Annotated in this window: 47 protein-coding genes and 2 tRNA genes (1 of these 49 running past the window's edge); 34 read left to right on the top strand and 15 right to left on the bottom strand. The window is 55.1% G+C overall.

The features are described 5' to 3' along the window. On the top strand, nucleotides 1-1,237 hold the 3' portion of the coding sequence (locus B1C80_RS03455) for a glycosyltransferase family 4 protein (protein ID WP_077919674.1). 5 nt of this gene lie to the left of the window's left edge; 1,237 of the gene's 1,242 nt are visible here — the last part of the coding sequence; its start codon lies beyond the left edge, outside the window; its stop codon occupies nucleotides 1,235-1,237. Here the strand turns inward: B1C80_RS03455 and B1C80_RS03450 are convergent. The 8 genes from B1C80_RS03450 to B1C80_RS03415 all read right to left on the bottom strand — a co-directional run bounded on the left by B1C80_RS03450 (nucleotide 1,190) and on the right by B1C80_RS03415 (nucleotide 10,374). After that, the gene (locus B1C80_RS03450) at nucleotides 1,190-2,068 is read right to left on the bottom strand and encodes a glycosyltransferase family 2 protein (RefSeq protein ID WP_077919673.1); all 879 of its coding nucleotides are present in this window, start codon (nucleotides 2,066-2,068) and stop codon (nucleotides 1,190-1,192) included. The genes B1C80_RS03455 and B1C80_RS03450 overlap by 48 nt on opposite strands. Next, complete coding sequence (locus B1C80_RS03445; RefSeq protein ID WP_077919672.1) at nucleotides 2,040-3,443, bottom strand: hypothetical protein; 1,404 nt, start codon at nucleotides 3,441-3,443, stop codon at nucleotides 2,040-2,042. Before B1C80_RS03445 ends, B1C80_RS03450 begins: the two co-directional genes overlap by 29 nt. After that, nucleotides 3,436-4,080: a DapH/DapD/GlmU-related protein gene (locus B1C80_RS03440; RefSeq protein WP_077919671.1), complete on the bottom strand. Its 645-nt coding sequence runs from the start codon at nucleotides 4,078-4,080 to the stop codon at nucleotides 3,436-3,438. The genes B1C80_RS03445 and B1C80_RS03440 overlap by 8 nt, the downstream gene beginning before the upstream one ends. Continuing rightward, nucleotides 4,058-5,428, bottom strand: coding sequence for an oligosaccharide flippase family protein (locus tag B1C80_RS03435; protein ID WP_161492707.1), 1,371 nt, complete (start codon nucleotides 5,426-5,428; stop codon nucleotides 4,058-4,060). Before B1C80_RS03435 ends, B1C80_RS03440 begins: the two co-directional genes overlap by 23 nt. A 5-nt stretch (nucleotides 5,429-5,433) precedes the next feature. Beyond that, nucleotides 5,434-6,102, bottom strand: coding sequence for a sugar transferase (locus B1C80_RS03430; RefSeq protein WP_077919669.1), 669 nt, complete (start codon nucleotides 6,100-6,102; stop codon nucleotides 5,434-5,436). A gap of 11 nt (nucleotides 6,103-6,113) precedes the next feature. After that, nucleotides 6,114-8,462: a tyrosine-protein kinase gene (locus tag B1C80_RS03425; RefSeq protein WP_077919668.1), complete on the bottom strand. Its 2,349-nt coding sequence runs from the start codon at nucleotides 8,460-8,462 to the stop codon at nucleotides 6,114-6,116. A 10-nt stretch (nucleotides 8,463-8,472) separates the two neighbouring features. Then, nucleotides 8,473-9,201, bottom strand: a complete 729-nt coding sequence (locus B1C80_RS03420; RefSeq protein WP_236648593.1) for a polysaccharide biosynthesis/export family protein — start codon at nucleotides 9,199-9,201, stop codon at nucleotides 8,473-8,475. A gap of 702 nt (nucleotides 9,202-9,903) precedes the next feature. Then, entirely contained in the window at nucleotides 9,904-10,374 is a 471-nt protein-coding gene (locus B1C80_RS03415; RefSeq protein WP_077919666.1) for a hypothetical protein, read from the bottom strand. A gap of 112 nt (nucleotides 10,375-10,486) precedes the next feature. Here B1C80_RS03415 and B1C80_RS03410 point away from each other — a divergent pair, with 112 nt between their 5' ends. From B1C80_RS03410 to B1C80_RS03395, 4 genes are all read left to right on the top strand, one after another. Then, the gene (locus tag B1C80_RS03410) at nucleotides 10,487-12,133 is read left to right on the top strand and encodes a T9SS type A sorting domain-containing protein (protein WP_077919665.1); all 1,647 of its coding nucleotides are present in this window, start codon (nucleotides 10,487-10,489) and stop codon (nucleotides 12,131-12,133) included. 34 nt (nucleotides 12,134-12,167) lie between these two features. After that, nucleotides 12,168-14,210 carry a thioredoxin domain-containing protein gene (locus B1C80_RS03405; protein WP_077919664.1) on the top strand — a complete coding sequence of 681 codons (2,043 nt, stop codon included), beginning with the start codon at nucleotides 12,168-12,170 and terminating at the stop codon, nucleotides 14,208-14,210. A gap of 188 nt (nucleotides 14,211-14,398) precedes the next feature. Next, on the top strand, nucleotides 14,399-15,283 hold the full coding sequence (locus tag B1C80_RS03400; RefSeq protein WP_077919663.1) for a hypothetical protein: 885 nt from the start codon (nucleotides 14,399-14,401) through the stop codon (nucleotides 15,281-15,283). 174 nt (nucleotides 15,284-15,457) lie between these two features. Further along, the gene (locus B1C80_RS03395) at nucleotides 15,458-16,366 is read left to right on the top strand and encodes a hypothetical protein (protein ID WP_077919662.1); all 909 of its coding nucleotides are present in this window, start codon (nucleotides 15,458-15,460) and stop codon (nucleotides 16,364-16,366) included. Nucleotides 16,367-16,375: 9 nt separating this feature from the next. Here B1C80_RS03395 and B1C80_RS03390 read toward each other — a convergent pair whose 3' ends face one another. After that, complete coding sequence (locus B1C80_RS03390; RefSeq protein ID WP_077919661.1) at nucleotides 16,376-16,801, bottom strand: secondary thiamine-phosphate synthase enzyme YjbQ; 426 nt, start codon at nucleotides 16,799-16,801, stop codon at nucleotides 16,376-16,378. A gap of 7 nt (nucleotides 16,802-16,808) precedes the next feature. Then, nucleotides 16,809-17,399 (bottom strand): crossover junction endodeoxyribonuclease RuvC, encoded by a 591-nt coding sequence (gene ruvC / locus B1C80_RS03385; protein ID WP_077919660.1) that lies wholly within the window; start codon nucleotides 17,397-17,399, stop codon nucleotides 16,809-16,811. 134 nt (nucleotides 17,400-17,533) lie between these two features. Between ruvC and B1C80_RS03380 the strand changes: the two genes are divergently transcribed. From B1C80_RS03380 to metF, 22 genes are all read left to right on the top strand, one after another. Further along, the gene (locus tag B1C80_RS03380; protein ID WP_369822679.1) at nucleotides 17,534-18,415 is read left to right on the top strand and encodes a lysylphosphatidylglycerol synthase domain-containing protein; all 882 of its coding nucleotides are present in this window, start codon (nucleotides 17,534-17,536) and stop codon (nucleotides 18,413-18,415) included. A 13-nt stretch (nucleotides 18,416-18,428) separates the two neighbouring features. Then, entirely contained in the window at nucleotides 18,429-19,547 is a 1,119-nt protein-coding gene (locus B1C80_RS03375) for a glycosyltransferase (protein WP_077919658.1), read from the top strand. A 97-nt stretch (nucleotides 19,548-19,644) separates the two neighbouring features. Beyond that, complete coding sequence (locus tag B1C80_RS03370) at nucleotides 19,645-20,292, top strand: polysaccharide deacetylase family protein (protein WP_077919657.1); 648 nt, start codon at nucleotides 19,645-19,647, stop codon at nucleotides 20,290-20,292. Further along, nucleotides 20,279-21,319 carry a glycosyltransferase family 2 protein gene (locus tag B1C80_RS03365; protein ID WP_077919656.1) on the top strand — a complete coding sequence of 347 codons (1,041 nt, stop codon included), beginning with the start codon at nucleotides 20,279-20,281 and terminating at the stop codon, nucleotides 21,317-21,319. Before B1C80_RS03370 ends, B1C80_RS03365 begins: the two co-directional genes overlap by 14 nt. Next, complete coding sequence (locus tag B1C80_RS03360; protein ID WP_077919655.1) at nucleotides 21,306-22,121, top strand: TatD family hydrolase; 816 nt, start codon at nucleotides 21,306-21,308, stop codon at nucleotides 22,119-22,121. Before B1C80_RS03365 ends, B1C80_RS03360 begins: the two co-directional genes overlap by 14 nt. A gap of 492 nt (nucleotides 22,122-22,613) precedes the next feature. Next, nucleotides 22,614-23,714, top strand: coding sequence for an asparaginase (locus B1C80_RS03355; protein ID WP_077920080.1), 1,101 nt, complete (start codon nucleotides 22,614-22,616; stop codon nucleotides 23,712-23,714). 64 nt (nucleotides 23,715-23,778) lie between these two features. After that, nucleotides 23,779-23,868: transfer RNA gene (locus B1C80_RS03350), tRNA-Ser, on the top strand. 43 nt (nucleotides 23,869-23,911) lie between these two features. Continuing rightward, a tRNA-Ser gene (locus tag B1C80_RS03345) sits at nucleotides 23,912-23,998 on the top strand. A gap of 90 nt (nucleotides 23,999-24,088) precedes the next feature. Further along, nucleotides 24,089-24,337 carry a 4a-hydroxytetrahydrobiopterin dehydratase gene (locus tag B1C80_RS03340; protein WP_077919654.1) on the top strand — a complete coding sequence of 83 codons (249 nt, stop codon included), beginning with the start codon at nucleotides 24,089-24,091 and terminating at the stop codon, nucleotides 24,335-24,337. A gap of 61 nt (nucleotides 24,338-24,398) precedes the next feature. Further along, nucleotides 24,399-25,127, top strand: a complete 729-nt coding sequence (rsmI, locus tag B1C80_RS03335; protein ID WP_077919653.1) for a 16S rRNA (cytidine(1402)-2'-O)-methyltransferase — start codon at nucleotides 24,399-24,401, stop codon at nucleotides 25,125-25,127. Continuing rightward, nucleotides 25,111-26,337: a DUF4105 domain-containing protein gene (locus B1C80_RS03330; RefSeq protein ID WP_077919652.1), complete on the top strand. Its 1,227-nt coding sequence runs from the start codon at nucleotides 25,111-25,113 to the stop codon at nucleotides 26,335-26,337. Before rsmI ends, B1C80_RS03330 begins: the two co-directional genes overlap by 17 nt. Before the next feature lie 98 nt (nucleotides 26,338-26,435). Further along, nucleotides 26,436-27,722, top strand: coding sequence for an acetylxylan esterase (locus tag B1C80_RS03325; RefSeq protein ID WP_077919651.1), 1,287 nt, complete (start codon nucleotides 26,436-26,438; stop codon nucleotides 27,720-27,722). A gap of 122 nt (nucleotides 27,723-27,844) precedes the next feature. Then, nucleotides 27,845-30,559 (top strand): DNA gyrase/topoisomerase IV subunit A, encoded by a 2,715-nt coding sequence (locus tag B1C80_RS03320; RefSeq protein WP_077919650.1) that lies wholly within the window; start codon nucleotides 27,845-27,847, stop codon nucleotides 30,557-30,559. 23 nt (nucleotides 30,560-30,582) lie between these two features. Next, nucleotides 30,583-31,278, top strand: a complete 696-nt coding sequence (locus B1C80_RS03315; protein WP_077919649.1) for a vancomycin high temperature exclusion protein — start codon at nucleotides 30,583-30,585, stop codon at nucleotides 31,276-31,278. An 88-nt stretch (nucleotides 31,279-31,366) separates the two neighbouring features. Further along, nucleotides 31,367-32,062, top strand: a complete 696-nt coding sequence (locus B1C80_RS03310; protein WP_077919648.1) for a LytTR family DNA-binding domain-containing protein — start codon at nucleotides 31,367-31,369, stop codon at nucleotides 32,060-32,062. Between the two features lie 157 nt (nucleotides 32,063-32,219). Next, nucleotides 32,220-32,777 carry an RNA polymerase sigma factor gene (locus B1C80_RS03305; protein ID WP_077919647.1) on the top strand — a complete coding sequence of 186 codons (558 nt, stop codon included), beginning with the start codon at nucleotides 32,220-32,222 and terminating at the stop codon, nucleotides 32,775-32,777. Between the two features lie 70 nt (nucleotides 32,778-32,847). Next, on the top strand, nucleotides 32,848-33,075 hold the full coding sequence (locus B1C80_RS03300) for a hypothetical protein (RefSeq protein WP_077919646.1): 228 nt from the start codon (nucleotides 32,848-32,850) through the stop codon (nucleotides 33,073-33,075). Nucleotides 33,076-33,179: 104 nt separating this feature from the next. Then, entirely contained in the window at nucleotides 33,180-34,307 is a 1,128-nt protein-coding gene (gene hisC, locus B1C80_RS03295; RefSeq protein WP_077919645.1) for a histidinol-phosphate transaminase, read from the top strand. Nucleotides 34,308-34,333: 26 nt separating this feature from the next. Continuing rightward, the gene (locus B1C80_RS03290) at nucleotides 34,334-34,864 is read left to right on the top strand and encodes a hypothetical protein (protein ID WP_077919644.1); all 531 of its coding nucleotides are present in this window, start codon (nucleotides 34,334-34,336) and stop codon (nucleotides 34,862-34,864) included. A gap of 57 nt (nucleotides 34,865-34,921) precedes the next feature. After that, a complete protein-coding gene (locus tag B1C80_RS03285) occupies nucleotides 34,922-38,281 on the top strand; it encodes an exodeoxyribonuclease V subunit beta (RefSeq protein ID WP_077919643.1) in 3,360 nt (1,119 codons plus the stop codon). A 22-nt stretch (nucleotides 38,282-38,303) separates the two neighbouring features. Further along, nucleotides 38,304-39,164 carry a phosphatase PAP2 family protein gene (locus tag B1C80_RS03280; RefSeq protein ID WP_077919642.1) on the top strand — a complete coding sequence of 287 codons (861 nt, stop codon included), beginning with the start codon at nucleotides 38,304-38,306 and terminating at the stop codon, nucleotides 39,162-39,164. A gap of 13 nt (nucleotides 39,165-39,177) precedes the next feature. Then, complete coding sequence (gene metF, locus B1C80_RS03275) at nucleotides 39,178-40,137, top strand: methylenetetrahydrofolate reductase [NAD(P)H] (protein ID WP_077919641.1); 960 nt, start codon at nucleotides 39,178-39,180, stop codon at nucleotides 40,135-40,137. Nucleotides 40,138-40,185: 48 nt separating this feature from the next. Here metF and B1C80_RS03270 read toward each other — a convergent pair whose 3' ends face one another. The 3 genes from B1C80_RS03270 to B1C80_RS03260 all read right to left on the bottom strand — a co-directional run bounded on the left by B1C80_RS03270 (nucleotide 40,186) and on the right by B1C80_RS03260 (nucleotide 42,553). Further along, the gene (locus tag B1C80_RS03270; RefSeq protein WP_077919640.1) at nucleotides 40,186-40,740 is read right to left on the bottom strand and encodes a type 1 glutamine amidotransferase domain-containing protein; all 555 of its coding nucleotides are present in this window, start codon (nucleotides 40,738-40,740) and stop codon (nucleotides 40,186-40,188) included. A 141-nt stretch (nucleotides 40,741-40,881) separates the two neighbouring features. Beyond that, on the bottom strand, nucleotides 40,882-42,075 hold the full coding sequence (fdhA, locus tag B1C80_RS03265; RefSeq protein WP_077919639.1) for a formaldehyde dehydrogenase, glutathione-independent: 1,194 nt from the start codon (nucleotides 42,073-42,075) through the stop codon (nucleotides 40,882-40,884). Between the two features lie 76 nt (nucleotides 42,076-42,151). After that, a complete protein-coding gene (locus B1C80_RS03260) occupies nucleotides 42,152-42,553 on the bottom strand; it encodes a heme-binding protein (RefSeq protein ID WP_077919638.1) in 402 nt (133 codons plus the stop codon). Nucleotides 42,554-42,819: 266 nt separating this feature from the next. Here B1C80_RS03260 and B1C80_RS03255 point away from each other — a divergent pair, with 266 nt between their 5' ends. From B1C80_RS03255 to B1C80_RS03240, 4 genes are all read left to right on the top strand, one after another. After that, entirely contained in the window at nucleotides 42,820-43,359 is a 540-nt protein-coding gene (locus tag B1C80_RS03255; protein WP_077919637.1) for a hypothetical protein, read from the top strand. A gap of 374 nt (nucleotides 43,360-43,733) precedes the next feature. Beyond that, nucleotides 43,734-45,782 carry a transketolase gene (tkt, locus tag B1C80_RS03250; RefSeq protein ID WP_077919636.1) on the top strand — a complete coding sequence of 683 codons (2,049 nt, stop codon included), beginning with the start codon at nucleotides 43,734-43,736 and terminating at the stop codon, nucleotides 45,780-45,782. Nucleotides 45,783-45,870: 88 nt separating this feature from the next. Beyond that, nucleotides 45,871-47,253 carry a DUF4403 family protein gene (locus B1C80_RS03245; protein WP_077919635.1) on the top strand — a complete coding sequence of 461 codons (1,383 nt, stop codon included), beginning with the start codon at nucleotides 45,871-45,873 and terminating at the stop codon, nucleotides 47,251-47,253. Nucleotides 47,254-47,315: 62 nt separating this feature from the next. Next, complete coding sequence (locus B1C80_RS03240; RefSeq protein ID WP_077919634.1) at nucleotides 47,316-48,836, top strand: GH3 auxin-responsive promoter family protein; 1,521 nt, start codon at nucleotides 47,316-47,318, stop codon at nucleotides 48,834-48,836. On the opposite strand, the gene B1C80_RS03235 is transcribed toward B1C80_RS03240, so the two are convergent. Together B1C80_RS03235 and B1C80_RS03230 are read right to left on the bottom strand one after the other, a co-directional pair. Further along, nucleotides 48,831-49,466, bottom strand: a complete 636-nt coding sequence (locus tag B1C80_RS03235; RefSeq protein ID WP_077919633.1) for a hypothetical protein — start codon at nucleotides 49,464-49,466, stop codon at nucleotides 48,831-48,833. The genes B1C80_RS03240 and B1C80_RS03235 overlap by 6 nt on opposite strands. A 313-nt stretch (nucleotides 49,467-49,779) precedes the next feature. Then, nucleotides 49,780-51,498 (bottom strand): glutamine--tRNA ligase/YqeY domain fusion protein, encoded by a 1,719-nt coding sequence (locus B1C80_RS03230; RefSeq protein ID WP_077919632.1) that lies wholly within the window; start codon nucleotides 51,496-51,498, stop codon nucleotides 49,780-49,782. A 227-nt stretch (nucleotides 51,499-51,725) separates the two neighbouring features. On the opposite strand from B1C80_RS03230, the gene B1C80_RS03225 reads away from it, so the two are divergent. The 3 genes from B1C80_RS03225 to B1C80_RS03215 all read left to right on the top strand — a co-directional run bounded on the left by B1C80_RS03225 (nucleotide 51,726) and on the right by B1C80_RS03215 (nucleotide 57,424). Next, entirely contained in the window at nucleotides 51,726-53,036 is a 1,311-nt protein-coding gene (locus B1C80_RS03225) for a TolC family protein (RefSeq protein ID WP_236648591.1), read from the top strand. A 13-nt stretch (nucleotides 53,037-53,049) separates the two neighbouring features. After that, nucleotides 53,050-54,156, top strand: a complete 1,107-nt coding sequence (locus B1C80_RS03220) for an efflux RND transporter periplasmic adaptor subunit (protein WP_077919630.1) — start codon at nucleotides 53,050-53,052, stop codon at nucleotides 54,154-54,156. Nucleotides 54,157-54,229: 73 nt separating this feature from the next. Next, nucleotides 54,230-57,424, top strand: coding sequence for an efflux RND transporter permease subunit (locus tag B1C80_RS03215; protein ID WP_077919629.1), 3,195 nt, complete (start codon nucleotides 54,230-54,232; stop codon nucleotides 57,422-57,424). Nucleotides 57,425-57,671 lie beyond the last annotated feature (247 nt).

The raw sequence follows: 57,671 nt of genomic DNA, 5'->3' as shown, positions 1-57,671 counted from the left end.
GATATTGCTCATCCACAATTACTACCAGCAGCCGGGCGGAGAAGACGCTGTTTTTGAACAGGAAGCCGCTTTGCTCCGCGATGCGGGCGTCACGGTAGAAACGCTCACCTTTACCAACGAAAGCTTTGACGGTACCCTGGTTCGTACCCTGCGCTCTGGAGCAAAGGCACTGTATAATACGCAATCGGGCAAACGGCTCGATCAGGTGATCTCTCAGTTCAGGCCCGATCTGGTTCATATCCATAACCTGTTTTATACGGCTTCGGCGTCGGTGATTCGGGTGGCCCGCCAGCGTACGGTGCCCGTGGTGATGACCTTGCATAACTACCGGCTGGTGTGCGTGAGCGGACTGCTGATGCGGGAAGGCCGCATCCCCTGCGAAACCTGCCTGACCCGGACCGTTGCGCTGACGGGTATTCGTCACGCCTGCTTCCGCCAGTCGTACCTGCAGTCGGCCCAACTATCGCTGACAACCCTGTTACACAAGCTGACAGGGGTCTGGCGAAGTGTCAATCGATTTGTCGTGCTGACGGAGTTTGCCCGTCAGAAAATACTTCAGTCATCGCTGAAACTGCGACCCGATCAGGTCGTGGTAAAGCCCAATTTCGTAGCCGATGTAGGCGCGGCTGATGTTGAGCAACGACAGGCTTTCTTTTTGTACATAGGCCGCCTGTCGGCCGAGAAGGGTGTTGCTGTGTTGCTCGACGCGGCACAGTCGCGACCCTTCCCGCTGCGTATTCTGGGCGATGGGCCGTTGGCAACGGAGGTTATCCGGGCGGCTGCCACTCATCCGACGATCGACTACCGGGGGTGGCAGTCGCGCACGGCGGTCATCGACGCGCTGAAGACCTGCCGGGCGCTGATCGTACCATCTGTCTGGTATGAAGGATTGCCTACGGTCTTGCTGGAAGCGTTTGCGGCCGGTACCCCCATTATCTGTTCTGACCAGGAGAACCTGAATCAGATCGTAACGGACGGCCAGACCGGGCTTCTGTTCAAAACAGGAGATAGCGACGACCTGATTCGGGCTGTCGGTCAGCTAGATACCCAACCGGAGCTGCGCCGGAAGCTAGCCCGGCATGGTCGTCTCGAGTACGCCCGTTACTCGAAAGAGGCAGCCCGCGAGGCCATAATCCGATTATATACCGATACCATTCAGTCGGCAGGAGGCAGAACGTCTGCGGAGTGGCTACCGCCGGAGCCGCCGGACCAGGTAGCCGCCCAGAATCCGGCCTAAGTCAGCCATCAGAAACAGGGGGACGTTGGGGGCATGGAGTCGGGCAAAGTGATACCGTATGCGTAGCTGTACCGGCGACCGCACCGAAAACAGGCTATCCCAGAACGAGCGCCATGACCTTGCCCTGTCCATCGACAGGCCGGTCGTTTCGGTATGTTCATATACCAGGCTGTTGACCGATACCCACAGCGGAAAGCCAGCCCGGCGTGCCCGAATCGAAAAATCAAGATCAGCGAGGTACTGCGGAAAATGGTGCGCATCGAAAAGCCCGACCGTCGAGATGACCGACCGATGGATCAGCATACCCCGACCCGGCAAGCTGTCGGAGTCAATGGCGTGCTGGTTCGTGGCTTTCAGCTGGCTAAGCTGGTTCCGGTACATGATTCGCGCCAGATCAGTGAACCGGGCTGTGAACCAGTTCAGCCGGGTTCCAGCGTAGAGGAGCTGATCGGGTTGATGGATATTCACGGATATGGAGCCTACCACACAGGGCTTATGGTTCTGCCAGGCATGTACCAGGCTGGTCAGGTAGTCGGGAGGCACCTGCGTATCGTCGTTGAGGGTTAACACAAAGGCGTCGGCATCGGCAGGCATCCGGTCGAGGGCGTACTGGATACCCAGATTCGTAGCGCCCGCCCACCAGAGCGAGCCGGTCCCCGAAAGTACAACCACCTGCGGAAACTCGGCCTGGATCATGGCTGACGTGCCATCAGTAGATCCATCGTCAACGACCACCACGGTAAAGTAGGCGTACGTCTGCCGGTACAGACTCGCCAGACACTGCCGGGTGTAGGCCTTCCGGTTATGTACGGGAATGATAATGTAGATCACGGCTGTAGTAAGCAGGAGACGGCTCGGCCGGGGAAACGGGCAACGCAAACCGGGGTAATCGCGGGCTAACGAGCCGGATGAGGCCGTACAGGTAAAACAAGACACACAGGCAACCCGCTGTTACGGAACTTTGCCCAAACACCGTCAGCACCAGTAAGGAGAAACTGACAATTTGCAGAACAAGGGTTGATTTCCGGCTGACCGTTAAGAGCGAATACGCCAGCGCACTGACGGCATAGCCAAAACCGGTAATAACCAGCAGGCCATAAAATCCGTACGCAAAGTATAACTCCGATGTCAGGCCTGTCCGGATGCCGAGGGTGTTACTGGAGTCGAATAACTTCATAAACGAAAAGGCACTATCCTTAGCCACCAGCGCTGATTTGTCGAAGCCCGCCAGTTTCAGCACCGAGGAGTTGATCAGTGAGCCCAGGGTGCTGGCTGTCAAATCATAGCCGGGTATCTCTCCCGGTCTAAACTCGTTAACGGCACGGATATATTCCCGAAACTCGACACCCAGCGGGAAGCCCTCGGTACCGGTAATCGACATGGACATATTGCCCAGGCGCAGGCTCTGCAGTACGGCGTACAGCAGCACGGCGCTGGCCAGCATGATTACCGACTTGAGATTGATAGCAACCCGACCCGCCAGCACTCTGTCGTAGGCGAAAATAGACAGCAGCGAAACGAGCAGAAACAGCCGTTTACTGTCGATCGTCATGATAAGTACCGCCCCAACTACGGCAACCAGCCAGGCAAACCGGGCGGCTTTGTGGTCAGCGCGCTGGAAGCGATCGTACAGCAGAACCGCCGACACGCAGTTGAAAAAGCCGTAGTTGTAAACATACCCGTAGTCGATCTCGTACATTTTATCCGTAAAGTCGCTTCCGGAAAGGATCGGGATATACCCTACGTGGCTAATGAAATCAGCGAACCAGAGCAGGGGGAAAAACAGGAGTGGGTACTCCAGCCAGGTCAGGTCGTTAAAGAGGGGGCGACCGGTTTGTTGAGCCGAAGCCGGTACCTGTTTGACAGGGGTCAGCTGGTCATGGACAAGCATACCCAGGCTCAGGCAACTGAGGAACAGGTTGTAAATAATACAGCCTTCGTCCATGGCGATGTAGTAGGGATTGACCGCGTAATAGGTCAGGATTTTTACCTCGCCAACAAACAGCCAGCCTATCCATATGAGCAGGAACCCTTTCGTAAATCGATTCTTAAGATGAAAGACAACGAAGATGGGCACAACCAGGAGCGTATGGCTGAGAAGAGATGGGTATATGAAAGCCTCCCGGTAGCCAAATCCGAGTTGATACACAACGGGAGTCAGCTGGGCCATCAGGAAGCAGAGGACCATCAGCAGCAGCTTATTCATGGATCGATGGTACCTGTAGTGAACGGATGTGCCGGGCCGGGTTGCCCGCCCATAGCTCATAGGGCGGAACGTTCCGGGTCACCACCGCGCCGGCGCCGATAATGGCGTGATCACCGATGCAGACGCCTTTCAGAATGGTGACGTGCGCACCAATAAAAACCTGGTTTCCTATATGTACCGGAGCGGTACTGGCCAGGGCGTTATCGGCGCTGGTACCCCGCTGCCGGGCGTCGAGGCTATGAAAATCAGTATCATAAATCACGGTATTGCCCCCGATGCTGACATCGTTGCCAATGACGATAGACCGGTGGCACACCAGCGCTGTTCCGCTCATGCCAACGCGGTCGCCAATGCGGATTGTACCGCCCAGATCAGCAATGAACAAGCAGGGTTGCTGGCGGCCGATGCGGTTATGGTTCATGCCGTTGTTCAGCATCAGCGAATGCCCAATGGTCAGGCGGCAACCCTCGTTGATGTCAACGATCGGAATGCCGTAGCTTTTCAGGCCGGGCCCTATCGTGGCCCCGTTAATATAGAACCGCAATCGGGTCAGTTGCTGACCACCCCAGCGCCTGACCCGCCGACGAACAAACCGGACAGCCCGGTAGCCGAGTCTAATGACTGAGAAGATCCGCATAAACAGAGGGCTGGGCTCGGTTATGAATAAAACGCCGGTACTGACCAACGCAGACGATCAGCAGAAAGCAGTTCCAGATTGTACCGGCAATCACCACACTGGCGGATCCGGCCTGAGCATACCGAAACAGCAGGTAGTTGAGGGGTACATACAGGACGGCCCCAATCAGCGACGCCCGCACCAGCGGGCCAAGTTGCCCGGCTCCGTTGACGAAGTAGTTGTAGTTGCTCAGAAAAATAAAACTGATCACGTAGGCGGTTAGCCACCCGCACAGACCTACCGGAATCGGAATTTTGGGGCCAATCCAGAACGCAAACACGGGCTGGGCAACCACGAACATCAGCAGCGCGAGCGCAGCCATAGCCAGACTGAGCCGGTTAAGACGGCGCATGGTCTCCTGAATCCAATCTATGTCCTGTTTAACGCAGGCATCGGTAAAAGCCGACCAGTAGGGGGTGATCACAATACCGTACAAAAAAGTCAGCAGGCTGAAGTACTTGTTGGCAATGCTGAACGGGGCCACGTGGCCGGAACCCAGAAAAAAGGAGATAAACAGCCCTCCCGACGTAAAAACGAGGACACTGATCAGCTGCAGAAAGAAAAACTGGCCGCTGACATTTAGCAACTTACCGGTTAGTTCGAACCGGATATGGCGAATGGAGGGGCGGACCCGGGCATACTGGGTACGGAAAAAATAGACCGACGCCAAAGCGAATACGAGCAGTGGTACGGTGTTGGAAATGTGAGCGATGAGTAGCAGAGAGGGCGTCGACATGACAGAAACCAGATAGATCAGCACGACGATCAGCGCATTGATCAGCAGCATGATGCGGGCTACCGTGGCGGTTCGCTGGTCGGCCAGGAGAATGGAATTGATCGGCTTCAGAACTAACTGAAGGCTGAAGCCGATCAACGTGTACGTAATAATAGCGTTGATGCGGGCGGGCTGATCGCTGGTGATGTGCAGCAGTGTGGTCCAGTTTACTAGCCCGGGCGCCAAACCAAACAGCAGGCATAAACCCAGTGCGCAAAGGGCTGAAAGAAAGTAAAGGGTGCTGATGTGCTCCCGGGCGCTGGTATCATCGCCATGATTGAAAAAGAGCACGAGGTTGTTGCGCAGGCCATTGCCGAAACTGACATCGACCAGGCTAAACCAGCTGGTCAGAAAGGTGATGGTCATCCAGATACCAAAATCATTGACGGGAATGTACTGAACCGTCAAAGTGACCGTAACGAAGCCGATCAGAACACTGGCTCCCTTTAGAAAAATGGATTCAATAATGTTTCGATACACCAGCAGACTACGGGTATCGATGCGGTTTATACGCTGGATGAAAAAGCGCTTCATCGACATCAGAACGCATCGGTATTACCCGTAAACATGGCCGCCAGAGTCTGTAGACAAATAGACACATCGAGCAGCGGAGAGGCTTTCTGGATGTAGAAGCGGTCGTAACGAACCCGATGCTTCATCATGAGCGGGTTCATTACCGCCCCCCGATAGCCACGAACCTGGGCCAGCCCGGTAATGCCTGGTTTCAGATCATACCGGCGAGCGTATCCGGGTAGCTTATACCAATATTGGGCGTCGAGCTCGATTGGGTGGGGGCGGGGACCTACTAAACTCATATTGCCCAGGAGTACGTTCAGAAACTGGGGAATCTCGTCCAGATTGGTTCGGCGGAGCAGTCGGCCCAAAGGCGTAACGCGCGGATCGTCGGGAGAGGCCTGCCGGAACGGATGGTTATGCCGGGGGGCAATGAACATAGTTCGGAATTTATAGCAGTGAAACTGACGCCCATTTCGACCCGACCGGATTTGCACAAACAGAGCCGGACCTGGTGAGGAGAGGATAACGGCAAGGCCAATGATGGGCATGAGCCAGCTCAGCACAAAGACGATTATGAACAAGCTGATCGTGAGGTCGAATACCCGTTTTCCCCAATAGCCAGACGAGCGGGTATCGGCGTCAGCAACGGCATGGCGCTTTCGGGAGTAGGTTTTTATCGTATCAGTAACCATGAAGATCGAGGTTAGGCATTGAGTTTAAACCGACTTAAGAATGTCTTTTTCTTCACCGCTTCGTACTGGTACCGGTCGCTGTTGTAGCCACCGTAGCTGTAGTAATTGGCGGCATCATTCCTGACCGCATTGAGTACGATGTTGAGTTTGTTAAATCGTTTTTCGCGGTACAGCGACTCCACCATCTTGAGGCAGTTTTTGGGGGTTACATCATGCCGGACGATGTAGAGGGTAGCGTCGGCGAAAGGGGCGATCAGCTGCGCATCGGTTACCAGCCCAATGGGGGGGGCATCGATAAGGATATAGTCGAAATGCTGGCGCAGATCATGAATCAGCTTTTCGAGCCGGGGCCCTGCCAGCAGTTCCGAGGGGTTCGGAGGCAGGGTGCCGCTGGTAATGATCCAGTAATTTTCGTTGTTGGGCAGCGGATTAACGATTTGTTCCAGGGTTGTTTCGCCGGTTAGGTAGTCGCTTAGACCCAGTCCGTTGGGGTAGTTAAGTGATTGGTGCAGGCGCGGTTTCCGTAGGTCCATCTCCAGAATGACCGTACGCAGGCCCATCAGTGCCAGACTGGCCCCCAGGTTGAGCGAGATGAACGACTTGCCTTCACCCGAAATACTAGAGGTGAACAGCAGTACCTGACTGCCACCCCGACTGTTTCGCAGGTAATTCAGGTTGGTGCGCAGGGTTCTAATCTGTTCAGCAATAACCGTTTTACTGCGGGCGCCCACTACCAGCGCTTCTACCTGTTTCTTCCGGACAATCTCCCCAAGAATCGGAACCTGCGTCCCCTCCTCAACATCTGACCGGCGGATGACGCGGTTGTTGATGGCATCATATACCGAGAAGGCCAGTACGGGCAGCAGCAAGCCCGCCAAACCGAAAAGCAGATAGATCAGCTGCTGATTGGGTTTTACCGGTTTCGTATCCGTGCGGGCAACGTCAACAATACGCGAGTCAGAAATGACCGACGCGTAGGATACCGCGGTCTCTTCACGCTTGCGCAGCAGGTAGGTATACAACTCGTTTTTGATAGCCTGCTGACGGGTAATGTTCATCAACGTCCGTTCTTTGGCCGGAATCGTGCGGATGGTGCCTTCCAGTTTCCGGTTGTTGGCCTGAAACTGTTGCTGAGCGCTACTCAGCATATTCCGCATGGTGCTGACGTTTTCCGAAATGCTGGTTTTGAGGGATCGGAGCTGGCTGTTGACGGTCTGCATTAGCGGGTTCCGCTCCGAGGTGGTGCGGGCGAGGTGTTCGCGCTGGGTTTCCAGCCTGGTGAACGACTCAATCAGGGCCAGCAGGGTAGGGTCGGTAAGGCCCAGCGTGGCGGGGGTACCGCTGCGGTATTCGGGCTGGCTGTTGATGTAGGTTTCGATGTCGCGTAGGGCCTCGAGTTGGATAGTAACCTGGCTCAGGTTGGCGTCGTTCTGCTGGGCCGTTTCGAGAAATCCTTTGGCCTGCGTACCCAGATCGGTAATGCCCTGCGACGATTTATATTGTTCAACCCCTTTCTCAACCGTTTGTAGTTCGCCGGAAACCAGTTGCAGCCGGTCATCAATGAAATTAAGTGTATTGGACGCGACCCGGTTCTTGTCCAGAATGGATGCTTCCGTATACACATCGATCAGGCGGTTCAGCAGAGCCTCTCCTTTCTGAGGAACCCCCGTTTCGATGGTCAGCATAATAACCGTCGATGCTTTGCTGGTCGGTTCGGCCTTCAGGAGTCGCAGCAGATCGGTAACTACCCGGGAGCGGGGGTTTACCTGCACCGAAATGGGTTCGGTACGAGCCGAAACCGGCTGGGGACAAAAAAAACGAAGTCGACCGTAAGGCGTCTGTACACTGGTATTCAGGGGATAGGTGTGGTCGTCGAGCTGAATGCTCGTTGCGTTCAGAAACGTAATCCTGAACGGTTCGTCGCGGTATAAATCGGCTGTGGGTTGTTCAACGATCAGCCGGACGGGTGTCCACTGGTATATTTCTCGCTGGCCGTAAGGCGTATCCTTAAAATAACTGATCTCCAGGTTGAGCTGCTGAACTACTTTGTCCATCAGGGTGTAGGACTTCAGAATTTCGATTTCGTTTTCGACTACTTTTTTGGGAGCGAAAATCTCCAGCTCTTTAAGGATGTTGTCAGAGTCGAGCCCTTTTTTTTCATCTTTAATGAGCAGGCTGGCCTGACTCCGGTAAACCGGTTGCTTGAACCGCAGGTAGATAAAGGCCACCAGGAGCATGAGGCTCACTGCAAGTGCGAACCAGTACCAGTGCCGCAGGTACCGCATCAGGTGCGCACGGAGGGCATTATCGGTATCCATAACCTGATACGGAACGTATGAATACGGAGCAGTTTTCGACATAACTGGTGGGTTAATAGCGACCGGTGAATATGATGGCGATGAAGGACAGGGCGCTCAAGACCGCAGGTACTAGCAGATAGAAGCGATCGGCATTGGCAACGCGGGCCTTGCCAGGCTCAACGTAGACGATATCATTGGGATGCAGATAATAATAGGGGGATCGGAACAGGTGGCGCTGGGTCAGATTGATGCGCGTGAAGGTTTTGCGGCCGTTTTCATCCCGAATTACCAGCACATTATCCCGACGTCCATAGATCGTAGCGTCGCCGGCCAGGCTCAGCGCTTCGATAATGGTTATCTGGTCGTTTGGAATCGTAAACAGCGAGGGACGAGCCACCTCGCCGAGTACCGAAATGCGGAAATTTTGATTTCTGACGTTGACAGTCGGCTCCTTGAGATAGGCGGTAAGCTTCTGCCGGATCAGCGCGCTGCACTCCGCAACCGTCAGCCCCGCTACCGGCACTGTACCGACGAGCGGTAACTCGATAGTGCCGGCAGGAGACACCAGGTAACCCGCCATCTCGGGCAGACCGGCTGGGGTGCCTGGCTGAGTACGCCCATTGTTTGTCTGCATGAGCGAGTAGGGGTTGAAGAAGCTACTGGCCTCCTGATTCAGGCTACTCACCTGTATAGCGAGCACATCGCCGGGCCCCAGCCGGGGAACGTAGGTTTCTGCCGCCTGGATAGCACTCTTTGCGCCCGAGTCATCCTGGAAATAAACGATTTGTTTGGGAGACACACAGCTGCTACACAACCAGACCAGACTGATAAGGCAAGCCGAAACCATACTCAGCCGAATAGAGCTATCTATTTGATTGGTCTGACTAAAAGGGTAAAACATTCTGTGAATGATAAGTAAGTAGGCAGTAATACACCATACATAGCTTCGTTAACTTTTTAGCCAGTAGAAACGGATTTGTTCTGGCTGGATAAGGTGGTAATGAACGACTTGCGTGATGCGTTATTCGGTGGATTGATAAAGTTGGCGGCTACAGAAATACAGGCCTTGCAAATGTTATACCAGTCGATTAAAATAGTTTGTTATGTTTCTCATCGCTGCAGCGTGTTTTGCTCAATTGGTGAGACGTTATTTTTAGACAGGGTAACTTTATAGATAGATCGTTTCTCGCTGGAAAAAAAATAGCAAAAGGCTTATCTAGAGATATAATTGGGTGTACGCCAGAAAGTTATTGCATAATGGTAGGTCGATGGATTTGCTTGCTTTGGAAGAATTATTGAAAAGAATACAAGTGATATATAATCTAAAGAGTAAGGTGGATTGAGGCAGAGAGGGATAAATAAAAAATAAGGCGTCGAACTATATTGAGTTCGACGCCTTATTTTTTGGGTGTTAATTGAGGGTAGATAGGGTGCCAGCTGGATAATTAAAAATGCGGCTGTTTTACAAAAATGTATTTTAAAATATAGGATATATTATACCTTATAAAGTTGGTATAAATTCAAGATTAATATCGGCGTCTTTACCGTCGACAGGCGCTTTCTGGCGAAGAATTAATTTAGTTCGATTCAGCTCGACAATTGGGAAATTGCCGGTAAAGCCCGTTACAACAACATCGATAGACTTACCGTCGGGGGCCAGCGTCCAGGTTCCTCCGTTCACGACCGTATTGGATTGGTTGGGGTCCAGGGCGCGCACGGTACCGTTCGACCGGAACTGCATGTTCAAATTAAAGAGTACCTGGGTGGCCAGATTCAGTCGGCCAACGGTAATATTCTGGCCGTCTACCGTTGTCACACGGTTGGTACGCCAGTTATTGGCAACCAGCAGGTCGGCCTGCGCACCGGAAGGGGTGGTCCCTTCGTCATCCTGGCAAGCGGTCATTCCTGTGCTCAGCAGGCTGATTAGAACGATGAACCGAAGTAGTAGGGGAGAAACTTTGAACGTTTTCATGCTGATAAAATGAATAGGGCAGCGAAATGAAATAAACCTCTTCTTCCTATAGAACGAGTAAACGGGGCTGGCCTGGGGTTAAAATTCAGTAGTTTTGCTCAAAACTCAAGCAATGCGCGTCCGAATTGGCTTTTTCTTACTGTATGCTCTGTTCTGGGCGGGTACCAGTAGTCCGGCACGAGCCCAGCAGCAGTGTGCTGACCGGCTGACGTTCACGCCCGTTAGCCAGCCCAATCGGATTGAGTGGGACAAGTTTCCGGCCTTCTCCCTGCCGTTTCCCGTTATTTATGGCGGCCCACGCTTTGGCGACACCAAAGGCAGCCCGCTTCAACACGGCTTCAGTCATATCGATCAGATTGCCGACAGTGAATTTGGTACGGTGGTTCAGCCCCGGCAGCGGGCCATCGTCTATTACGGCGTAGCCAGTCTGGCCAATCAGCCCTGGAGCGAGATCGACAGCCCCTGGGCAAATGACCTGACGGCCTACCGGGCCAAGTGGAATCAGTGGCTGCTGGAGGTGTCGGGTGGGCAGCGCAATGCGGCCGGTAAGTACGTCATTCTGGCCGACCGGCTGACGCTGGATGTGGAGCGTATTGCTGAAACCGATACCCGGATTCTTCGGCTTAAGCAAGACAGTCGGGTACCCGCGCAGTACCGCAATCTGTCCGATGCTGCCTTTGTAGCGGCCTACAGGCTGGCCATCCGGAATCTGTACGCCGAAGCCGCACGGTATCTGCGCCAGAACGCCGACCTGTCGGCCATTCAGGTTAGCAGCTATGCCGATACGCCCATCCTGAATACCTACCTGAATGTGCCGACTTTCAGCTGGTCTGACTGGACAACCAACCTGAGCCGGGTCAACTTCCTGGTCAAAGATTCGACCGAACAGCGGGTCGGTGGACCCTTTTATGAGCAGCTTACTACGCTCTCGCCATCGGCGTATTATTTTTACGATTATCCCAACGCGCTGGCTCCGGATTACCTGGCTTATCTGCTCTTCCATGTAGAGGTCAACCGCGCCTGGAGCAACAAGCCGGTAGTGCCCTGGGTCTGGCTGCGCTACCACGATACGTCGAACAGCCCGATGCAGTTTATTCAGCCCTTTATGGCCGAAGCAACCGCCATCTTTCCGTTTTTCTCCGGTGCGGCCGGGTTGTGGCTTTGGGAAAATCCATCGCTCGAGCGTACCAGAACCGATACCTACGCGGCCTACGAGCATTTTACCCATGGCCTCTACCGGTTGTCGCGCTTTGCTGACCAGTTTCAGGGGAATTATGAACTGGTCATCGAGACCCCCGCCCGCGACCTGATGGACCGGCAGCAACCAGTTTGGCGCGGGGTAGTGAAAAACAACACCATACTGATTGCAGCCCAGAATCCCTATGCTACCGACGGAGCCAAAACCAGCCTGACCGTACGCTATAAAAACACCTGGCAGCGCACCATCGAACTGACGGGCCGCGACGTCTATCTGTGCCGCTTCGATATGGGGGTGGTCACGGCCGGCGAGCCGGTTGCGCCTGCGGTCGAGGTGTTCCCGAACCCGACCGCCACGGAACTAACCGTTCTGCTGAGTCAAACACCCGCTGCCGCTACGGAGTTGGTACTACAGACCACCGCTGGCCGGATAGTAAGCCGGCAGCCAGTGCGGACCGCCCGCGAAACGATGAATGTAGCGGCCCTGCCCGCGGGTCTGTATGTTTTACGGATCACCAGCGAATCGGGTAGCCAAACCCGAAAGGTGATCATCACCCGATAACCGGCGGAAGTGACCGACCACTTCGCCCAACGCTATGCCGAATCAACTTCAGTACGAAACCAGTCCTTACCTGCTGCAGCACGCCAACAACCCGGTCGACTGGTATCCGTGGGGTGAAGAGGCCCTCAATCGGGCGCGCGACGAAGACAAACCCATTATTGTCAGCATCGGCTATTCGGCCTGCCACTGGTGCCATGTCATGGAGCGCGAATCGTTCGAGAAAGAGGTTGTGGCCCGGGTCATGAACGAGAACTTTATCTGCATCAAGGTCGATCGAGAAGAACGCCCTGATGTCGACGCTATTTATATGGACGCCGTCCAGGCAATGGGTGTACAGGGTGGGTGGCCCCTGAACGTGTTCCTGATGCCCGACGCCAAACCGTTTTACGGGGTAACCTACCTGCCTCCCCAGAACTGGGTCAACCTGCTGGGGAACATCAGCGACGCCTTCGCCGAACACCGCGACGATCTGGCCAGATCGGCCGAGGGCTTTGCCACCGAACTCAATCTGTCCGACGCCGAACGGTATGGGTTGAAAGAGGCTGACCCCCTCTTTGCGCCCGAAACCCTCGACGGATTTTACCGGAAAGTGGCCGTTAAAGCCGACGATGAAAAAGGGGGTATGCGCCGGGCACCCAAGTTTCCGATGCCCAGCATATGGCGGTTTCTGCTGCGTTACTACGCCGTTTCGGGCAACGAAGGAGCCTTGCGCCAGACTACCCTCACCCTCGATCGAATGGCGCTGGGCGGCATATACGATCAGCTGGGGGGCGGTTTTGCCCGCTACTCGACGGATGGCGAATGGTTTGCGCCCCACTTCGAGAAAATGCTGTATGACAACGGGCAGTTACTGACGTTGTATGCCGAAGCCTACAGCCTGACCCAAAAGCCACTCTACAAACATATCGTTTACCAGACCATCGCCTTTGCCCAGCGCGAACTGCTCAGTCCGGAGGGCGGCTTCTACTCGGCGCTCGATGCCGACAGCGAAGGGGTAGAGGGAAAATTCTACACATTTACCCCGGCCGAGCTGCGCGAAACGCTGGGGTCCGATTACAGCTGGTTTGCCGATATGTACACCAGCACAGACGACGGAAACTGGGAGCACGGCCGCTCGATTCTGCACCGCACCGAAACCGACGATGCCTTTGCCGAACGTATGGGCTGGTCGCTGGCCGATCTGAATGTGCGGCTGGATGCGGCCCACATCCGACTGATGCGGCTGCGCGACGAGCGCGTCCGTCCCGGTCTGGACGATAAAATCCTGTGTTCCTGGAACGGGCTGATGCTGAAAGGGCTGGCAACTGCCTATCGCGTATTTGGCGAACCTGAGTTTCTGACGCTGGCGCTTCGGCTGGCCTTTTTCCTGCTCAGAAACATGCGCGACGCCCGCAATGGTCGGCTCTGGCACACGTACAAGAACGGCCGCGCCCGACAGGCTGGTTTTCTGGACGATTACGCGGCCGTGATCGACGGGCTCCTGGCTCTCTATCAGGCCACGTTTACCGAAAGCTGGCTGCAGGAGGCCGATCAGCTGACCCAGTATGTGCTGACTAACTTTGCCGACGGCAATCAGACCGATGGCGCTGATGATCTTCTCTATTTCACCGACAAAAATGGCGAAGAGCTTATTGCCCGCCGTAAAGAGCTGTTCGATAACGTGATTCCGTCGTCGAACTCGATGATGGCCGAAAACCTGTACACGCTCAGTCTGTTGCTGGATCGCCCCGCTTACGCCGACCGGTCGGATCGCATGCTGGGACGTGTTCAGCCGTTGGTACAGCAGAACGCCGATTACCTGACCAACTGGGCCGCGCTGTTCGCCCTCCGCACCAAACCGACCGCCGAAGTGGCCATTGTCGGCCCCGATGCTGACCGATTTCGGGCCGAGCTGGACGCGGCTTTCTATCCAAACAAAGTCCTCTGCGGTACCACCGGCCGAAGCGAGCTGCCTCTTCTGCACCAGCGTGGGCCGGTAGATGACCAGACCACCGTTTATGTCTGTTACAACCGCGCCTGTCAGTTACCCGTTACATCGATCGATGCGGTATGGGGGCTGCTGCATCAGGTACAATAACTACCAACAGGTAAGTATACCGGTCAGTAAATCAGGTAAATAAACTGATTTTTATCATGGCATACCGTTTCAGCAAGTAAGTACATTCGGCTGGTAATCAGATCAAAGAGAGCTACATGAAGCGTTCCTGGGAACGATAGGGTAGCTTCTCACGGGTCCCATTACCTGTTTAGAACCGTCCTACAAGTATGAACACTACCATGATTTCCAGGCCTATTAAACGCTATCTGGGCTTTTTGCTGCTGCTGGGCTGGCTGGGCTGCACCGACCATCGCGATTCAGGCGTATCGCCTGGGTCGGCCGCTGTTCGGTTACGGGTCAAAACACTGACGCTGGATCTTCCCGATGGGCTGGCTAAAGTCAGCGCGTTCAGTTACGACCCCCAGGGGCGGCTGAGTGCCATTAAGACCTACCAGTCGCCCGACAGTACCGTCTCGGATGTCGAGTACAGCAGGTATCAATATGACAGTCAGAACCGGCTAGTCCAGTTGCGGCATGAGGTAGTCAGGCGGACCGATACGGGTAAGCCCAATCCCGTAGAGCAATACACCTATACTTACAATGGGCTGGGCCAGGCCGAACAACTGGCTTACCTGAATGGGTTTACGCTGACGCTTAATTACAATGCGGTTGGTCAATTGATCAGCAGCCAGCGGGAGTATACATTCCGGAGTTTTCGGCTAACGGGGGCCGACTCGTTTACTTACACTGGAAATAACGTGACAGAAGTAAACAGCAGCCGCTTCTTCACTACAACCACACGCTCAACCAGATCGTACCGATACGACGATAAGATCAATCCGTTTTATGGTGTCTTTATCATTCCGGCTCCCTACCCGGAAGGGTTTGCCGACCCCGTAATAAAGCCCACGATCAACACGTATTTTGGCGGGCTCGATAATCTGCTCAATTTAAACCAGAACAACGTCGTCAGCGAAACTTCGACCTTTAGCGGAACCCTGAACTACGAGTATCAGTACAATGCCAATAATCTGCCCATATTACGTCGGGTTGTGAATCCGAACAATGGGCAGGTGCTGGAAACGCTGCGATTCGACTATGAAACCTACTAGATTGATTCGTCCAGGTACCGGTGGTTAGTACTTATGGGGCATGATGAGCTAAAAATACCTAAAGAGGTATGCGAGATCTGCCCTGACGTATAGCTAGCAAGCGGTAATAAGTGACTATTTAATACCGGTTACCTTTCTGCTTCCTATAACTTTCTTTACTCTTCTAAACCAACCATGAAAACACATGAACTACTCAGCTATTTAGTCCTGCCACTCCTGGTAGGCTGGCTGGCCGCCTGCAATGATCATGTTAATCCGTCTACACTGCCCGGTTCGGCACCTGGGCGGTTGCGGGTTAAAACCATTACACGGGAATCGCCCAATAACCCAACTTCGGTTAGTGCGTTTCAGTACGATGGGCAGGGACGGCTGGTACTGATTGTCGGCTATTTTTTGCCCGATAGCAGTGCGGCACCGGTCGAAAATACGGTTTATCAGTATAATGCCCAGAACCAGCTTACCCAGGTTCAGCGGACCATTGTCAGGCGGGGAAGCGGGTCTGAGACCTATACTCTGAACTACAACGGAGCCGGGCAGGTATCCGGACTCGTGCACCAGCCATCCACGTTCAGCCTGGGACTGAGCTATCTGCCAAACGGCCAACCAAGCGGTTATTCCAAAGGTATATCGGTGGGAGGCCTGAGTTTCAACGGCGGGGGTGGATTCACCTTTACCGGCTTCAACCTGACGCAGACCACGGAAAATTATAATGTAATTCGGTTAGGAGGGCCTTCTATCCCGGTTGCTTCCCGGTCTTCCAGCACAAACTACGCCTACGACGACAAAATCAATCCATTCTACGGGGTGTTTATTATTCCTGCACCAGGCCTGTTTGGACCTTCGCCTGTTTCGGGATCGTTTGGACCCTACTATACCTTATACGGAGGAGTCGATAATCAGTTGAACCTGAGTCAGAATAACCCGACCCGCAAACAGGAAAACGTAACAAGTTCATCATTCGTTGGGGACATACAAACAACCTACACGTACACCTACAACCCATCATACCAGCCCATCAGCCGGGTGTCAACCGTTAGCAGTGCCATAACCGAAACGCTGACTTACACCTACGAATTGTACTAAAAGGCACCGCTACCCGCCCCAGGCAGTCAGAACCAGGGAACGGGAACCACCATAATCACGGTGCTCACCCAGGTATATACCCTGCCAGGTGCCCAGATTTAACCGCCCGTTCGTGATCGGAATCAGGACCGAATGGCCCAGCAGCGCGGCTTTCAGGTGAGCGGGCATGTCGTCAGCGCCTTCGTAGTTGTGCCGGAAGTAAGGCGCATTTTCGGGGACAGTCCGGTTGAAAAAACTTTCGAAATCCTGCCTGACGGTGGGGTCGGCGTTTTCGTTGACGGTCAGGCTGGCCGAGGTATGCTGGATGAAGACCTGCAGCATACCCTGGTTCAGCTGCCCGAGTTCGGCGGCAAACTCGCGTTCAATGATGCGGGTAATCAGGTGGAAGCCGCGCGGAAAGGCGGGTAATGATATAGTCCGTTGAAACGTAGCCATACAGTTGCTACATAATGCGCTCCGAGTTCTCGCTGACGAAGGCGCCCCAGGCCCCTTTTTTGTTTTTCTTGCCCGGCGCTACGGGTAAGGCGTTCTCGTGAAAATGATGGCAGACGGCAATGGCCAGCGCGTCGGTAGCGTCGAAGAACTGGGGGTTCAACTCTTCCTTGAGCAGGTGGCCGACCATATGGGATACCTGGTCTTTGCTGGCATTCCCGTTTCCTGTTACCGACTGTTTGATGCGCCGGGGAGCGTACTCGACAATCGGAATATTGCGCGACAGAGCAGCCGCCATAACGACCCCCTGCGCCCGGCCCAGCTTCAACATGGCCTGTACGTTCTTGCCAAAAAAGGGATCCTCAATGGCCATCTCGTCGGGCTTGTGTTCTTCAATAAGCCGAATGATGGTTTCGTATAGTTTCTGAAGCTTCAGCTGGTAGGTACTATATTTGCTCAACTGAACAACGCCATACTGAATCATCCGCATGACGCCCCCCTGCACCGAAATGATGCCGTAACCGGCCACCTGGGTACCGGGATCAATGCCTAGAATGATCTTCTCGGGCAGTACAGTGGCATTTTTTGCGGTGATGATCATAAGAGGTGTCGGCGTTGTGCGTTTCACAAAGTAACGTCTTCTTATACGTTTTGTCGCTTAAACCATCTAAAAAAATCGTACTGGGGCTAAAAATCGCCATCCTGGCTGGTCTTTTAGCCTACATAGTCCATGTTTTGAAGCGACAACCGTTCGACTGGAGTCTGATCCGCACCTCCTGGCAATCGGTTGAGGAACCGGGCTGGTGGGCGGCCGGTCTGCTGCTGCTCATTCCGGTCAACTGGGGACTGGAAGCGCTGAAGTGGCAGATTCTGCTCCGGCGGGTTGAGCCAGCCAGTTTCTGGGCTGCCTACCGGGGCGTGCTGGCGGGGGTTACGCTCGGCTTTGCGTTGCCGATGCAGCTGGGCGATACGGCCGGGCGGGTGTTGTCATTACAGACCGTACAACGGGGCGAAGCGGTCGGTGCTGCGCTGGTGTCGGGCGGTATGCAGTTCTATGTGGCGCTTATCTTTGGCGCGTTTGCCTGGGCACATCATATTCAGCTGGTTCCCAACCGGGCCAATGCCGCCGGGCAGGCTCTGCTGGTCGTGCTGCTGGGTCTGGTGGGGCTGGGCGTGGTATTCGGTCTGGTTCGGTCCCGGCTGCTCGGGTGGCTGGCGCGCCGGGCTGCGCTACGCCGGTGGGCCCGGTACTGGGCCGTGGCCGGACAGTATACTGACCAGGAAATCGGCCTGGCGCTGGGTGTGGCTGCGCTGCGCTATCTGGTTTTTTCGGTGCAGTTTTTTCTGGCGCTACGGCTGGTGGGACTCACGTTACCGGCCCCCATAGCGACGTCAGGCATCGGGGTCGTTTACCTGGTCAAAACCATTACCCCGGCTTTTAACCTGCTCAGTGATCTGGGCGTTCGGGAGGCTGCGTCGCTCTGGACGTTTGCGCCGTTCGAGGCTGCAGCGCCGGTACTGGTTACAGCAACGCTCACCCTGTGGGTGGCTAATCTGCTTGTGCCCGTGCTGGTCGGTCTGATCTGGGTCTGGAAACTAAAATGGTCTGTCTCCTAAACATATCCCATCTGTGCTTGTTTTACTCGCTGCCAGCGCCACCTATGCCTGTTTTGCCCTGCTGCTCTGGCTGACCTGGCTACGGATTCCCCTGTTCGCGCCAGCGGCTTTGCCCATTACAGGCCCCCGCATCACCGTCATTATTCCGGTCCGGAACGAGGAGGAGAACATCGGGCGTCTGCTCGATGATCTGGATCGGCAAACCTACCGGAGCTTTGAGGTCATCGTAGCCGACGATGCGTCTGTCGATGGTACGCGCGATCGGGTACAGGCGTATGCATCGGCGGCTACCTATCCGCTCCGTCTGTTGTCCCTGATTGATAACGGGTCGGCATCGCCCAAGAAGCGGGCCATTCGTCAGAGTATCGAACAGGCCACCGGCGAGCTGATCATGACTACCGATGGCGATTGTCGGGTAGGGCCCGACTGGCTGGCTGCCTATGCCGCTTTTTACGAACAGACGCGGGCAAAAATGCTATTCGGTCCAGTCACCTTTACAACGGATACGCGCCTTTTTGACTCTCTTCAAACAGTTGAGTTTTCGAGTTTGATCGGGTCGGGCGCCTGCACCCTGGCCCTGGGGCAGCCTACCATGTGCAATGGAGCTAACCTCTGTTACGAAAAACAGGTCTTTTACGAGGTGGGCGGGTTTGCGGGTGTCGATCATCTGGCTTCCGGAGATGACGAGTTTCTGATGCACAAGATTGCTGCCCGGTATGCGAAGGGGGTGCGGTTTCTGAAAAGCCAGGCCGCCATTGTGCAGACTAACCCCCACCGATCGTGGCGGGCGTTTTATAACCAGCGCAAACGCTGGGCCAGTAAGTGGCAGGCCTACAACAGCCTGATTCCGACGCTGCTGGCCGTCTGTGTGTTTATCTGGAATGTAACCCCGGTCGTAGCCGTTGTCGGCTGGTTACTCAATTTTTTAAACGCAAATACGACTTTACTCGTTGTAGGGCTGAAGGTCGTAACCGAGTTTTTGTTTTTACGGGAGGTTCTTGTTTTTTTGCAAAAAAGGAGGTCAGTACTGTACATCCCGCTGACACAACTGGTGTACCCATTCTACGTAGTTTTTTTCGGGCTGGCTGCGCAGGGAAAAGGCTATCGATGGAAAGGCAGAGATCTGAACTAGCAGTTTGCGGTATCCGGTTTACGGTGGACTGACGAATAGGTAATAACGGGGCTAGTCCCTCAAACCGGGTACTGTTCACCACAAACCGAACACTATTTTGTCTTTCTTCCTGCACAAGTCAAACTTTTTACTTCGAACGATTTACCCCGAATTCTGGTGGAAAATCGACGAACCGGCCGAGCCAACCATCTACCTTACGTTTGATGACGGACCCATTCCCGATGTGACGGAATTCGTACTCGAGCAGCTCGACAAGTATGCCGCCCAGGCCACGTTTTTCTGCATCGGGGATAACGTCAGAAAGCACCGCGACATTTTGTATCAGGTGCTGGAGGGCGGCCACATGGTCGGGAATCATACCTACAACCACCTCAACGGCTGGAAGACAGACGATGCGGTCTATCTGGAAAATATTCAAAAATGCCAGGAGCAGCTCGGTGTCGAAACTGACCTGTTTCGGCCACCCTATGGCCGCATCAAGAAGACGCAGGTTGCCCAGGTCATGGAGAACTATTCCGTGATCATGTGGGATGTGCTGACCGGTGATTTTGACCAGAGCCAGCCAGCCGACGTGTGTCTGCGCAAAACCATTCAGTATACCGAACCGGGCTCCATTGTCGTTTTTCATGACAGCCTGAAAGCCTGGCCAACGATGCGCTACGTGCTGCCCCGGATGCTGGCCCATTTTGCCGATCGGGGCTTCAGTTTCCGGGCTGTTCCGCAACCCGTTTATGCTGGCTACTGACCCTGATCCTGTACCCTACCCGGCAGCTTCTGCCAGCCCCAAGCTAGCTATTCTCATTGCAGCCCGCGACGAGGAAGCCGTCATTCCCGCTTGTTTACAGGCTATTTCCCAGCTTCAGTATCCAGCCGGAACCGTTACTGTACTGGTCGGAAACGATCAGTCGTCAGACCAGACGGCTGCGCTGGTTCAGGCCTTTGCCGCCCGCCAGTCAACCCTTGAACTGATCAACATCGAGGCATCCGTTGCCGGCCTGCGCGGAAAGGCCAATGTGCTGGCTCAGCTGGCCCGACACTCGACGGCCGACCGGCTGTTTTTTACGGACGCCGATACGCAGGTGCCCCCCGGCTGGCTCGAGGGCATGAGCCTTGCCTTTACCAGGTCGGTAGGCATCGTAACAGGAGTGACGCTCCCCGATGGCCCCCGTCTGTTTCATAAGCTGCAAACCATTGACTGGCTATATAACCTGACCCTGACCCACTGGCTGAGCTACGCTGGCCTGCCCGTTACGGCCATGGGCAATAATATGGCTGTGAGTCGGGAGGCCTACGAGGCTGTTGGGGGGTATGAAGGCCTGCCGTTTTCGGTGGCCGAAGATTTCGCCCTGTTTCAGGCCATTGTGAAAAAAGGGTTCAACTTCCGCAATCTGCTGGACGAACGAGTGCTGGCCACGACAAAACCGGTCGACACATTCCGGGATTTTCTGCACCAGCGAAAACGGTGGATGCGGGGGGCGTCAGCGCTGCCTGGCTGGATGGTGGCCTTACTGTATGCACAATACCTGACGCTGCCGCTGCTTGGTTTGCTGTTCTGGCTGTCGCCCGGCGTGGCGGTGGGGCTGTACATAACCCGGCTTTTCGTGCAGACAGCGGTGCTTTCGTTTGGATTGAGCCGCCTGCGCCGAACCCACTTATGGCCCTATGCGTTGCTGTTTGACGTATACCAACTCCTGATTGGGCCGTTGTCGGTCGTTTTTTACTGGCTGCCGACGCGCATCAACTGGAAGAACCGATTTTATGACGCTTATTGATACCCACGCCCACATTTACGACCCGCAGTTTAACCCGGAAGCCGGTGGCGTTGACGAGATGCTGACTCAGGCTACCTCACAGCAGGTAAGCCAGATATGGATGCCCAACTGCGCCCGGGAAACCGTGGCGGGACTGATGGCCCTGGCCGAACAATACCCCGACCGATGCCTGCCGATGATGGGCCTGCATCCGGCCTACGTCAACGACACCGTCGATGACGAGCTGGCTTCGGTTGCCGCCTTACTCAACCAGCACGCATTCATGGCCGTGGGGGAGATAGGGCTGGATTTTTACTGGGACATGACATACGTCGACCAGCAGTTTATGGCCTTCGAGACACAGCTGCGCTGGGCCGCCGATCAGCAGTTGCCGGTGTCGATGCATACCCGGTCCGGTCACGATCGCAACGCCTTTGCCGAAGCAGCCGACCTGATCGAACGGCTGGCGCTGCCCGGTCTGACGGGTATTTTCCATTGCTTTGTCGGTACCCTCGACGAAGCCCGGCGCGCTACTGAGATGGGTTTCAAGCTCGGTATCGGCGGGGTGGCTACGTTTAAAAACGGAGGCCTGGATAAGGTTCTGCCCCATATCGGCCTGGAACATATCGTTCTTGAAACCGACAGTCCTTACCTGGCGCCCGTACCATACCGCGGAAAACGCAACGAACCCGCCTACATCCGGCTCATTGCGCAGCGCGTTGCCGATCTGATGCAGATCAGCATCGATGATGTTGCCCGCCATACCACCGCCAATGCCCAGGCGCTGCTCCCCGCTCTTTACGCCAACCTTCTGCCAAACTGAGAGCAGACAGGAGAGCTACCGGTCGTTGGCCGCCAAGCCAGTTAGGGCTTGTGCTGCCAACGTCTGCTTTAGGAAACGTCGCCAGTAATCCGCTGCTGGTGACCAGCTGCTGCCCAGGTACCTGGCAAATACATCGGCAAAAACGGCATCCAGTCGCATACGAAACGAGTCAGACTGAAGCGGTATGGTAGTTTTTCTGAGTTTGAAAAATGATCAGGTGCTGGGGTAGGTTTCGCACAAAGCCGACAGTCACCTCCCGGACGTCGCCGGCATGGTCGAATCCTAACCCAGGCCCATAGTTTACCCGGAAGAAAGGCAACAACTAGCAAGCCTATTTCAGGAGTATTTTGATTTTTGCTAACTTCAATCTGTATCCAAACCTCGGGCAGGCTGCCTGTTGCCCGCTCAACATTAAGCAGGTGACGGATGAACCTTGCCAGCCTGTATGTCGGTTCGATTGCGCTATATGAACGCTTCTTCGCATCTTTGGCGATGACTTATAAAACTGTACGTCTATCTCCGAGTGTAGATCGGAGCGCCGATATGCCGAACCGGTCGGTATTGGTAATTTATACGGGTGGTACGTTTGGCATGGTATACGATCGGAAAGCCAGCCAGCTCATCCCCTTCGATTTTGAGCAGGTGCTCGATCGCGTACCCGAACTGAACCGGCTCGATTTTGACATCACGATCGTGACGCTGCATCAGATCATTGACTCGTCGAACATGACGCTGGCAGTCTGGGTTGAACTGGCGCAGCTGATCGAGACAAACTATAAGGACTACGACAGTTTTGTGGTACTACACGGTACCGATACGATGTCCTATACGGCTTCGGCGCTCAGTTTCATGCTGGTCGGTCTGAACAAACCGGTAATCCTGACCGGGGCTCAGCTACCCATTGGGGTGGCCCGTTCCGACGCCCGGGAAAACTTTCTGACGGCGCTCGAGATTGCATCGGCCCAGGAAGATGGTGAGCCGCTGGTGCCGGAAGTCTGCGTGTATTTTAACTCGTTTCTGCTCCGCGGCAACCGATCTACCAAGCGGGAAAGTGTGCAGTTCAACGCCTTTGTATCGGAAAACTATCCCCATCTGGCCACTGCCGGTGTCAGTATTGATTACAATCGACCCTATATCCGGTCGTATCAGGCCCATGAGTCGCTGAAAATCCGGACGGTGCTCGATCCGAACGTAACCATTCTAAAACTCTTTCCGGGCATCACCCAACCCGTTGTCGAATCCATCGTGAACATACCCGGTTTGCGGGGCATCGTGCTCGAAACATTCGGGGCGGGGAATGCCCCAACCGACATCTGGTTTCTGGACACACTCAAAGCGGCCGTAGAGCGGGGTGTGCTGGTATTCAACGTGTCGCAGTGCGAAGGGGGGCGGGTAACCCAGGGCCGGTACCAGACCAGCCAGCAGCTGCAGCAGATCGGTGTCGTTAGCGGAGCCGATATCACGACCGAGGCTGCGATCACTAAATTGATGGTGCTGCTGGGTCGTGAACATGGTTCGGATGCCGAAGCCATAAGCCGCCTTCGGACGTTACTGGCGCAACCCATCAGCGGAGAAATGAGCGACGATCATTGATTTTTTTAGGGTCAGATCTTGCGTCATTACGCGCTAACATGCATCTTTGCACTCCCAAACGAATAGAGAGCTGCCGGAGTGGTCGAACGGGTCTGATTCGAAATCAGAAGTACTCGCAAGGGTACCGGGGGTTCGAATCCCTCGCTCTCTGCCAAAGACCACAGAAATCAGCAGGCCCGCTTGCTGATTTTGTATTTAGAGAGGTGTCCGAGTGGTTGAAGGAGCACGCCTGGAAAGTGTGTATGCGGGTAACCGTATCGAGAGTTCGAATCTCTTCCTCTCTGCAAAAGCCCCAGCCTCAGGTTGGGGCTTTTTTATTTCCTTTTGCGCCAAATTCGGCTCACTTTTGCCTAAATCAACCCTGCTCAATGCGTATGTGGACCGAAGCCGATAACCAACTCACCCGCGACTTTACGTTTGCTGACTTCTCCGAAGCCTTCGCGTTCATGACCCGCGTAGCGCTGCTGGCCGAAACAATGAATCACCATCCCTGGTGGTCGAACGTCTATAATCAGGTCACGATCCGGCTGTCGACCCACGATGCGGGGAACACGGTTACCGACAAAGACCACAAACTGGCCGCGGCTATCGATGCCCTGCTTCATGAACGGGTGAGTGGGTAAGGGCGGGAGCCCCCTGCCGGTATTACCTGCCATTCACTCTTCAGCGCGTTCGCTTCTGACCATGAAACTCTACCTTGTACCAACCCCGATCGGCAATCTGGACGACATTACCCTGCGGGGCATCAAAGTCCTGCAGCAAGTCGATGCCATTCTGGCCGAAGATACGCGCACATCGGGGGTGCTGCTCCGGCATCTGGGCATCAGCAAGCCGCTGCACAGCTACCATATTTTTAACGAACACCAGACCGTACAGCGACTCGTCAACCAGCTTAAGGAAGGCAAGACCTTCGCCCTGGTATCGGATGCGGGTACACCCGGAATTTCGGACCCTGGCTTTTTATTGGTCCGCGCCTGTATCCAGCACGATATTCCGGTCGAATGCCTGCCGGGCCCCACGGCCTTCGTACCAGCCCTGGTCAACTCCGGTCTGCCCAACGACCGGTTTACCTTCGAGGGGTTTCTGCCGCACAAAAAAGGAAGACAGACGCGCCTGGCCGAACTGGCCGGCGAAGAACGTACTATGGTCTTTTATGAATCGCCCCACCGGCTGCTGAAAACCCTGGGGCAGTTTGCTGAGGTGTTCGGACCTGATCGGCCCGCCAGCGTGTCGCGCGAGCTGACCAAGCTGTTCGAAGAAAACCGACGCGGGCCGTTGTCCGAACTAATTGCGTATTTTGCCGAAAAAACGGTAAAAGGTGAACTCGTTATTTGCGTACAGGGTCAAACAGGTAAGAAAGAAAAAAAGGGAGCAGGCCGCCGAGAACCCGACAACGATGAAGAAGACGAATAAGTGGAGCTGGCTGCTCACGACCGTGGTCCTGACCGGACTATGGGTGCTGAACGGGCTGGGGCCGATCGAAGCCCGCGGTCAGACGCTGACACCTGCCGCCCGGATTAGTCTGATAACGGTGTCGCCCGGTTCGGAGTTGTATTCCAGCTTTGGCCATACCGCTATTCGGGTCTATGATCCGGGGGTGGGGCAGGAGCGTATCTTCGGCTGGGGAACCTTCGATTTTCGGACCGATAACTTTTACGTCAAGTTTTTGCGGGGCACGCTGCCGTATACCATCTCGGTAACCGACATCTATGCCATGATGTACGAGTACCAGATCGAACACCGCACCCTGCGCGAACAGGTACTGAATCTGTCTGCCGCACAGCGTCAGCAGCTGTTCAATCTGCTGATGGAAAACTATCAGCCCGAAAATCGTACCTACCAGTACAAGTTCTATTATGACAACTGCGCCACCCGCCCCCGCGACAAAATCGCTCAGGTCTGTGGGGATAGTCTGACGGTGCCCACCCGCACCCGATCGACCGGTAAATCGTACCGCGACTGGATGAATGACTACCTGGGCGAGAAACCCTGGGCGCAGCTGGGGATGAACCTGGCCCTGGGAACCCCCGCCGACGTAATCACCACGGGCTGGCAGGCCATGTATCTGCCCGACCAGGTGCATGATCAGCTGGCCCGGTCCACCGTCCGCCAGGCCAATGGTCAGGTTGTGCCGTTGGTGGCATCCGACACCACCTTATACCAGGCGCCGAAAACGGTAAAAAAGGAAGTCCCGTTCATCTTCGACCCGAATGTTGTCTTTGCTTTCCTGACCATCGGACTGACGTTCTTTACCATTCGTCGCTACCAGCGGGGGCGGGTCGATCGCTGGCTCGACAGGCTGTTGTTCGGTACGGCCGGGGTGCTGGGCTGGTTTTTGTTTTTGCTCTGGGTCGGCACTGACCACGGCGTTACGGCCTGGAATCCGACCTTGCTGTGGCTGATGCCGCTTCATATGCCACTCATCTACTGGGCTACCGGGCCGGGTACCACAGCCCGCCGGCGATCCGTTTATTTCGGTCTGACCGCTGTGCTGATCTTGGTCGGCATGGTGGTGTCGAAGGTGCCGGGGGGCGTTGATATTCTTTTCCCGATGGCCCTGCTGATTCGCTGCCTGGTCAACCTGCAGCTAAGCCGCCGAAAAGCGTTGGTGCCGGTCGTTTAATGTCTTATCCTGAAAAGTAGTCAGGTGGCTCAGTAGGCAGAGCTGCCCGGCTACTTATGCCCCTGAATCCTTCTCCCACAAATAGCTGTCATGCGCTTATGAAACGTTGTTTACTGCTGCTTGTATTGATCTCCACCAAACTGGTGGCGCAACCCGCCGAACGCCTGGTCAAGCTGGTCGTTACCCCTGACCATACCGACTGGCTCTATAAGACCGGCGAACCCGTTCGGTTTACCATTACCGCCTACCGGGAAAACGAACCGCTGAAAGGCACCAAAATGCGCTATGAGGTCGGCCCCGAAAAAATGCCGCCGACCCAGACCGAAACCATTACCCTGACTGATAAACCGGTAGTCGTAACCGGCGGAACTATGAAAACGGCTGGCTTCCTGCGGTGCGTGGCCACGGTAGAGATCGACGGTAAGGAATATCGCGGCATGGCGACGGCTGGTTTTGAGCCGCTCACCATCAAGCCTACCGTAGCTAACCCCGCCGACTTCCAGGCGTTCTGGGAAAAAGCAAAGGCCGATCTGGCCAGGATCCCCGTCGATGCGCGTATGACGCTCCTGCCCGAACGCTGCACCGAACGAACAAACGTATACCACCTGAGTCTGCAAAACATAAACAACTCCCGCTTTTACGGCATTCTGTGCGTTCCTAAAAAAGAAGGGAAGTACCCGGCCATTCTGCGGGTACCGGGGGCGGGCGTGCGGCCCTACGGCGGTATGATTGCCGAAGCCGAAAAAGGGTTTATTACCCTGGAGGTCGGCATCCACGGAGTGCCGGTTACCATGGATCCCGCAGTTTACGACAACCTTAGCCGGGGGCCGCTTAATGGGTACCAGGCCGCCAACCTCGACGATCCGGATCGATATTACTACAAGCGGGTCTATCTGGGATGCGTACGGGCCGTCGATTTCCTGGCTTCCATGCCCCAGTACGATGGGCAGAACCTGGGCATTACCGGCGGGAGCCAGGGGGGCGCGCTATCGATCATTACGGCTGGACTCGACAGCCGGGTCAGGTGGCTGGCGGCTTATTACCCCGCGCTATGCGACGTAACGGGGTACCTGAACGGCCGGGCCGGGGGGTGGCCCCATCTGTTTGCCGGCGACAATCTGGCCTTCAATAATAAACCCGACCGGATCAGAACCACCGGCTACTACGATGTCGTCAACTTCGCGCGGCTGGTAAAGGTGCCAGGCTATTATTCGTGGGGCTACAACGACGAAACCTGCCCGCCAACCTCTATGTACGCGGCCTATAACGTTATTCCGGGAGCCAAACAGCTGGAGCTCTACCGCGATACCGGCCACTGGACCTACCCCGAACAAACCGAAAAAGCAACCACCTGGCTGCTGACGCAGCTGACTACGGGCCGATAGACAAAAACCGCCTAAAACGCACGTATATCCCGTTTTTTTTGTATCTTTAAGAGACCAAACACCAGTGAAGATCGGTTGGTCAGCCCGCCTTTTTATCCACTGAAACAGTAGTGTAGCAATTCATGATGAACGAAGAAAATCAGGAACCGATGGAGGAATTCCGGCTGCCCGCCAGTGACAGCCAACCGGACGGAAGCGTACCGCTGGCCGACGACACCGACCCTGATGACCAGCCAACCAACACACCGGAAGAAGTTCTGCATGACCAGACGGTCGTATCAGGACTGTATGAAAACTATTTCCTGGATTATGCCTCGTATGTTATTCTGGAGCGGGCTGTCCCCGCAGTAGAAGATGGGCTGAAGCCCGTACAGCGACGTATCCTGCACGCCCTGAAAGAAATGGACGACGGGCGTTTCAACAAGGTCGCCAACGTCATCGGGCAGACGATGCAGTTCCACCCCCACGGCGATGCGTCGATTGGCGAAGCGCTGGTCAATATCGGTCAGAAAGAGCTCCTGTTCGATACGCAGGGCAGCTGGGGAGACGTGCGCACGGGCGATGGCGCGGCCGCCCCCCGTTATATCGAAGTCCGCTTGTCGAAGTTTGCGCTCGATGCCATCTATAACGATAAAACGACCGAGTGGCAGCTTAGCTACGATGGTCGTAAGAAAGAGCCGGTAACGCTGCCTGTCAAGTTCCCGCTGCTGCTGGCGCAGGGCGTGGAAGGAATTGCGGTCGGCCTCTCAACCAAGATTCTGCCCCACAATTTCAACGAGCTGATCGACGCTTCGATTCAGATCCTGAAAGATAAACCCGTATCGCTGTTCCCCGACTTTCAGACGGGTGGACTCATCGACGTCAGCAACTACAACGATGGCCACCGGGGCGGTAAAGTGCGCGTACGGGCCCGGATCGAAGAGGTCGATAAAAAGACACTCGCCATTCGGGATGTGCCATTCGGGGTTACCACCTCGCAGCTGATTGAGTCGATCGTCAAGGCGGCCGAACTCGGCAAGATACGCATCAAAGCCCCCAGCCGGAACGTGGCGGCTGTCATCGACAATACCGCCCGCGACGTTGAAATCCTGGTGCATCTGCAACCCGGGGTTTCGCCCGACGTGACTATCGATGCGCTATACGCCTTCACCGACTGCGAGGTCAGCATCTCGCCCAACGCCTGTGTCATCATTGGCGATAAACCCCATTTTGTCAGCGTAACGGATATTCTGCGGGTCAATACCCACCAGACGGTACAGCTGCTGCAGCGGGAGCTGGAGATCCGGCGGGGTGAACTTATGGAGCGGTTGCTGTACAGCTCGCTGGAGAAGATATTCATCGAGAACCGCATCTACCGCAAAATCGAGGAGTGCGAGACGTTCGAGGCTGTACTGTCAACGATCGATAAGGCGCTCAAACCATTTAAGAAACAGTTCTACCGCGAGATCACCGAAGATGACCTGATCCGGCTGACGGAGATAAAGATCAAGCGGATTTCGAAGTATGACGGTTTCAAGGCCGACGAACTGATGCGCCGGCTGGAGCAGGAACTGGAAGAAACCAACGATAACCTGGCCAATATCACCCGCTATGCCGTTGCCTATTACAAGGAACTGCAGAAGAAGTACGGCAAAGGACGCGAGCGCAAAACCGAAATCCGGGCTTTCAACACCATTGCGGCCAGCGTCGTAGCCGCTGCTAACCAGAAACTGTACGTAGACCGTGAAGGCGGGTTTATCGGGTACGGGCTGAAGAAAGACGAATACGTCAGCGACTGTTCCGATATCGACGATATCATTGTGTTCAGGCGGGATGGCAAATGCGTTGTTACCAAAATTCAGGAGAAGGTCTTTGTTGGCAAGGATATTGTTTACGTGTCGGTGTTTAAAAAAGCCGACGAGCGGAAGATCTACAACATGGTTTATCTGGACAGTAAATCGGGTATTTCGATGGCCAAACGGTTTCCGGTTACGGGCGTCACCCGCGATCGGGAGTACGACCTGACCATGGGTAACCCAAAGTCGAAGATAACCTATTTCAGTGCCAACGATAACGGGGAAGCCGAAGTGATTACGGTTAACCTGACGGCCCAGAGCTCAGCGAAGATCAAGCAGTTTGATTATAACTTCGCAACGGTCGGCATCAAGAACCGCTCGGCACAAGGAAATATCCTGACCAAATATCCGGTTCGAAAAATCGTTCAGAAGACAGCGGGTACGTCGACGCTTGGCGGAGTCGATATCTGGTATGACGAGCATCTGGGCCGGCTCAACCGCGACGAGCGGGGTAGGCTGCTGGGTAATTTTGACGCCAAGGATAGTATTCTGGTCGTGTATAAAGATGGCCAGTATGAACTGACCAGCTTTGACCTGACCAACCGGTACGAACCGAACGATATTGCCGTGCTGATGAAGTTTGATCCGGATATGGTGTTGTCGGCCATCTACTACGAAGCCAACCAGAAGTCCTGGTACGTAAAACGATTCAAGGTAGAGACCACCTCCCTGGACAAAAAATTTAGCTTTATCGGCGATACAAAAGGCTCTAAAAACCTGGCAGTCACGGCTGATCGGTATCCTCGAATCGAGATTGTGCATCAGGTCAAAGACCGGGGTCCGCTGGAGAAGATGGTACTGGAGCCGGAAGGCTTTATCGAGGTCCGTGGCTGGAAGGCGTTGGGCAACAAACTGCCTTTTGCCCGAGTTAAGGAAGTAAAGCTCCTGCCTCCCAAAGTGGTCAGTGAATTGCCGAAAAAAGAGCAGCCCGAGGCTTCCGGTACGCAGGTCAGTACGGAAGCTGAAGATAAAGAATCAGTGCAGTTAGGGCTGTTTTCATAGTCCTGGCGCAGAACCTGTAACTTATGGACTCTACCTTGGCCAGCGATTACACGAACCAGTCTCCCCGTGAAGCGGTTGGCGTACGCGTGGTCAAGGGAGTCATAAAATTCAGTATCGCCGTTGCGTTCGTTGGCGCAACGGTAGTGCTGATTTGTAACTGGTGGGTCGTTCAGAACACCCGAAACCAGATTTACTTCAATCTTCAGGAGTTGCCCGCCAATGACGTAGGGCTGGTACTGGGAACCAGCAAATTTGTTCGAACCGGCAAAGAGAATCTGTTTTTCCGGTATCGAATGGAAGCAACTGCCAGACTCTGGAAAGAAGGCAAGGTAAAATACCTCATACTGAGCGGAAATAACGATTCCGAATACTACAACGAGCCTGCTGATATGCAACGGGCGCTGATCAGGCTGGGTGTACCAGGTTCGGTCATGACGCTGGACTATGCCGGTTACCGGACGTTCGATTCGGTCGTGCGGTGCAAGGATGTATTCAATCAGGAAAAAATCACGATCATCTCCCAGAACTTTCACAACGCCCGGGCGCTGTTTATCGGTAACCATGAAGGTATAGAAGCGATTGCCTTTGCGGCTCAGGATGTGCCTGATGGGTACTCGCTAAAAACCCTGGTCCGTGAATATCTGGCTCGTCCTTATGCCATACTTGACGTTTTTGTTCTGCGACCACAGCCGGAAAAGGGGAACTGGCCCCGCCGATAGCCGGGATCGTGCATTTTCAAATATATGCTACTTTTCAAATAGTATATTTAGGATTGCCGTACCTTAGCTGCCAATCCCGCCTACCTTTATGCATCTGTACCGAACATTAATCATTGAAGACGATACAGTTGAAAAACAGCTGTTGCAACATCACCTGAGTCAGTTGCCTTACCTGACGCTGATCGGTAGCTTTGACAATCCGTTGAGTGCAGTATCGCTTCTACACCAGGAACAGGTTGATATATTGTTTCTGGATGTCAATTTACCGGGTATAGATGGGCTTTCGTTTTTGTCAACCTTACAACGCCCGCCACGGGTCATACTGACAACGGCTGATCCCGCCCACGCCCTCAAGGCGTTTGAAGTAGGAGTGGTTGATTATCTGGTAAAACCTTACACGTTTGAACGGTTACTACGGGCAGTTAGCCGGGTGCTCGGTGCCAATGATCCTGCTTTTTCGCCAGGTGCAACGCCAACACATATATTCCTGAAAACAGGTCGTGAGTCGGTGCGGGTTGCTGTCGAGGATATCCTGTATATTGAAGCTTTTGGGGCTATCAGTAAAGTGTACACCAAAACATCAGTTCTGGTTGTCAGCGAGCTATTAGCTGATCTTCACCAACAGTTGCCAGCGGGTGCCTTTATCCGGGTACACAAATCCTACATCGTTTCCCGGCAGTCAATAACCCGTATTGGATCCAAACATGTTTCCGTACAGCAACATCAGATTCCGCTGGGAGCTACCTATCGGGAGCAGGTAGAGAAGACCCTTTGGGGTAGATAGGTGTTACTATAGGCAAAGTAGGAAAATCTATTTTATTTGATAAAACGCCCGTTCATTCAGTAAGTTGATCGTTCATTAACTAGGAGTCGTAGTTACCAAAAGCGAGAAATACAGTCGGTTATATTTGTTCAGATGTAACCACCGTAACTCTTAATAGATGCGTCACTTAACCGACCAAGAACTAGTTTCTCTTTATCTGGACACTAACAATGAACGGTACTTTGGGCAGCTTTACACACGCTATCGTCAGTTAGTATATCAGAAATGCCTTTTCTTTACCGGAAATGCGGATGATTCGGAAGATTATGTTCAGGACATTTTCGTTCGCCTAACGATGAAACTCCGAGGCTTCAAGGGCGAATCAAAGTTTACCACCTGGCTGCATACCGTCACGGCTAACTATTGCATCGATCAGCTTCGGAAAAAACAACAGCATCAAACACTCTGGCGCTCCTATATGCGTGAGCAGGAGACGCTTGATGAGCAAAATCCTACGCTCGACGAGTCCTATTTCCATATTTTTGAACGGGTTCTGAACCAGTTGCCTCATCACCAGCGGGAGCTGCTACTGGCTAAATACGAAGACGGTCTGCAGATTAACGAGTTGGCCAGTAAGCAGGATCTGACCTCGAGTGCCATAAAGATGCGCATCAAGCGGGCGCGGGATCGGGCCCGAAGTCTTTATGACCGGATTCGGATGGAGGAGGAGTGCTGACAGTAGAGGATGTATGAGAAAACCAGACTCCTCAGACCCTACACCATTCCATCAGTATAAACAGTTGGCCATGGAAGACCAACTGTTTATCGTTTATCTGGAGGGAACATATCTGCTTGCCGGCCAGAAACAACTGTTTTACGACACGCAACTGTTTAGCCTGTACGATTTCTTCGTGGAAGTATGGTACGAGAAAAACTCGGATCAGATGACTATGGTACGTGCCTTTCAGGAGTTGCACCGGCTCGATCCATTTTTGGTGACGGTCTCCCTGCGGGAACTCCTGCCGGACCGCTGATAAGCCGTCAGACGCGCCGTGTCGCCATGCCCATTGGTGGGGTTGGAACCTATCTTTTTAGCGTAACAATGCACAGTTTGGCAGTCCGTTGCTAACTTGCCGCAATGATTGCTTTAAACCAACTGCTCCGCCCGCATATCCTGTCTCTGACACCCTATTCATCGGCTCGCGATGAGTATACAGGAAGCGTCGGCATTTTTCTGGATGCCAACGAAAACCCCTTTGGGTCGGCATCCGGGTCAGGCAACTACAGTCGTTATCCCGACCCTCACCAGGGCGCCATCAAGCAGCGCCTGGCCGGCATCAAAGGCGTTCGGCCCGGCCAGATTTTTCTGGGAAACGGGTCCGACGAACCCATTGATCTGCTGGTGCGTGCTACCTGCCGGCCAGGTCAGGACTCCATATTGATTATGCCCCCTACCTACGGCATGTACGAAGTGTCGGCGGGTATCAACGACGTGAACGTGATCAAGGTGCCGCTCACGCCCGATTTTCAGGTAGACACGGATCGGGTGCTGGCCACCATTACCGAAAACACCAAGCTGATCTGGCTCTGCTCACCCAATAATCCGTCCGGCAACCGGCTTCAGGACCAGGCTATCCATACCATACTGGAGGCTGCCGATCAGTCGCTTGTGATCGTCGACGAAGCGTACATCGATTTTTCGGATACTCCTTCCTGGACCACGCAGCTCGACAGGTATCCTAACCTGGTAGTGTTGCAAACGTTCTCGAAAGCCTGGGGGTTGGCTGCCTTGCGACTGGGGATGTGTTTTGCCTCGGAAGAGCTGATTCATGTACTCAACAAGATCAAGCCGCCCTACAATATTTCGGCTCCAACGCAGACACTCGCCCTCGAAGCGCTCGATCACGAGACGGATAAAAACGAGTTCGTACAGCGGATACTCGCCGAACGGACGTGGCTGACGAATGCCCTGCAAACCTTGCCGTCTGTTCGCCTTATTCATCCATCGGACGCCAATTTTCTACTCGTTCAGTTCGACGATGCGCCGGGTACCTTTACCCATCTCATTGACCAGCAGGTCATCGTCCGGGATCGCTCGAAAGTGGTTCTGTGCGAGGGGTGCCTGCGGATTACGGTCGGTACCCGGGCCGAGAATGAGCAACTGATGCATGTGTTACGGCACAAAGACGCCCCGGTGGCTTCCGCTGACCTGCCGCTCGGAACGGGCGAGGAAGCTCAGCGCCCTGAGGCCGTATCGAATGCCTGAATGGTCTGTTTTTACGACTGAATTTCATGAGAAAACTAACTTTCTTCTGCATGCTGGCGCTGAGTATCGGGCTGGCAACCTCGAACCAGGCACTGGCTCAGTACAACAACTGGTCGGTCGGCTTTCGGATTGGTGAACCCTCGGGTCTCAATGTGCGCAAGTACTTCGGCAGTAATCACGCATTTGATCTCAACATCGGGACGTACGGCGGCCTCTATGGCACCCGGCGCAGCTACCGATCCGGCGATTACAAGAGTGTCGGGCTGAGCGTGCAGGGACACTACATCTGGCACAAAGCCCTGACCAGTAGTGAGAGCCTGCGCGGCTACTACGGATTTGGCGGACAGATAAACTCCCGGCGCTACTATCCGCCCCGGTTGAATGGCGAGTACGAAAATGCGCTATCGCTCGGTGGGTCCGGTATTGGCGGGCTGGAGTATTTCCCGGCCGGCAAACCTTACTCGTTTTTCCTAGAAGGGGGCGTTTACGTGGAACTCCTCCAGGCGCCGTTCTTTCTCAACCTGAATACAGGTCTGGGGATACGGTACAATTTTTAATGAAAGGAACTGAATCGGAGCCGTCGCGTTTCGGGTTCAGTTCCTTCTCCCGTCCTCATGTTTAAAATATACAGTTCTTCGGCTGGGTCTGGTAAGACATATACGCTTACCAAAGAGTACCTCAAGCTAGCGTTGCGGCCGGGGGCGGAGGACAGTTATTTTCGGCATATCCTGGCTGTCACCTTTACCAATGCCGCGGCCAACGAGATGAAAAACCGAATCCTAGATCGGCTGCGTGACATCGCCGATGGTAAGGATTCGCCCCTCTTGAACGACCTCGTTACGGAGCTGTACGGGATTCAGGCCACCGAAGATGCGCACCAGGAAGCATTCCAAATTGCCCGCGACGAGCTCCGGCAGAAAGCGTCGTCGGTGTTTCGGACCATCCTACACCGATACGCCGATTTCTCCGTAACAACCATCGACTCGTTTACGCAGCGGGTGGTGATGGCTTTCACCGACGAACTGGGTTTGCCTTACTCATTCGAGGTGGAGATGGATACGGACGAAGTGCTTGAACTGGCCATCGACAACATGATCGAAAAGGCTGGAGTCGAGGAAATGGAAGAAATCACCACCATCCTGAGCGAGTATTTTACCAATACAGCCACCGAAGGCAAAAGCTGGAACCAGTTGCCCGAATTACTGAAAGAGTTTGGCTACAACCTGACTTCCGATCAGTTTTATGAGTCGGTCAATGCCGCCCAGCAGTTGTCGCCCGGTGCGCTGCGGGCCATTCGGGAGCAGCTAAAAGCCCATAACCAGCAGCTGGAAACGGATATCGTAGGCCAGGCCCAGCGGGCCTGGCAACGAATTACCGAAGCAGGGTTGAGCGAAGCCGATTTTCATTACGGTATCGGTGGAGTGGGCGGTTTTCTGAAAGCGGTGGCTGCCGGCGAAGCCCGGAAGGATATCGGTGCCCGAGTCAATAATGCGGTCAACAATGGCGAATGGTACGGCAAAAAGACGCCCATGCCGGTTCAGGGCCTGATTGACAGTATGGTCGACGAACTGGGCGACTGCATTGGTCAGATCATCGGTCTGCGCGAAGAACGGGGGCGTCAGGCAGCGCTCTTCGATTGTCTGCTGCCTCATCTGCAGAAGCTGGCCCTCCTGAAGCAGATGCGGATCGAGTTTGATGAGCTGCTGCGGAAAGATGGGCGGGTGCATATCTCCGAGTTCAACAAGAAAATCCTGAGCATTGTCGCGTCGGAGCCCGTGCCGTTCCTGTACGAGCGACTCGGTGATAAATACAACCATATCCTGATCGACGAGTTTCAGGATACCTCCCGGCTCCAGTTTGCCAACCTGCTCCCCCTGATCGAAAACGCGCTCGGCTTTCAGCATTTTAACCTGGCAGTGGGGGATGGTAAACAGGCCATTTACCGGTTTCGGGGGGGCGACATGGACCAGATCGTAGCGCTGCACCGGCAGGACCTGGTCAGCCTGAAGCAGGCGCATGGCCCCGACACCTGGACTGCCGATCGGATCGGGATGCTGGAAGGGCATCTGGAAGGCGAATTTCTGGATACCAACTGGCGCAGTGCAGCGCCGATCATCCGGTTCAACAACCAGTTTTTCGAGCATACCGCCCGCTCCTTCGAGTATCAGTACCCGAAAGTGGCCGATGTATTCGATGCCGAGCAGCTATTTCATCAGAAAGTGTCGCCGAAGGCAAAAGAGCAGGGGCATGTCCAGATCGACTTTGTCGCTAAAGACACCGGTACGGGTAAGGATCTGACGGCCGTCATGCTCGAAAAAACCATCGATCACCTGCAGAAAGCGCTGGCCGACGGCTATCAGTATGGTGATATTGCTATTCTCTGCCGGAAGCGGAGTCACGCCAAAGCGCTGGCCAGCGAGCTGAACGCCCGTCAGATTCCGCTGGTCTCGGCCGACTCACTGTCGCTGGAGTTTTCGGACCCGGTCAAGTGGATCGTCACGCTGATGCGACTCCTGATGCGGCCCGATCATAAGCTGCTTCGCTACGAACTGCTGTACCTGTTTCATCGGGTAGTCAGGGGTGTTTTCCCCGACGATGCGCTGACGGAACAGTTGCGGAGCGTTGCCGAAAAAGGGGCCGACGCCGTATATGCGTATCTGACGGATGAAGGTTACCCGCTTGACCCGTATGCCCTCGGGCAGCTGAATCCTTACGAGCTGGCCGAGCGGCTGACGGCTCAGTTCGGGCTCTTCAGCCAGGCTGAGAACAACCCCTTCCTGTTCCGATTTCTCGACGAGGTGCTGACGTTCAACCAGAAACGCAGTGGCCACCTGGCCGATTTTCTGCTGTACTGGGATAGCGTCCGGCAAAAAGTATCGGTCGAAGGAAACGCCCGAAATGCCGTCAGTATTCAAACGATTCACCGGTCCAAGGGGCTGGAGTACCCGGTGGTGATTATTCCGTTTGCCAACTGGGCGGTAACCCCCAACAGCCGGGGAACGATCTGGCTCGATCTGAGTGCCGTACCCACGGACCAGCTTACTCACCAGGCTCATACCGGTGAACTGACTCGTCTGCTTAGCGCCCCCGCCCATCCGAACAGCAGCCTGGACAAAACCCCGGAGGTCGTGCGGTTGCAGTATGTGGAAGAGATAACCCGGACGTTTCTCGAAAACATGAACCTGCTGTACGTGGCGTTTACCCGGCCAACCGACCGACTGTATGTGATTGGCGAACTGACTGATTTCAGCAAACCGGGCGAACAGAAAAACGTGAGCTACTGGCTGCACGCGTTCCTGCGCGATAGCGAACAGGCCCGGCTTTGCGGCTGCGTGTGGCAGGAAGGACGGTCGAGTTACGAAGTCAGCCTCTGCGCCGATGCCTTCACCCATCGGGTAGATGAGCAGACCGACGAGGAAATCCTGCTGGACGATATCCGAAGCGGTCATCGGCAACAGGAACTAAACCTGCGTCGGCAGGCTGACCGGGTGTTCGACGTGGCTACGTTTCAGCGTAACCGGGAGCGCGACCGCAAACTTTGTGCTGCCCTCAGTCTGATCAAAGGCCCCGACGGTATCGACCGGGCGTTGCGCCAGCTGGTGCGGGAGGGCCTTATCCGGCACAGTGAAAGCAACGACCTGCGCGGGCGACTGATGACGATTGTGTCGCATCCGGCGCTGGCCCCGCTGTTCGATTCAACCCTGCGGATTGACACCGATCGGAGTATTCTGAGCAGCAAACGCATGCACGGCGCTCCTCACCGGGTCGTGCATTACCCCGATGGCCATATCGTACTCGTTCAGTACGAATCGGCACCCGGGCCGGCCTCGTCTTCGGCGGTTATACCTGACGCTGACCCGGCTGTGACCAGTAGTCTGCTTTACTTTTCCAGACTTTATCGGGAGATGGGCTTTCCGGAAGTGGAAGGGCGGCTGGTCATTCTGGCCGACGAACCTACTGTACTCACCGTGTAAAAGCGCCCCAATCACTCGCTCTATGAATCCTTACCTACGCGCATCAACCACAGCAAATAGCCTGCGGGCTATCCTGGCGGGCTGTCTTGTTCAGCTGACCCTGATCACACCCGGCTTCGGCCAGTCACCGTACCGTCTTCAGACGGGGCGCGAACTGGGCCTGCTGGGGGTAGGGGGCGTAGCAGCTGGTACTGCCCTTGTGCTGGAATCCAGGGTCGAGCCACTAACGATCGCGGATCTGGCCAGCCTGGACCGGACCAGAATCCCCGCCTTCGACCGGGGGGCTATCGACCGGTACAGCACCACCGCCGACCGGTTGAGCGATGCGTCGCTGGTGGGCAATGTGGCGCTGGCGGGTTTGTTAACGATCGGGACGAAGCCCATGCGGCAGGATATCAAAACAATTGGGGTGATGTATATCGAAACGGTGCTGCTGGCCAACGGTCTGCAGCGATCCGTTAAAAACCTGACCCAGCGTAACCGGCCTTTTGTGTATAACCCCGCGGCTCCGCTGGAGGAGAAGCTGGAACGCAGTGCCCGTCAGGCCTTTTTTTCCGGTCATGCCACCAATGCTTTTGCTACGGCGGTATTTACCGGCGAGGTTTTTCGGCATTACTTTCCCGAATCGAACTGGAAACCGGTGGTCTGGGTTGGATCATTAGGACTGGCCACGGCAACCGCTGTACTGCGGTACGAAGGCGGGCTGCATTACCCCACGGACCTGCTGGCCGGAGCCGCATTTGGTTCGCTGATCGGCTGGGGCATTCCCAAACTACACGAGGTGAAAAACAAGGGCGAATTGGGAAAACGACTCGACATTCAGCCCTGGAGCACGGGGCAGGCAAATGGAATTTACCTGCGCCTGACCGTGTTTTCGCGTTAACTTTGACCCCGCAATGACAAAGATTACCGATCATATTAAGGCTGCGAACGGCAAGCCGATTTTTTCCATTGAAGTTATCCCACCCATCAAGGGCGATACCCTGAAAAATCTGCTCGACAACATCGAGCCGCTGATGGAGTTCAAGCCCCCGTTCGTCGACGTGACGTATCACCGGGAGGAGTACATCGAACGGCCGTTACCCGACGGTACCATTCAGAAGATCGTTACCCGCAAACGCCCCGGAACGGTTGGCATCTGTTCGGCCATTATGCATCGGTTCGGCGTCGATCCGGTGCCGCATGTGCTGTGTGGTGGCTTCAGCCGGGAAGAAACCGAAGACTTCCTGATCGATCTCCACTACCTCGGTATCGATAACGCGCTGGTATTACGGGGCGACCCGGCCAAACCTTTTACGACCTTTAAAGCCAAAGAAAACGGATACAGCTACGCCAGCGAACTGGTCGAGCAGGTGGCCAACATGAACCGGGGTGTTTATCTGCACGAGGAAGATACCGCCCTGGCTCCGAGCAATTTCTGCATCGGGGTAGCGGCTTATCCCGAGAAACACTTTGAAGCCGAAAACCACGACATCGATTTCGAGTACCTGAAGCAGAAAGTAGACAAAGGGGCCGATTACATCGTAACCCAGATGTTTTTCGACAACCGAAAGTATTTCGATTTCGTGGAACGGTGTCGACAGCATGGTATCGATATCCCGATTATTCCAGGACTGAAGCCGCTGAGTACACGCCGGCAACTGCAAATCCTGCCCAAACTGTTTCACCTCCACATGCCCGAGGAACTGGTTGCCGCCGTAGAGGCCTGCGAGAACGACCAGCAGGCTCGCCAGGTGGGTATCGAATGGGGTATACAGCAATCGCGGGAGCTGATGGCTGCCGGAGCGCCCGTTCTCCACTACTACACCATGGGCAAGGCCGACAACGTCATGCAAATTGCCCGGGCAGTATTTTAATCATAAAAAAAGAGGGCGCCACAGGGCGCCCTCTTTTTTTATGTCAGGTTACCGACTGGCGGTAACGCCTGCCGTGATGAGTTTGATAAAGGCCTCGTTGAAGGCTGGAATATCGTCGGGTTTGCGGCTGGTAACCAGGTTTCCGTCGGTTACGACTTCCTGGTCTACCCAGTTGGCGCCTGCGTTCACCAGGTCCGTCTGTATGGAAGGGTAGGACGTCAGCGTACGTCCCTGCACTACGTCGGCTTCGGCCAGCAGGGTAGGCGCATGGCAGATGGCCGCAACCGGTTTTTCTTCGTCGAAAAACGATTGGATGAACTGCACGGCTTTCTGCTCGGTACGCAGCTTGTCGGGGTTCATGACCCCACCGGGTAGCAGCAACGCATCGTACTGGCCGGGATCGGCCCCGTCCAGGGGGAGGTCAACATCGAATGAATCGCCCCATTCGGTATGGTCCCAGCCTTTTATCTCCCCGCCTTTGGGAGCGATGAGGTGTACCGTGGCACCAGCGGCTTCGAGTGCCTGCCGCGGCTCTGTCAACTCTACCTGTTCAAAGCCCTCTGTCATCAGAGCGGCTATCTTTTTTCCCTGCAACTCATTCATAACGTTTGTGATTGTATTGTATACTACTGGAATAAACTGCTATTCGACCGGAAGGTTACCCCGTTGGTCAGCAAAAACACCGCAAACAAAGCCCATTGGCTCACTTGCGGTGTTTTTTCAGATCAATCTGGGTTGCGGAGGCTAGGCCGGAATCAGGCCATGCGGGTTGATGACAAATTTCTTGGCCACCCCGCTGTCAAACTCAGCATAGCCTTTTGGTGCCTCATCCAGGCTGATCACTTCGACATTGACCGCTTTGGCAATCTGCACTTTGTCGTACAAAATCGACATCATCAGCTGCCGGTTGTATTTGATAACGGGAGTCTGGCCGGTAAAGAACGAATGGCTCTTGGCCCAGCCCAGCCCGAAGCGGATGGACAGGTTTCCCGTTTTTGCGGTCGACTCTTCGGCGCCGGGGTCTTCAGTAACGTACAAACCCGGAATACCGATTGCACCGCCTGCCCGGGCAATCTCCATCAGGGAGTTTAACACGGCGGCCGGTACTTCTTTCTGGACCTCTCCACCATGTCCGCGGGCCTCAAAGCCGACACAGTCGACAGCGCAGTCTACTTCGGGAACGCCCAGGATCTGGGCGATCTGATCGGCCAGCGACGCATCTTCGTTCAGATCAACCGTTTCGCAACCGATGGAGCGGGCGTGGGCCAGTCGGGCCTTGTTCATGTCGCCCACGATGACCACGGCAGCCCCCAGGAGCTGGGCCGAAGCCGCAGCGGCCATACCGACCGGACCGGCTCCCGCAACGTATACGGTAGTGCCCGGCCCGACGCCGGCGTTGACCGCACCGTGGAAACCCGTCGGGAATATATCACTGAGCATGGTCAGATCGCGGATCTTGTCCATTGCCTGCTCTTTGTCGGGAAACCGCAGCAGGTTGAAATCGGCATAGGGAACCATTACGTACTCGGCCTGGCCGCCAATCCAGCCGCCCATGTCCACGTACCCATAGGCACCGCCGGCCCTCGACTCGTTCACGTTCAGGCAGATACCGGTTTTCTGCTCTTTACACGTCCGGCACCGGCCACAGGCAACGTTGAAGGGTACGGAAACCAGGTCGCCCACGTTCAGAAACTCGACGTCTGACCCTTTCTCGATTACTTCTCCCGTTATCTCATGGCCCAGAATCAGACCCGGTTCGGCAGTTGTTCGGCCACGGACCATGTGCTGGTCGGAACCGCAGATGTTCGTCGATACTACTTTTAAAAGAACCCCGTGGTTAATCTTTTTGCCTTTGGGGTTAACTAGTTCCGGGAAATCAATAGTTTGTACTTCGACTTTGCCGGGACCGGTGTATACGACACCACGATTGCTTGCCATAGTGAGTAGCGGGTTTAGATGAACAGAGAAAATAAAAGAAAGTCGGGGAGGGGAACCAGCCAGACAGGTTCCGCCGTCAGGAGATGGCCTCGACCCCAGCCTGAGCTACGGTATGATCGTTCTCGACCGTACTCCCCGAAACGCCGATGGCCCCGATGATGGTGCCTTCCGCATTTTTGATGGGAATACCACCCGGAAAAGAGATGAGTCCACCGTTAGAGTGTTCAATGTTATAGAGAGGGCCGCCGGGTTGCGAAAGCTTTCCGATCTCCCCGGTTGGCATGTCGAAGTAGCGGGCCGTTTTGGCTTTTCGGATGGAGATATCGATAGACCCAAGCCAGGCCCCTTCCTGACGGGCAAAAGCGGCCAGGTTAGCACCCGAGTCGACGATAGCAATGTTCATCAGGGTGCCTATTTCGATCGATTTTTGTTTGGCCGCTTCGATAGCCTGCTGGGCCTGTTCAAGGGTAATAGTCATGCGTTCTGGTTGAGTTATGCTGGTTTATGTAGATTAAACCGGTAGGGTATTAAACTGTTCTGTCACTTGGATAATTTCTTACTGATATAGTATTTAATGTAGGTAGTGTATACTTACAGATAAGTTCGTTACTCATGTTAATAACTAAGTATTAGCGTTAACAATATTTTGCATAATTTTAGGAAGCGGAATAATCTATTGCTTAACAAACAAATAGGTTCGTTTGCCTTCAGGAAAAGTTTTTCAGCCTCATAACTTGTACTCTGATGAATACCATTGAGATTAACCTAGACGCCCTGTTACGTTACAACATCACGCCTAATCAGTACGTATTCCTGTTTCTGACCCATACGCGTCAGTATGCCGCTTTGTACCGGTTTGGCCAGGAAGGCCCCAGCTTTTCGGCCGAGGAAATCGGTAATCTGGTCGACCGGGGTCTTATCCTTAACCTGAACAAAGAGGGTTATTACTATCTCGACTTCTTTGTGCTGACTGATGAAGTAGGGCGCGACCTGTTCGATCAGAACCGCGAAAAAGCGGCCCTCGAGTTCTGGAATGCCTATCCCATCCTTCTTCGCGATCCGCATACGGGGGAGAACTTCTCGCTGCTGACGACGGATAAAGATCAGTTTCTGAAAGATTATTACTCCCGGGTGGGCCACGCCATTCCGAAGCACCGGCGGGTGATGGACGCCCTCGAATACGCGATCGACAAAAACCTGATCGATATGACCATCCGGCAGTGGCTCGACTCTGAACAGTGGACTATGATGTGGGAACTTATGGCCATTGAAGCCATTCAGTAAAGCAACGCTTCCCCAACTCATTTACCCATATCCGGTGCAAACCAGTCGGTTGGCAGCCGGTCTCTACGCTGTTTTATTCCTGTATACGCTGCAGGGGTAAAACAGCTTTTTATTATCCCGGTCATTCCAGTCCTGATAAAACAGGTTGGCTGGAGGCTAGCCTTAGTGCCCGGCTGCCTGACTGGCGGTCGGCTGTTCTCGTAAAAAAAGAGCTGACCTGTTAGTTATAACTAGTTGACTGAAAGTAAGATAGGTGATTAGTAGTCAACTTTTTTTATCTACTTTCCCTTATTCCGGGTTATGATACATAACCGGTTTGCCCAGGTATGGCAGATCGGCGTTTTTGTATTGACTGCAATCAATCCTTTCTTACGATGACAAACCAGGCAACCTTAATCGACGAACGTAGCATCAACACCATCCGGCTGCTGGCGGTAGACGCCGTGCAGCAGGCCAACTCCGGTCATCCGGGTTTACCGCTGGGCGCAGCGCCAATGGCCTACGTACTCTGGTCCCGACATCTGCGATTCAATCCGCAGGACCCGCACTGGCCCGACCGAGACCGGTTTGTTCTGTCGGCCGGCCACGGCTCTGCGTTGCTTTATAGTATGTTACACCTCTACGGGTATGATCTCTCCCTCGACGATGTAAAGCAGTTCCGGCAGATGCATTCCAAAACACCCGGCCATCCAGAATCCAATCTGACGGCTGGTGTAGAGGTAACGACAGGGCCGCTTGGGCAGGGGTTTGCCAATGGCGTCGGCATGGCAATGGCAGAAGCCTTTCTGGCTGCCACCTACAACCGGGAGGGCCACACCATCGTTGATCACTACACCTACTCGATTGTCAGCGATGGCGATTTGATGGAGGGGATCGCGTCTGAAGCGGCTTCCCTGGCGGGCCACCTGAAGCTGGGGAAATTGATCTACCTCTACGACGATAACCTGATTTCGCTCGACGGCCCCACTAACCTGGCGTTTACGGAAGACCGGATGGCGCGCTTTGCGGCCTACGGCTGGCATACGCAGGAAGTAGCCGATGGTAACGACCTTGACGCCATTGACCAGGCCATCCGGGCGGCACAGGATGAGACCGAGCGCCCGTCGATCATTGCCGTTCGCACGGTGATCGGCTATGGCAGCCCGTTGGCCGGAACCAGCAAGGTGCATGGCAGCCCGCTGGGCGACGAAAACCTGCGGGCAGTGAAGACCTATTTTGGATTCGACCCCGACCAGTCGTTTGTGGTACCCGATGGCGTTCGGGAGCATCTGAGCGAAGCGGGACAGCGGGGTCGCCAGCTTCAGGCCGACTGGCAAACCCGGTTCGACGCCTACAAAAAGCAGTTTGGAACAGAAGGGGCAGAGTTTGAACTGGCTTTTGCTGGCAAGTTACCCGATGGCTGGGATGCCGGCTTGCCAGTTTTCACGGCCGATGATAAAGACATGGCGACCCGGCAGGCCTCCGGCAAAGCGCTGGAAGCCCTCAAGCAAAACGTCCGGTTCCTGTTCGGCGGATCGGCCGACCTGGCTTCGTCCAACGATATGCCTACCAAAGGGGATGTGAGTTTTCAGCCGGGGCATTACGACCACTCGAACGTATGGTTTGGCGTTCGGGAGCATGCCATGGGAGCAGCCCTGAACGGTTTGTCGCAACACGGGGGCATACATCCGTACGGCGGCACATTTCTGAACTTTTCGGACTATATGCGGGGGGCCATCCGGCTGACCGCCCTGGCCGAATCAAAAGCTACCTTTGTCTTTACCCACGACAGCATCGGCCTGGGCGAAGACGGCCCTACCCACCAGCCCGTCGAGCAAATCGTATCCCTCCGAACCATTCCGAACTGTATCATAATCCGACCGGCCGATGCCAATGAGACCGTCGAAGCCTGGCGTGTAGCCATGTTACAGCCTAAATCGCCGGTGCTGCTGATTCTGTCGAGGCAGAAGCTGCCGGTGCTCGACCAGGGAACGTACGGCTCGGCCCGGGAGGGTGTCGAAAAAGGGGCTTATATCCTGAGTGAGTCCGAAGGCACTCCGCAGCTGATCCTGATCGGAACCGGCTCCGAAGTATCGCTGGTGCTGAAAGCGCAGGCCGAACTCAAGAAACAGGGGATTCAGGCGCGGGTTGTCAGTATGCCTTCGTGGGAGCTTTTTGAAAAGCAGGATCAGGCTTACCACCACAAAGTACTGCCGCCTTCCATCCGCAAACGGCTGGCGGTAGAAGCGGGCTCGCCCATCGGCTGGCACAAGTACGTCACCGACGAAGGCACAACCATCAGCATGAACCGATTCGGGCTGTCGGCCCCCGGCGACGAGGTGATGGCCTATTTCGGATTTACGGTCGACAACGTTATAGCCACGGCCAAAGCGGTGCTGGACGGTAACCCGGACGGTATCGAGAAAAAGGAAGTGTTGTCGTAGCCCATTCGATGATTTGTAACACACGGGCGGGGGCAGGGGGTGAGGAAGCGAAGCCCGTGTGTTACTACCAATTCCACCAGATTGCCTGATGAAACCATTGCTACTACACTATTTCATGGGTTTGGTGCTGATTGTCAGCCTTTCGGATTGTCAGCATGTAGAAACAAGCCCCCCCAAAGCGGAAGGGTTCGACCCGCCGATATCAACTACTGTTTCGCACGTGGCCGGATCGATCGAGTTTCCGATCCGCGAACTGGAAGAAAAAATTAACCGTGAACTTGACCCGCTGCTGGTTGGGAAAGGCGCGCCCGGCGGCAAACGGGGGGGCGTGTTCCCGTTCAGGGTGGCGCGGTCGGGTCGGGTCCGTATTCAGTACGAGAATCAGCAGCTCCGGTTTTCGACCCCGCTCCAGCTCTGGATTACCAAGCCATTCAGTAAGGACAAAACCCCTCCCGACAAGCCGTTCTGTTCGCTCCATATCAATTTTCAGAGCCCACTGACGGTGACGCCCGACTGGCGCCTGGCCAGCCGGGTGAAATTCACCAGCTTTGACTGGATCATAAAACCGGAGATCAAAATTCTGGGGCAGGAGATTCAGCTGACTGATTTTGTGCGAAATCTGCTCGACCGTTACCAGCCCGCCATCGAGTCGGCTATCGACACCGCTATCTACAAAGAACTCCGGATCGACCAGATTGTCGGACCGATCTGGCAGGATATTCAGAAACCCTTGCTGGTCAGTAAAGAGTTCGGCCTCTGGCTGCTCCCCAAGCCGGTGCGGGTCGAGACCAGTCCCATCAGTGGAGGAAACGGGTCGATCATCACCCACCTCCGAATTGCGCTGAATACGGAGACAAAGCTGAAACCTACCACACCGGCCTACACCCCGACCCAATTACCAACCCTGGAACGGAAAGAACAACTCCCGCTATTGTCTGACCTGCGACTGGTGAGCGACCTGCCCTATGCCGACATAAACCGGGTGTTGAACCTGACCCTCAGCCAGCAAAAAAAACGGCTGCTCTTCGGGGCGGTAACGATCCGGAACGTGGCCGTCTACGGCGGCCAGCGCACCTTACTCGTCAAAACGGAGGTCGGTGGACTGATGGACGGGGTGATCTACCTGCGGGGTCGTCCGGTCTTCGATACGCTGACCAATACTCTGCGGGTCAGCAACCTTGATTTCGATGCTGCCAGCCAGAGCGGTATGCCCCGCTTCGTGAGTTCGCTGGTGCGGAAAAGTCTGTTGAAGCTGGTCGATGAGTTGCTGGAGATTTCGCTGGGCGACGAAATCGATAAACTGCCGCAGAAAATTACCCAGGCTTACGAGAAAGGTGGAGCAGGCAAGAAAACCGATCTGGTTATCCAGTCATTTCGGTTCACCCCCGAGCAGATCGCCATCCGGCCCACCGGCATACAGACGCTGATTCACGTGCAGTCGAAAGTCGGTTTACGGGTCAGGCAATTGTAATCATCAACAAAGTCGGGCCGATCTGGTTAAGCCGATAGCAAATCCATCCGAAAAAATTACCCATGGCAGTTATTGGCGAGTTATTAAAAAGAGCAATTGATGTATACGGCTTTATTGTGTCGGACCCCGATCCGGTCGCAGCGCAGCGGGAGGTGTTACTTCAGCTGATTAAAAAAGCGAAGCTCACCGCATTCGGCAAAAAATACAACTTCAGTCAGATTCTAACCAGTGATGATCCCGTACATGCCTTTCAGCAGGCCGTGCCGGTACATGATTACGACAGGATGAACGCCGACTGGTGGCATTACCTGCTGGAAGGCCATCAGAACGTTACCTGGCCCGGCGGACAACAGTATTTCGCCCTCAGCAGCGGCACGACCAGTACCAGCAAGGCTATTCCGGTTACCGACGATATGCTGGAAGCGATTCGCAAAGCTGGTATTCAGCAGGTGATGAGCCTGAAAAACTTCGATCTGCCCTCCGACTTTTTCGAAAAACAGATCATGATGCTGGGGAGCAGCGTAAGCCTTATCGAGAAAGACGATCATCAAGAAGGCGAAATCAGCGGCATCAGTGCGGCTAACATACCGGGCTGGTTCAGCGGGTATTACAAGCCCGGTGTTGAGATTGCGTCGATCCAGGATTGGGACGAGCGGGTGCACCGGATTGCGCAGGAAGCCCCATCCTGGGACATTGGTAGCCTGAGTGGTATTCCATCCTGGATTGAAATGATGCTCAAAGAAGTGATTGCGTACAACCGGCTGAATACGATCCACGACATCTGGCCCAACCTGCAGGTATACACCACGGGTGGGGTAGCGTTCGAACCGTACCGCAAAAGTCTGGAGACGCTGCTGGCCCGGCCGCTCACCTACATCGACACCTACCTCACATCGGAAGGGTATCTGGCCACCCAGAAACGGCCCGACACGTCGTCGATGGCGCTGATGGTCGATAATGGTATCTTCTTCGAGTTCGTGCCCTTCGTGGAGGCCAATATGGACGAGGCCGGGCGGGTCAGAGAGGACGCCACGATTCTGTCGCTGGCCGAAGCCGAAGAGAATACCGACTATGTGCTGCTGATCTCTACGGTTTCGGGGGCCTGGCGGTACATGATTGGCGATACCGTCATGATCACCGACAAGAAGCGGGCCGAGATCCAGATTACCGGCCGTACCAAACATTTTCTGAACATTGTTGGAGAACAGCTCTCGGTGCATCAGATGAACGACGCCATGCAGCTCATGCAGCAGCAGTTCGACATCGAAATTCAGGAGTTTGTGGTTTCGGCGGTGCGGAAAGAGGGCGAATACATCAACAAATGGTACATCGGCTCCAACCGAACCGTCGACAACCAGACGTTTGCTGAATCACTCGACCGAGAACTACGCCAGGCCAACAAAAACTACAACGTGGCCCGGACCAAAGCGCTGAAAGGCGTGGAGGCCGAGGTGATTCCGGTCGAACAATTCTACCGCTGGAGCGAGGAATTCAAAAAGCTGGGCGGACAGGCAAAAATCCCGCGTGTGATGAAAGAAGCCGATTTGCTGGAGTTCGGGGAGTACATAAAAAGCCTGTCATAGGGCTTTTTTCTGGCGGTCGAGTTTTTCTTCTTCCAGCTTCTTCACCTGCTCAACGATCTCTTCCGGCGAAACGTACAGGCGCGCAATCTTGTCCTTGTAGGCCTGGGGTAACTCGGCATGGTCGAGAATAAACCGTTTCGTTTCGATCAGGTAATGGCCGAGGCCGTGGTTGACCGCAAAACTGTCGGCAATCCGCTCGGCCTTTTTTACGTAAGCCGCCGAGAAAATGTAGCCAAGCCCAAACCCCACCAGCTCGAGGTTGGTCCGGCGCTCGTAATCCATGATGTGCCCCAGTTCGTGGCCAATCCACCCGATCATGATAGCATCGGGCAGCTGATGGATCGGGATGGCCGTATGCGTCAGGGTAAACAGCGCACTGATATTGATTTGGTACGCCCGGTCGGCCCGGGGGCGCAGCAGGGTCTGAAAAACCGGCTGCGCCTGCATGACGGATGAGTTGATCCGTTGTTTGAAGACAAAGCGAATCAGTGTCTGCTGCAGCGCCGGAAAAAAAGACAAAGCGGTCAGTACGTTTTTCTCGATGACCGACGGAATCGCTTTATTGGTTCGGAACCGGGCCAGGGCCGGCGAAACGGCCTCCGGCTGGTCGATACGCTTGTTGAGCTGCATACGGATACACGTCGTTGGTACTACCTGTCAAACGAGATGCCTGCTTATTGGTTTAGACGAACCGGCCTGGCCGCTCGTTGCGCCTGTACAGCCCGTGAAGTGCCGATTGGTTGAGCGTCGTAAAAATGCTCGTTATATCTACTCAGGGGCGGGAGGGAAGACCCTTTAGAATTGTACTCATTCGATTGATATCAGCGCATCGAAAAAGGAAAAATAGATGACGTATATACTTAACAGGTAGCCCCGCTACCTACGCCGGATTACGAAGAATCGGTACGTACAGAGCGGGGCTACCTGGTATCGGTTGAAAAGCTTATCCTTTTTTGACTTCTCCTTTATTCTGTTCTTTGGCCCAGGCATCTTTCAGGGTTACGGTCCGGTTAAAGACCGGACGCTCCGGGGTCGAGTCGGCATCGAGAATAAAATAACCTTTCCGCATGAACTGCACATTGGTCAGCGAGCCCGACCGGGATGCGTCAACCAGAGCCGGTTCAACGAACGCCCGTACCACCTCGAGCGAAGTTGGGTTGAGTAGCTCCTGGAAGTCGCGCTCGTCGGCGGCCGGGTTTTCGACCGAGAAGAGCCGGTCGTACAAACGAACCTCAGCCTCAACGGCATGAGGAACGGATACCCAGTGAATCGTGCCTTTTACGTTGATGCCCGATGTGTCGGAACCGCTCCGGCTTTCGGGGATGTAGCTGCACCGCAGTTCGGTTATCTCGCCGGTCTCGTCTTTCACAACCTCGTCGCATTTGATAATGTACGCCCCTTTGAGCCGGACCATGCCGCCCGGGAAAAGCCGGAAAAACTTCTTCGGCGGCACTTCCATGAAGTCGTCGCGCTCGATATAGACCTCGCGGCTAAACGGTACGTCGCGTTCGCCCGAGCTGGCATCTTCGGGGTTGTTTTCGATGCGCATGATCTCTTCGCGGCCTTCGTCGTAGTTGGTGATAACCAGCTTCAGCGGCTTCTCATCCAGTACGGCCATGACGCGGGAGGTCGTTTTGTTCAGCTCCTCCCGGATGCAGAATTCCAGCAGCCCCACATCGATCAGGTTATCGCGCCGGGCCACCCCGATCCGGTCGCAGAAATCGCGGATGCTGGCCGGCGTATAGCCCCGGCGCCGGATACCCGCAATGGTTGGCATCCGTGGATCGTCCCAGCCGGTAACGTGCCCTTCCTCGACCAGTTTCTTCAGCTTTCGCTTACTCATGACGGTATACGTCAGGTTAAGCCGCGCAAATTCGTACTGGCGGGACGGGAAAATGTTCAGTTGCTCGATAAACCAGTCGTATAACGGCCGGTGAGGCACAAATTCCAGCGTACAGAGCGAGTGGGTGATCTGCTCGATGCTGTCTGACTGGCCGTGGGCAAAGTCATACATCGGGTAAATGCACCAGGTGTTGCCAGTACGGTGGTGATGAGCGTGCTTGATGCGGTAGATGATCGGGTCGCGCAGCTGCATGTTGGGAGACGCCATATCGACCTTGACCCGGAGTACTTTTGCCCCGTCGGGGTACTCACCGGCGCGCATCCGCCGGAAAAAGTCGAGGTTTTCATCCACGCTCCGGTCGCGGTAGATACTCAGGCGGCCGGGTTCGGTAGGCGTACCTTTCTGGGCGGCAATCTCTTCGGAGGTAGAGTCGTCTACATACGCCAGCCCCTTCAGAATCAGCGCTTCGGCAAACTGATAGAGCTGTTCGAAGTAATCGGACGCGTAGAGTTCGTTCTCCCAGTCGAAGCCCAGCCAGCGAACGTCGTTCTTGATCGAATCAACGTATTCGGTGTCTTCGGTAACCGGGTTGGTATCGTCGAAGCGGAGGTTGGTTTTGCCACCGTATTTGTCGGCCAGACCAAAATTGAGGCAGATCGACTTGGCGTGGCCGATGTGGAGGTAGCCGTTGGGTTCGGGCGGAAACCGCGTATGCACGCGTCCGCCATGTTTCCCGGAGGCAATATCGTCTTCAACGATCTGTTCGATAAAGTTCAGATGACCGCGGTCGGTCGAGGATTCATTTGGGGCTTCAGTCATCGTTGCAGGCTGCTGATAAAGCCCCGAAATTACGGCGTTATCATGGGTTTGGCAAACGGACGAGGGCGGGTCTACGCGAAGGATTCAGCTTAATTAGTTTATCAATCGAACAAAAAGGGAGCTGTCCGTAGTTAGTAGGTGGTACACTCTGTTGACTATCGTTCGACAGCGTGCTGTTGTCTGCTACCGCGGTTATGAAAAATAGTTGGTTACCGTTACTCCTTTTTATGGGCACCTGGGTGATGACACAGGTAGCCTTTGCTCAGAAAAATACAGATGCTCTGGCCCAGCAGGCGCCCCTGGCCGACTGCATTCAGTTCGCCCTGGAGAATCAGCCCCTTATTCGGCAATCGGCCATCGATCAGGAGATTGCCGATCGCTCGGTGCGCTCGGCGCTGGCTGCCTGGTATCCCCAGCTGAACGCTGGCTACGGGCTGACGCATTTCCTGCAACTGCCCGTTACCCTGATTCCGGATGCAACAACGGGCGAACGACGGCCGGTAGCTTTGGGCGCTAAAAACACCTCGACGGTATCGTTCTCACTGACCCAGTCGGTCTTTAACCGGGATGTGCTCCTGGCCAGCCGGACCGCCGATGCCTACCGGGCACAGGCCAGTCAGGTTACCGTGCAGAACAAAATTGACGTGGTGGTCAACGTGAGCAAGGCCTTTTACGATGTGATCCTGACCCAACGCCAGGTCGACATTCTGGCCGAGGACATCAGCCGACTCCAGCGCAGCCTGCAGGATGCCACCAACCAGTACCAGAGCGGGGTCGTCGACAAAACCGACGCTCAGCGGGCACGTATTGCTCTCAACAACACCCTGGCCCAGCGGAAGCAGTTTCAGGATCTGGTCGGGGCCAAGCAGCAGACCCTCAAACAACTGATGGGATACCCGCCCAACGCGCAGCTGAACCTGGCCTACGACACCCTGCAGCTGGCGACCGAAACAGCGCTGGATACCACCCTGCTGGCTAACCCGGTCAACCGGATCGAATACCAGCTTCTGCAAACACAGGGGCGGCTACTGGAGTCGAACGTCCGCTACAACCGCTGGGCCTACCTGCCCATCGTGAATGCCAACGCCAACTATAATCTGTTGTACCAGAACAACTCGTTCGGGCAGCTCTACAGCCAGTCGTTTCCGAACTCGCTGGTAGGGCTGTCGGTGTTTCTGCCCATTTTTCAGGGTGGCCGCCGGGTACAGCAGCTGCGCATTGCGGAATTACAGGTCAGGCGGCTTCAGTGGGATCTGGCGGCCCTGACCAGTGCCGTTGATGCCGAATACGCGCAGGCTCTGTCTACCTACAAAGGAAATCTGGCCAACTATTTTGCCCTGCGGGAAAACCAGGCGCTGGCTCAGGATGTCTATCGGATCATCAACCTACAGTACCGGTCGGGTATAAAAACCTACCTGGACGTAACCGTGGCCGAAGCCGACCTGCGAACAGCTCGCCTGAATGTATTTAACGCACTGTATCAGGTATTGATCAGTAAGCTGGACGTGCAGCGGGCACTGGGGCTTATTCAGTTTTGAGATTTGTAAAACGATGAACATACAGGTAAATACACTTTTACTAGGCGCTACCGTGCTGGTGCTTACGGCTTGTGGCGGTCAGAAAGACGAACAGCAGCAGGGACCTCCACCACCAACTCCCGTTTCGGCCGTAAAGGTGATGAAAGGAAGCGCGGTCTATTACGACGAATTTCCGGCTACAATTACCGCCCTGGTCGAGGTAGACGTACTGCCGCAGGTGGCGGGGAATATCACCGGCATATTTTTTCAGGATGGACAGCCGGTTCGGCGTGGACAAAAGCTGTACACCATTGACCCGCAGCAGTACCGCGCCGGCTACGACCAGGCTGTGGCGAACCTGAACGTGCAGAAAGCCAACCTCAACCGTGCGCAGAAAGACGCCGATCGATATAACACGCTGGCGCAGCAGGATGCTATAGCCCGGCAGGTGGTCGATAATGCATCCGCCACCCTCGAGGCTGCCAAAATGCAGGTCGCTGCCGCCGAAGCCAGCATCCGGGCGGTAGGAACGAATCTTAAGTACACCACCATTTACGCCCCCCTCGACGGTACGATCGGGATTTCTCAGGTACGGATCGGGTCGGCGGTAGCCCCGGGTTCGGCCCCGCTCAACACGATCTCATCCGATAATCCCATCGCGGCCGACGTGCAGGTCGATGAGGCCCAGATCCCGCGCTTCTTAGCCCTTCAGAATCAGAAAAACGGCGTTCGGGATTCCGTACTGACGCTGGTCTTACCCGACGGCAGTGTGTACCCGTATCCGGGAACGGTACGGATTGTTGACCGGGCGGTCGATCCGCAGACCGGAACGCTGCGGGTTCGGGTGGCTTTCCCCAATCCGAAAAAACAGCTCAAAGTCGGCATCAACGCCAACATACGGGTCAAGAACAATACCGGACAGCCGCAGCTGCTGATTCCCTACCAGGCCGTTACCGAGCAAATGAGCGAGTACTTCGTTTACGTGGTGGGCGACAGCAGTAAGGTAACGCAGAAAAAGCTGGTGCTGGGCGCGCGGATCAACGACAAAGTGATTGTGAAAAGCGGCCTGAAGGAGGGCGAGCTGATCGTCACCGAAGGCACGCAGAAAGTCCGGGAAGGCGCTAAAGTAAACGTTAATTAACGATGGGGTGATTGAGTGGATCGGTTTCTGATCAGTCACTCAATCGCTCCATCGGTATCACTCAACAGAACCGATGTTCGCAGAAATTTTCATCAATCGGCCCGTAACGGCTATCGTCATATCCATCGTCATCGTGGCGCTGGGTGTGCTGGCGCTGCTGAGCCTGCCCGTTAGTCAGTACCCCGACATTACGCCCCCGGTGGTGCAGGTAACGGCTACCTATACCGGAGCCGATGCCCAGACCGTTGAACAGACCGTAGCTACCCCCATCGAAACGCAGGTAAACGGTACGCCGGGCATGGCTTACGTGCAGACCAATGCCACCAACGACGGACGTATGAGCATGAACGTCACCTTCGATGTGGGTACCGACGTAAACATTGCTGCGCTCGACGTACAGAACCGGGTCGGTATTGCCCAGCCCCAGCTGCCCGAAGAGGTGACCCGCCTGGGCGTAACGGTCCGGAAGCGGAACCCTTCGCTCTTTATGCTGGTCGCGATCTACTCGCCGAAGGGTACCCACAACGTGTCGTTTCTGGACAACTACGCCAACATCTACATTCGTGACGCGCTGTTGCGGGTAAAAGGAGTGGGGGACATTTTCAGCCGTGCCGATGACTTCAGCATGCGCATCTGGATGAAGCCCGACCGGCTGGCCCAGCTCGGCCTTACCGCCGACGATGTCGTAGCGGCCCTGCAGGAACAGAACCTGCAGGTTGCCGGCGGATCGGTAGGGGGACCACCCCAGCCAACCTCGCAGGCGTTCGAGTACACGGTATTTACCAACAGCCGGCTCAGCAAGGAAGAAGAGTTCAACAACATTGTGGTCCGGTCAGACCCGGCGCGTGGTTCGCTGGTGTACCTGAAAGATGTGGCGCGGGTGCAGCTGGGCAAGTTCTCCTACGCCAGCAATTCCTTCGTTGACGGCAACCGTGCAGCTTACCTGCTCGTTTATCAGCTGCCGGGCAGTAACGCCCTGGCAACGGCCGAGGGGGTATACGCGGCCATGGAAAATCTGAAAAAAACATTTCCGAAAGATATTGATTACGTAGTGCCGTTCGAGTCGGTGTCGGTGATTCAGGTGTCGATATCGGAAGTGGTCAAGACCCTGCTCGAAGCGCTGGTGCTGGTTATTTTAGTGGTCTTTTTGTTCCTCCAGAGCTGGCGCGCTACGCTGATTACCCTGCTGGCTATTCCCGTATCCATCGTCGGAACGTTTGCCCTGTTCGTGCCGCTCGGGTTTACGGTCAATACCCTGACACTGTTCGCCTTTGTACTGGCCATCGGTATTGTGGTCGATGATGCCATTGTGGTGGTGGAGGCTGTTCAGGCGAATATTGATAAGGGCATGTCGCCCAAGGAAGCAACGGTAGAGGCCATGCGGGAAATTTCGGCGCCGGTAATTGCCATCGCGCTTATTCTGGCGGCTGTATTTGTGCCGGTCGGCTTCATACCGGGTATTGTGGGTCGTTTATACCAGCAGTTTGCGATCACCATTGCGGTGTCGGTACTGATCTCGGCTTTTGTGGCGCTGTCGCTCACCCCCGCACTGTGTACCATGCTGCTTCGACCCATGCACATCGATGAAAACGCGAAGGGGCTTAACCGGTTTTTCTACAAGTTCAACCAGTGGTTCGAACGGGTAACGAATGCCTATTCTAACAGTGTTAAGCGGCTCATCAAGGCCACCCCGCTGGTGCTGGTGGGCCTGGCTGTGGTGTATGTAGGGACCGGATTGCTATTCAAAGCCAAACCCTCCGGGTTTATCCCGACCGAAGATGAAGGCCGGCTCATCGTGACCTACGAGATTCCGGAAGCGGCTTCGACCTCACGGAGTCTGGTGGTGCTGAAGAACATCATGGGCATCCTGAAGCAGCAGCCTTACGTGGCTCACTTCTCGGCGCTAGGCGGTCTGAACGCCATTACCTTTGCCTCCAAATCGAACAGCGGTACGGTATTTATCCAGCTGAAACCCTGGGAAGAGCGAACCGGGCCGGGTATGCAGGCCGACTCGCTGGTGCCTAAACTCCAGCGCGCTTTTGCCGGCTTGACCGACGCGCGGGTGCAGGTTATTCAGCCGCCCGCCATTCCGGGATTGGGGCAGTCGTCGGGTTTTACGTTCGAGATCCAGCAGCGCGAAACCAACGACGACGTGAAGGCTTTTGACGGGGTGGTGCAGAATTTCCTGGCCGAAGCCAACAAACGCCCCGAAATAGGCCGCGCTTTCTCTTACTTTACGGCCAAGGCCCCGGCCTACCGGGTCGAAGTGGACCGCGACAAGTGTAAAAAGCTGGGGCTATCGGTGTCCAACGTGTACCGGACGATGCAGACCTTCCTGGGGAGCCAGTATGTAAACGATTTCATTATTTACGGGCGTAAGTTCCGGGTCGTTGCCCAGGCCGATACCATGTACCGGACCGACGTGAAAAACCTGAACCAGTTTTACGTCCGTAACGCCGGTGGTCAGCTGATCCCGATCAGTAACGTGATCAAAACGACGGTGATCGAGAACGCACCGCTCATTTCTCACTTCAACCTGTTCCGGGCGGTCGAGCTGAACGGCGGGGCCAAACCCGGCTTCAGCAGCAGTCAGGCCAACGACGCCTTGCGGGAGGTGGCGGCCAAGGTATTGCCAGCGGGGTACTCGTACGATTTTTCGGGGTTGAGCCGTGAAGAGATCAACGCAGGCAACAGCTCGGTCTACATCTTCCTGCTCAGTATCGGGTTCGTATTCCTGTTCCTGGCTGCGCTGTACGAGAGCTGGTCGGTGCCGTTCTCCGTCCTGCTGTCGGTGCCGATCGGGGCGCTGGGGGCTATTCTGGCGCTGGTCATGTTCCCTTACCTGACTAACAACGTGTACGCCCAGATTGGTTTGATCACCCTGATCGGTCTGGCTGCCAAGAACGCCATCCTGATTGTCGAGTTCGCCAAAGAGCGCGTCGATCGGGGCGAGGACCTGCTCGAGTCGACCATCGAAGCGGTGCGGCTGCGGCTGCGCCCTATTTTAATGACGTCGCTCGCGTTTATCCTGGGGGTGGTGCCGCTGGCTATTGCTACCGGCGCGGGCGGGGTGGCCCGGGCTACCATCGGCCGCACGGTGTTGGGAGGGATGCTGGCTGCTACCTCGCTGGCCATCTTCGTAGTGCCGGTGTTGTACGTGGGTATTACCCGACTGGCCTATGGTAAGAAAGGCCTCGAAGCCCTGAAAAATAAAGCCCGGGAAGAGAACAAACCGGCTGAACACCAACCACAGGTTATTGATAAATAAATAGCAGACAGCTGTTCGAACGCCCGGGACCTGATGTCAGGCCCCGGGCGTTCTTTTTTTGCCGGTGGGCGATGCCCTTCCAGGCTGTATACTCCGGTTAAGTGATAAACCTGGCAACCTCTTAGGGGGCTGGGCAAGTCGGTTGATAAGGAGGTAAAGCCGTGAGGAGACCGTATTTTATACCCCCCAGCCCCCTAAAGGGGGAGCCGTCCGCGCCGAATGGGCTCCCCCTTTAGGGGGCTGGGGG

Origin of the sequence: Spirosoma sp. 209 (assembly GCF_002006735.1) — a bacterium.
GTDB classification, from domain to species: domain Bacteria; phylum Bacteroidota; class Bacteroidia; order Cytophagales; family Spirosomataceae; genus Spirosoma; species Spirosoma sordidisoli.
Note: the sequence above shows the minus strand (reverse complement) of the source record. Positions and strands in the feature narration are given on the sequence as shown.

Bases quoted from the DNA above. Each gene is read 5' to 3' on its own strand.
- B1C80_RS03445 (WP_077919672.1), bottom strand. From the start codon at position 3,443: ATGAATAAGCTGCTGCTGATGGTCCTCTGCTTCCTGATGGCCCAGCTG.
- B1C80_RS03440 (WP_077919671.1), bottom strand. From the start codon at position 4,080: ATGCGGATCTTCTCAGTCATTAGACTCGGCTACCGGGCTGTCCGGTTT.
- B1C80_RS03435 (WP_161492707.1), bottom strand. From the start codon at position 5,428: ATGAAGCGCTTTTTCATCCAGCGTATAAACCGCATCGATACCCGTAGT.
- B1C80_RS03430 (WP_077919669.1), bottom strand. From the start codon at position 6,102: ATGGTTACTGATACGATAAAAACCTACTCCCGAAAGCGCCATGCCGTT.
- B1C80_RS03425 (WP_077919668.1), bottom strand. From the start codon at position 8,462: ATGTCGAAAACTGCTCCGTATTCATACGTTCCGTATCAGGTTATGGAT.
- B1C80_RS03415 (WP_077919666.1), bottom strand. From the start codon at position 10,374: ATGAAAACGTTCAAAGTTTCTCCCCTACTACTTCGGTTCATCGTTCTA.
- B1C80_RS03410 (WP_077919665.1), top strand. From the start codon at position 10,487: ATGCGCGTCCGAATTGGCTTTTTCTTACTGTATGCTCTGTTCTGGGCG.
- B1C80_RS03405 (WP_077919664.1), top strand. From the start codon at position 12,168: ATGCCGAATCAACTTCAGTACGAAACCAGTCCTTACCTGCTGCAGCAC.
- B1C80_RS03400 (WP_077919663.1), top strand. From the start codon at position 14,399: ATGAACACTACCATGATTTCCAGGCCTATTAAACGCTATCTGGGCTTT.
- B1C80_RS03395 (WP_077919662.1), top strand. From the start codon at position 15,458: ATGAAAACACATGAACTACTCAGCTATTTAGTCCTGCCACTCCTGGTA.
- B1C80_RS03390 (WP_077919661.1), bottom strand. From the start codon at position 16,801: ATGGCTACGTTTCAACGGACTATATCATTACCCGCCTTTCCGCGCGGC.
- ruvC (WP_077919660.1), bottom strand. From the start codon at position 17,399: ATGATCATCACCGCAAAAAATGCCACTGTACTGCCCGAGAAGATCATT.
- B1C80_RS03365 (WP_077919656.1), top strand. From the start codon at position 20,279: ATGCTGGCTACTGACCCTGATCCTGTACCCTACCCGGCAGCTTCTGCC.
- B1C80_RS03360 (WP_077919655.1), top strand. From the start codon at position 21,306: ATGACGCTTATTGATACCCACGCCCACATTTACGACCCGCAGTTTAAC.
- B1C80_RS03355 (WP_077920080.1), top strand. From the start codon at position 22,614: ATGACTTATAAAACTGTACGTCTATCTCCGAGTGTAGATCGGAGCGCC.
- B1C80_RS03340 (WP_077919654.1), top strand. From the start codon at position 24,089: ATGTGGACCGAAGCCGATAACCAACTCACCCGCGACTTTACGTTTGCT.
- rsmI (WP_077919653.1), top strand. From the start codon at position 24,399: ATGAAACTCTACCTTGTACCAACCCCGATCGGCAATCTGGACGACATT.
- B1C80_RS03330 (WP_077919652.1), top strand. From the start codon at position 25,111: ATGAAGAAGACGAATAAGTGGAGCTGGCTGCTCACGACCGTGGTCCTG.
- B1C80_RS03325 (WP_077919651.1), top strand. From the start codon at position 26,436: ATGAAACGTTGTTTACTGCTGCTTGTATTGATCTCCACCAAACTGGTG.
- B1C80_RS03320 (WP_077919650.1), top strand. From the start codon at position 27,845: ATGATGAACGAAGAAAATCAGGAACCGATGGAGGAATTCCGGCTGCCC.
- B1C80_RS03315 (WP_077919649.1), top strand. From the start codon at position 30,583: ATGGACTCTACCTTGGCCAGCGATTACACGAACCAGTCTCCCCGTGAA.
- B1C80_RS03310 (WP_077919648.1), top strand. From the start codon at position 31,367: ATGCATCTGTACCGAACATTAATCATTGAAGACGATACAGTTGAAAAA.
- B1C80_RS03305 (WP_077919647.1), top strand. From the start codon at position 32,220: ATGCGTCACTTAACCGACCAAGAACTAGTTTCTCTTTATCTGGACACT.
- B1C80_RS03300 (WP_077919646.1), top strand. From the start codon at position 32,848: ATGGAAGACCAACTGTTTATCGTTTATCTGGAGGGAACATATCTGCTT.
- hisC (WP_077919645.1), top strand. From the start codon at position 33,180: ATGATTGCTTTAAACCAACTGCTCCGCCCGCATATCCTGTCTCTGACA.
- B1C80_RS03290 (WP_077919644.1), top strand. From the start codon at position 34,334: ATGAGAAAACTAACTTTCTTCTGCATGCTGGCGCTGAGTATCGGGCTG.
- B1C80_RS03285 (WP_077919643.1), top strand. From the start codon at position 34,922: ATGTTTAAAATATACAGTTCTTCGGCTGGGTCTGGTAAGACATATACG.
- B1C80_RS03280 (WP_077919642.1), top strand. From the start codon at position 38,304: ATGAATCCTTACCTACGCGCATCAACCACAGCAAATAGCCTGCGGGCT.
- metF (WP_077919641.1), top strand. From the start codon at position 39,178: ATGACAAAGATTACCGATCATATTAAGGCTGCGAACGGCAAGCCGATT.
- B1C80_RS03270 (WP_077919640.1), bottom strand. From the start codon at position 40,740: ATGAATGAGTTGCAGGGAAAAAAGATAGCCGCTCTGATGACAGAGGGC.
- fdhA (WP_077919639.1), bottom strand. From the start codon at position 42,075: ATGGCAAGCAATCGTGGTGTCGTATACACCGGTCCCGGCAAAGTCGAA.
- B1C80_RS03260 (WP_077919638.1), bottom strand. From the start codon at position 42,553: ATGACTATTACCCTTGAACAGGCCCAGCAGGCTATCGAAGCGGCCAAA.
- B1C80_RS03255 (WP_077919637.1), top strand. From the start codon at position 42,820: ATGAATACCATTGAGATTAACCTAGACGCCCTGTTACGTTACAACATC.
- tkt (WP_077919636.1), top strand. From the start codon at position 43,734: ATGACAAACCAGGCAACCTTAATCGACGAACGTAGCATCAACACCATC.
- B1C80_RS03245 (WP_077919635.1), top strand. From the start codon at position 45,871: ATGAAACCATTGCTACTACACTATTTCATGGGTTTGGTGCTGATTGTC.
- B1C80_RS03240 (WP_077919634.1), top strand. From the start codon at position 47,316: ATGGCAGTTATTGGCGAGTTATTAAAAAGAGCAATTGATGTATACGGC.
- B1C80_RS03235 (WP_077919633.1), bottom strand. From the start codon at position 49,466: ATGCAGCTCAACAAGCGTATCGACCAGCCGGAGGCCGTTTCGCCGGCC.
- B1C80_RS03230 (WP_077919632.1), bottom strand. From the start codon at position 51,498: ATGACTGAAGCCCCAAATGAATCCTCGACCGACCGCGGTCATCTGAAC.
- B1C80_RS03225 (WP_236648591.1), top strand. From the start codon at position 51,726: ATGGGCACCTGGGTGATGACACAGGTAGCCTTTGCTCAGAAAAATACA.
- B1C80_RS03220 (WP_077919630.1), top strand. From the start codon at position 53,050: ATGAACATACAGGTAAATACACTTTTACTAGGCGCTACCGTGCTGGTG.
- B1C80_RS03215 (WP_077919629.1), top strand. From the start codon at position 54,230: ATGTTCGCAGAAATTTTCATCAATCGGCCCGTAACGGCTATCGTCATA.